This window comes from Streptomyces mangrovisoli, from assembly GCF_000974985.2.
Classification (GTDB): Bacteria; Actinomycetota; Actinomycetes; order Streptomycetales; family Streptomycetaceae; genus Streptomyces; species Streptomyces mangrovisoli.
Map to the genome: position 1 here is coordinate 113,326 of NZ_LAVA02000030.1, position 41,843 is coordinate 155,168.

The 41,843-nt window shown below is 73.1% G+C and carries 40 protein-coding genes and 1 riboswitch (1 of these 41 running past the window's edge); of the genes, 21 read left to right on the plus strand and 19 right to left on the minus strand.

Translation table 11 applies throughout. The features are described from left to right. Positions 1 to 526 carry the 3' end of a sensor histidine kinase gene (locus WN71_RS14530; protein ID WP_052742921.1) on the plus strand. 869 nt of this gene lie to the left of the window's left edge, so only the last 526 of its 1,395 coding nucleotides appear in the window; its start codon lies off the left edge, out of view; its stop codon occupies positions 524 to 526. 126 nt (positions 527 to 652) lie between these two features. Here WN71_RS14530 and WN71_RS14535 read toward each other — a convergent pair whose 3' ends face one another. Further along, entirely contained in the window at positions 653 to 2,230 is a 1,578-nt protein-coding gene (locus WN71_RS14535) for an alpha-L-arabinofuranosidase B (protein ID WP_420856500.1), read from the minus strand. A 395-nt stretch (positions 2,231 to 2,625) separates the two neighbouring features. Here WN71_RS14535 and WN71_RS14540 point away from each other — a divergent pair, with 395 nt between their 5' ends. After that, positions 2,626 to 3,258, plus strand: coding sequence for a response regulator transcription factor (locus WN71_RS14540; RefSeq protein ID WP_046583144.1), 633 nt, complete (start codon positions 2,626 to 2,628; stop codon positions 3,256 to 3,258). Between the two features lie 37 nt (positions 3,259 to 3,295). Here the strand turns inward: WN71_RS14540 and WN71_RS14545 are convergent, their stop codons facing one another. From WN71_RS14545 to WN71_RS14555, 3 genes are all read right to left on the minus strand, one after another. After that, positions 3,296 to 4,087 (minus strand): hypothetical protein, encoded by a 792-nt coding sequence (locus WN71_RS14545; protein ID WP_046583057.1) that lies wholly within the window; start codon positions 4,085 to 4,087, stop codon positions 3,296 to 3,298. Positions 4,088 to 4,116: 29 nt separating this feature from the next. Next, positions 4,117 to 4,656: a SigE family RNA polymerase sigma factor gene (locus WN71_RS14550; RefSeq protein ID WP_046583059.1), complete on the minus strand. Its 540-nt coding sequence runs from the start codon at positions 4,654 to 4,656 to the stop codon at positions 4,117 to 4,119. 189 nt (positions 4,657 to 4,845) lie between these two features. Continuing rightward, positions 4,846 to 6,282 (minus strand): MFS transporter, encoded by a 1,437-nt coding sequence (locus WN71_RS14555; protein WP_046583060.1) that lies wholly within the window; start codon positions 6,280 to 6,282, stop codon positions 4,846 to 4,848. 261 nt (positions 6,283 to 6,543) lie between these two features. On the opposite strand from WN71_RS14555, the gene WN71_RS14560 reads away from it, so the two are divergent. The 6 genes from WN71_RS14560 to WN71_RS14585 all read left to right on the plus strand — a co-directional run bounded on the left by WN71_RS14560 (position 6,544) and on the right by WN71_RS14585 (position 12,447). Further along, the gene (locus WN71_RS14560; protein ID WP_046583062.1) at positions 6,544 to 8,286 is read left to right on the plus strand and encodes an MFS transporter; all 1,743 of its coding nucleotides are present in this window, start codon (positions 6,544 to 6,546) and stop codon (positions 8,284 to 8,286) included. Positions 8,287 to 8,422: 136 nt separating this feature from the next. Next, entirely contained in the window at positions 8,423 to 9,073 is a 651-nt protein-coding gene (locus WN71_RS14565) for a class I SAM-dependent methyltransferase (RefSeq protein WP_046583064.1), read from the plus strand. 22 nt (positions 9,074 to 9,095) lie between these two features. Continuing rightward, positions 9,096 to 10,052, plus strand: coding sequence for an N-acetylmuramoyl-L-alanine amidase (locus WN71_RS14570; protein ID WP_079177860.1), 957 nt, complete (start codon positions 9,096 to 9,098; stop codon positions 10,050 to 10,052). Between the two features lie 159 nt (positions 10,053 to 10,211). Beyond that, positions 10,212 to 10,973, plus strand: coding sequence for a DUF5336 domain-containing protein (locus WN71_RS14575; protein ID WP_206300079.1), 762 nt, complete (start codon positions 10,212 to 10,214; stop codon positions 10,971 to 10,973). Between the two features lie 110 nt (positions 10,974 to 11,083). Next, entirely contained in the window at positions 11,084 to 12,097 is a 1,014-nt protein-coding gene (locus tag WN71_RS14580) for an LLM class F420-dependent oxidoreductase (protein ID WP_046583068.1), read from the plus strand. 65 nt (positions 12,098 to 12,162) lie between these two features. Then, positions 12,163 to 12,447, plus strand: a complete 285-nt coding sequence (locus WN71_RS14585; RefSeq protein ID WP_046583069.1) for a hypothetical protein — start codon at positions 12,163 to 12,165, stop codon at positions 12,445 to 12,447. Positions 12,448 to 12,556: 109 nt separating this feature from the next. Here WN71_RS14585 and WN71_RS14590 read toward each other — a convergent pair whose 3' ends face one another. From WN71_RS14590 to WN71_RS14600, 3 genes are read right to left on the minus strand one after another with little or no spacing between them, the layout of a single operon-like run. Continuing rightward, positions 12,557 to 13,624, minus strand: a complete 1,068-nt coding sequence (locus tag WN71_RS14590; RefSeq protein ID WP_046583070.1) for a prenyltransferase — start codon at positions 13,622 to 13,624, stop codon at positions 12,557 to 12,559. Further along, positions 13,621 to 14,364 (minus strand): class I SAM-dependent methyltransferase, encoded by a 744-nt coding sequence (locus tag WN71_RS14595; protein WP_046583072.1) that lies wholly within the window; start codon positions 14,362 to 14,364, stop codon positions 13,621 to 13,623. The genes WN71_RS14590 and WN71_RS14595 overlap by 4 nt, the downstream gene beginning before the upstream one ends. Further along, positions 14,358 to 15,773, minus strand: coding sequence for a glycosyltransferase family 4 protein (locus WN71_RS14600; RefSeq protein ID WP_046583074.1), 1,416 nt, complete (start codon positions 15,771 to 15,773; stop codon positions 14,358 to 14,360). Before WN71_RS14600 ends, WN71_RS14595 begins: the two co-directional genes overlap by 7 nt. A gap of 209 nt (positions 15,774 to 15,982) precedes the next feature. Here WN71_RS14600 and WN71_RS14605 point away from each other — a divergent pair, with 209 nt between their 5' ends. Beyond that, positions 15,983 to 16,624, plus strand: a complete 642-nt coding sequence (locus WN71_RS14605) for a TetR family transcriptional regulator (RefSeq protein ID WP_046583076.1) — start codon at positions 15,983 to 15,985, stop codon at positions 16,622 to 16,624. A 261-nt stretch (positions 16,625 to 16,885) separates the two neighbouring features. Here WN71_RS14605 and WN71_RS14610 read toward each other — a convergent pair whose 3' ends face one another. The 3 genes from WN71_RS14610 to WN71_RS14620 form a co-directional block, all read right to left on the minus strand. Beyond that, the gene (locus tag WN71_RS14610; protein ID WP_046583078.1) at positions 16,886 to 17,119 is read right to left on the minus strand and encodes a ferredoxin; all 234 of its coding nucleotides are present in this window, start codon (positions 17,117 to 17,119) and stop codon (positions 16,886 to 16,888) included. A 2-nt stretch (positions 17,120 to 17,121) separates the two neighbouring features. After that, positions 17,122 to 18,573, minus strand: coding sequence for an aldehyde dehydrogenase (locus WN71_RS14615; protein WP_046583081.1), 1,452 nt, complete (start codon positions 18,571 to 18,573; stop codon positions 17,122 to 17,124). A 94-nt stretch (positions 18,574 to 18,667) separates the two neighbouring features. Continuing rightward, a complete protein-coding gene (locus WN71_RS14620; RefSeq protein ID WP_046583082.1) occupies positions 18,668 to 19,291 on the minus strand; it encodes a hypothetical protein in 624 nt (207 codons plus the stop codon). Between the two features lie 148 nt (positions 19,292 to 19,439). On the opposite strand from WN71_RS14620, the gene WN71_RS14625 reads away from it, so the two are divergent. After that, complete coding sequence (locus WN71_RS14625; protein ID WP_046583085.1) at positions 19,440 to 20,468, plus strand: MBL fold metallo-hydrolase; 1,029 nt, start codon at positions 19,440 to 19,442, stop codon at positions 20,466 to 20,468. A 157-nt stretch (positions 20,469 to 20,625) separates the two neighbouring features. On the opposite strand, the gene WN71_RS14630 is transcribed toward WN71_RS14625, so the two are convergent. Further along, positions 20,626 to 21,315, minus strand: a complete 690-nt coding sequence (locus tag WN71_RS14630; RefSeq protein WP_046583088.1) for a phosphotransferase — start codon at positions 21,313 to 21,315, stop codon at positions 20,626 to 20,628. Between the two features lie 167 nt (positions 21,316 to 21,482). Then, positions 21,483 to 21,559: riboswitch (cobalamin riboswitch) on the plus strand. 110 nt (positions 21,560 to 21,669) lie between these two features. Between WN71_RS14630 and WN71_RS14635 the strand changes: the two genes are divergently transcribed. The 6 genes from WN71_RS14635 (at position 21,670) to WN71_RS14660 (ending at position 28,197) form a co-directional block, all read left to right on the plus strand. Continuing rightward, the gene (locus WN71_RS14635) at positions 21,670 to 22,896 is read left to right on the plus strand and encodes a prenyltransferase/squalene oxidase repeat-containing protein (RefSeq protein WP_046583090.1); all 1,227 of its coding nucleotides are present in this window, start codon (positions 21,670 to 21,672) and stop codon (positions 22,894 to 22,896) included. A 38-nt stretch (positions 22,897 to 22,934) separates the two neighbouring features. Continuing rightward, positions 22,935 to 23,675 carry an SCO2322 family protein gene (locus WN71_RS14640; protein WP_240529663.1) on the plus strand — a complete coding sequence of 247 codons (741 nt, stop codon included), beginning with the start codon at positions 22,935 to 22,937 and terminating at the stop codon, positions 23,673 to 23,675. After that, a complete protein-coding gene (locus WN71_RS14645; protein WP_079177862.1) occupies positions 23,668 to 24,816 on the plus strand; it encodes an energy-coupling factor transporter transmembrane component T in 1,149 nt (382 codons plus the stop codon). The genes WN71_RS14640 and WN71_RS14645 overlap by 8 nt, the downstream gene beginning before the upstream one ends. Further along, a complete protein-coding gene (locus tag WN71_RS14650) occupies positions 24,813 to 26,531 on the plus strand; it encodes an ABC transporter ATP-binding protein (protein ID WP_046583093.1) in 1,719 nt (572 codons plus the stop codon). The genes WN71_RS14645 and WN71_RS14650 overlap by 4 nt, the downstream gene beginning before the upstream one ends. Further along, positions 26,528 to 27,520, plus strand: coding sequence for an ECF transporter S component (locus WN71_RS14655; RefSeq protein ID WP_079177863.1), 993 nt, complete (start codon positions 26,528 to 26,530; stop codon positions 27,518 to 27,520). Before WN71_RS14650 ends, WN71_RS14655 begins: the two co-directional genes overlap by 4 nt. Before the next feature lie 260 nt (positions 27,521 to 27,780). Then, positions 27,781 to 28,197 carry an aggregation-promoting factor C-terminal-like domain-containing protein gene (locus WN71_RS14660; RefSeq protein ID WP_046583095.1) on the plus strand — a complete coding sequence of 139 codons (417 nt, stop codon included), beginning with the start codon at positions 27,781 to 27,783 and terminating at the stop codon, positions 28,195 to 28,197. Positions 28,198 to 28,404: 207 nt separating this feature from the next. Here WN71_RS14660 and WN71_RS14665 read toward each other — a convergent pair whose 3' ends face one another. Then, positions 28,405 to 29,640 carry a cytochrome P450 gene (locus WN71_RS14665; RefSeq protein WP_046583097.1) on the minus strand — a complete coding sequence of 412 codons (1,236 nt, stop codon included), beginning with the start codon at positions 29,638 to 29,640 and terminating at the stop codon, positions 28,405 to 28,407. 259 nt (positions 29,641 to 29,899) lie between these two features. On the opposite strand from WN71_RS14665, the gene WN71_RS14670 reads away from it, so the two are divergent. Continuing rightward, a complete protein-coding gene (locus tag WN71_RS14670; RefSeq protein ID WP_046583098.1) occupies positions 29,900 to 31,069 on the plus strand; it encodes a steroid 3-ketoacyl-CoA thiolase in 1,170 nt (389 codons plus the stop codon). Here the strand turns inward: WN71_RS14670 and WN71_RS39795 are convergent. Further along, positions 31,053 to 31,235, minus strand: coding sequence for a DUF397 domain-containing protein (locus WN71_RS39795; protein ID WP_079177864.1), 183 nt, complete (start codon positions 31,233 to 31,235; stop codon positions 31,053 to 31,055). The two genes, WN71_RS14670 and WN71_RS39795, sit on opposite strands and share 17 nt — an antisense overlap. Beyond that, on the minus strand, positions 31,216 to 32,043 hold the full coding sequence (locus WN71_RS14675; RefSeq protein ID WP_046583100.1) for a helix-turn-helix domain-containing protein: 828 nt from the start codon (positions 32,041 to 32,043) through the stop codon (positions 31,216 to 31,218). Before WN71_RS14675 ends, WN71_RS39795 begins: the two co-directional genes overlap by 20 nt. A gap of 96 nt (positions 32,044 to 32,139) precedes the next feature. Between WN71_RS14675 and WN71_RS14680 the strand changes: the two genes are divergently transcribed. Next, entirely contained in the window at positions 32,140 to 32,559 is a 420-nt protein-coding gene (locus WN71_RS14680; RefSeq protein ID WP_046583101.1) for an ATP-binding protein, read from the plus strand. Between the two features lie 21 nt (positions 32,560 to 32,580). Here the strand turns inward: WN71_RS14680 and WN71_RS14685 are convergent, their stop codons facing one another. After that, complete coding sequence (locus tag WN71_RS14685) at positions 32,581 to 34,626, minus strand: bifunctional glycosyltransferase 87/phosphatase PAP2 family protein (protein ID WP_046583103.1); 2,046 nt, start codon at positions 34,624 to 34,626, stop codon at positions 32,581 to 32,583. A 307-nt stretch (positions 34,627 to 34,933) separates the two neighbouring features. Between WN71_RS14685 and WN71_RS14690 the strand changes: the two genes are divergently transcribed. Further along, positions 34,934 to 35,605 (plus strand): O-methyltransferase, encoded by a 672-nt coding sequence (locus WN71_RS14690; protein WP_046583105.1) that lies wholly within the window; start codon positions 34,934 to 34,936, stop codon positions 35,603 to 35,605. Between the two features lie 139 nt (positions 35,606 to 35,744). On the opposite strand, the gene WN71_RS14695 is transcribed toward WN71_RS14690, so the two are convergent. Then, positions 35,745 to 36,137 carry an FHA domain-containing protein gene (locus WN71_RS14695; RefSeq protein ID WP_046583107.1) on the minus strand — a complete coding sequence of 131 codons (393 nt, stop codon included), beginning with the start codon at positions 36,135 to 36,137 and terminating at the stop codon, positions 35,745 to 35,747. 95 nt (positions 36,138 to 36,232) lie between these two features. Here WN71_RS14695 and WN71_RS14700 point away from each other — a divergent pair, with 95 nt between their 5' ends. Then, a complete protein-coding gene (locus WN71_RS14700; RefSeq protein ID WP_046583109.1) occupies positions 36,233 to 36,658 on the plus strand; it encodes a DnaJ family domain-containing protein in 426 nt (141 codons plus the stop codon). Here WN71_RS14700 and WN71_RS43230 read toward each other — a convergent pair. The 3 genes from WN71_RS43230 to WN71_RS14715 form a co-directional block, all read right to left on the minus strand. Further along, positions 36,648 to 37,292, minus strand: coding sequence for a hypothetical protein (locus tag WN71_RS43230; protein WP_046583111.1), 645 nt, complete (start codon positions 37,290 to 37,292; stop codon positions 36,648 to 36,650). The genes WN71_RS14700 and WN71_RS43230 overlap by 11 nt on opposite strands. Further along, complete coding sequence (locus tag WN71_RS14710) at positions 37,289 to 38,011, minus strand: hypothetical protein (RefSeq protein WP_240529659.1); 723 nt, start codon at positions 38,009 to 38,011, stop codon at positions 37,289 to 37,291. Before WN71_RS14710 ends, WN71_RS43230 begins: the two co-directional genes overlap by 4 nt. A gap of 484 nt (positions 38,012 to 38,495) precedes the next feature. Continuing rightward, positions 38,496 to 40,541, minus strand: coding sequence for an MDR family MFS transporter (locus tag WN71_RS14715; protein WP_046583113.1), 2,046 nt, complete (start codon positions 40,539 to 40,541; stop codon positions 38,496 to 38,498). Between the two features lie 161 nt (positions 40,542 to 40,702). On the opposite strand from WN71_RS14715, the gene WN71_RS43235 reads away from it, so the two are divergent. Further along, entirely contained in the window at positions 40,703 to 41,674 is a 972-nt protein-coding gene (locus WN71_RS43235; RefSeq protein ID WP_046583115.1) for a peptidoglycan-binding domain-containing protein, read from the plus strand. The last annotated feature ends 169 nt before the right edge of the window (positions 41,675 to 41,843 follow it).

Here is a 41,843-nt window from a genome sequence, read left to right on the forward strand (position 1 = left end):
CTCGGCCCTGGCGGCGGCGGGGATGCGGCCGGTGGTGCGGCAGTCGGGCGCCCCGCTCGATCCGCAGGCCGAGGCGCTGCTCGGCTGGGTGGTCCGCGAGGCCGTCACCAACGTGGTCCGGCACAGCCGCGCGTCGCGCTGCGAGATCACCGTCGCCAGCGCGGCGGAACGGGTACGGCTGACCGTCTCCGACGACGGTGAGGGCGGGGGCGGCGTCGGGGGCGCGGCCCCGAGCCGGAGCGAGGGCCGGGGCGAGGGCCGGGGCGAGGGCGAGGGCCGGAGCGAGGGCCAGGGCGAGGGCACGGGCGAGGGCACGGGCACGGGCACGGCTGCCGCCGGGGCCGGGGCGGGCATCGGCGGGACCGGTCTGAAGGGGCTGACCGAGCGCCTCGCGGCGGCGGGCGGCTCGCTGCGGGCCGGCCCGTCGCCGCGCGGCGGCTTCACGGTCACCGCGGAGCTCCCGACGGAGCCGACCCCGGCACGACCGGCTCCGCTGGAACCGGTCGCACGGGGGTCGGCCAGGTGACCTTCGGCCCGCGGGCCCACGGGGCACGGACTCACCGGCCCGCGGACCTACGGGGTCACCAGCCCAGGGGCTCAACAGCCCACGGGCTCACCGGCCCAGGGCTCGCGGGCTCACGGGCTCACCGGTCTACGGCGCCCAGGGTGACGTGACCGTCCAGCTCACGTCGTCGGTCCAGGACGTCGCGCTGTCCCAGGCGTTGGAGCCGCCGTCGCTCGCGATGTAGACGTTGTAGTTGTAGTGGCGGATGTATTTCGTCGGGTAGTTGTACGACGCGAACGACGTGCCCGTGCCGCTCTTGCCGGTCGTCGGGCAGAACGTGGCGTCGGCTCTGAACTGGGCGGTGCCGTCCATGGGTTGTCGGTAGAGCCGGTAGTTGTAGTGGCGCAGATAGTCGCCGGGGTAGTTGCGCGACTCGAAGGAGACGCACGAGCTGCTCGCCAGGCCCTTGCGGACGATCCAGGTCGCGTCGTTCTTGTCGAGGGACGAACTGCTCGACGTCACCGAGGAGAGGACGGCCGCGTTGGCCTGGTGCCGTATGTAGTCCGTGGTGCAGCAGGAGGTCGTCGCGGCCAGCGAGATCTCCGACCCGGCGGTCAGTGAGCCGGTGGAGCCGGTCGAGCCGCCGTAGCCGACGGAGACGATGTTCGACTGCACGGCGTCGTCGGCGGCGTCGGTGGGGATGCCGGAGGTCATGACACCCTCGAAGAAGGAGCCGATGGAGCCGTTGCTGTTGTCACCACCGGTGCCGAGGACGATCGCACCCTCCTGATGCATCGGCGAGTAACCGCCGCCGTTGACGGTGGGCTCGCCCCCGGAATACGTGGTGGTAAGTCCACCGGATTGCGCATTGCCGTATTTCAGCGCGAAATGGTCCTGGCCGTTGTTCTTCAGCAGTGCGGTCACGAACGGCAGCGCGCCGGTCCCGGTGTTCGAGGAGTTCTTGCTGTATCCGGAATCCGACTGGAACAGCCCGTTCTCCAGGTCGGCCTGGACCCAGGGGCCGGAGCCGTAGCAGGGCGAGAACCAGCACTCGGTGCCGAAGTTGATCGCGTCCATGTGCCCGTTGCCGGTGTCCTTGTTGTTCGTCTCGGCGTTGCCGTAGTCGAAGCAGCAGGAGCCGTTGACGTGGGTGCCGGAGGTCACCATGTACATCCCCTCGGCGCCGCCGTTCGTGGCCACGCCCGAGGTGGCGTTGTTGCGGTAGCCCATGCCGGCCGAGATCTCCAGGCCGTAGACCTGGTGGCCGCCCACGGTCACCGGCAGCGCGTCCGCCGGGGCGCCGACGTCCGCGGCACCGGCCCCGCCCGCGCCCTCGATCGTGAGGTCGTTGTGGCGCGCGGACTGGTCGTAGATCTTGGTGATGATGCAGGTGGTGCCGGAACAGAAGGAGTCCTGGGCCGCGGCGTTGGCATAGCCGCCGGTCGCCAGCAGTCCGATGTTCGTGGTCGCGCTGTCCGAGGCGCGCTGCACCTGGTAGAGCGAGCCGCTGTACGACGAGTACAGCGCCCTGACCAGGCTGTGCGCGGCCACGCAGGGGGTACCCGCGGAGGCGTAGACGTCACAGGGCAGCGAACTGGCGGCGGCCGCCTGCGGGGCGCCGACGCCCAGCGAGAGGCCGACGGCCAGCGCGGCGGCGGCCACAAGGGCCCAGAGCGGCCGGAGCCGTTGGAGCGGTCGGAGCAGTGGGAGCGGTCTGGAGAACACGGCGCACCTCTTCCGTTCCTGGTGGGGCAGTGCGGGTGGGGCGGTGCACCGGCACGTACGAAATACCGGACGCCGTTCGACCGAAATACCGAACCTCTCCTGTCATCCGATTCAGCCAAAATACCGAACGCGCCGAAAACGTGCCGGAATTGAATGGACCGCGGAAAACACGAACGCGATCCTCCGAATGCAGAGGCGATTGTTTTCCGCGTGGCGGAGGCCGTCAAGAGTCGCGGACGGGAATGGCGCAGAGTTTCCTTCTCCGCCGCGGCCGACGCCGCGCACAGCGACCTCGGCCCGCGCCCCGGCCCCGGCCCCTGTCCCCCGCCCGGCCGCTCGGGCCTCTGCCGGGTCTCTGCCGGGACTTCTGTGCCTACTCTTGACCCGTGAACGAGATGCCCGGCGAACACCGCTCCGCGAAGTGCGTCCGAGTTCTGCTCGCCGAGGATCAGGGCATGATGCGCGGCGCGCTCGCCCTGTTGCTCAATCTGGAGCCGGACATCGAGGTCGTCGCCCAGGTCTCCCGGGGCGACGCCATCGTGGACGCGGCCCTCCTCCAACGGCCCGACGTGGCGCTGCTGGACATCGAACTGCCGGGCATGAGCGGTCTGGACGCGGCCGCCGCGCTGCGCGAACAGGCCCCCGACTGCCGGGTGCTGATCCTCACCACGTTCGGCCGGCCCGGCTATCTGCGCCGGGCGATGGAGGCGGGCGCCGCGGGCTTCCTGGTCAAGGACGGCCCGGTGGAGGAACTGGCGGACGCCGTACGGCGCGTGCTCACCGGCGAGACGGTGATCGACCCGGCGCTGGCCGCGGCGGCGCTCAGCGCGGGGCCGAACCCGCTGACGGCCCGCGAGTGCGATGTGCTGAAGGCGTCGGTGGACGGGGCCACCGTCGCCGACATCGCGGCCGAGCTGCACCTGTCCGAGTCGACCGTGCGCAACTACCTGTCGTCGGCGATCGGCAAGACCGGTACCCGCAACCGGATGGAGGCCATGCGCGAGGCCCGGCAGCAGGGCTGGCTGTGACCGCCCCCGCCGCCGGGCGCCGCGTCGTGGCCCGCCGTCAGCCGATCACCTTCGCGCTCTTGTAGTACGTGTTCTCCGAGGCCAGGCACACGAACCACTTCGTCCGGAACCCGGTGACCGTCCGGGGCACCACCACGGTGCTGGTGCCGTCGTGCCAGGTGCACTCGACCTTCGGGGCGGTCCCGGCGACCTGACCGACCACCAGTCGCGGCAGGTCCTTCTGGCCGTCCGCGAAGGGCAGGGAGGCGACCTCCATGTCGGTGCCCGTCAGGTCTCCGGGCGAGGCGTCCGTGCCGAACATGAGCACCTTCTCGGGATGCCCCTGCCAGTCGCGGACGACGAAGTGCGAGGTCTTCCCGATCAGCTCGGAGGCGTTGCCGTAAGTCCCGACCCGGTCGGCGTCCTTGCCGTAGATCGCGGGGCGAAGGCCCAGCAGCGCCATCGCGGCCACCTGCCGGGTCGCCTCGGCCTTGGTGCGCGGCGCTCCCCACACCTCGATCGTCACCTTCCACCGTTGGCCCAGCTCGGTCCCGGCGCCGATCTGGGTCCGCAGCGGCGTGTACACGTGACGCTCGTCCGGCGTGGTCGGCGCCGACGCGGTCGACGCGGCCGCCGCGTGTCCGTTCCCGGTGGCGCCGCCCGGCAGTCCGGTCACCGCCAGCGTGCCGCCGGCCGAGACCGCGAGCACCAGGGTCGTGGCCGTCGCGACCGCCCAGCGGCGGGCCTTGCGCCGGCGTCCGCCGCGCAGCACGGACTGCACGGGGGCCGTACCGATCTCGACCTCGTCCGCGGCGTCCGCGAGGAGGAGGCTGATGTCCGTCTGCGTCATCTCGTGGTTCCTCTCCCGGTCCTCGCCCCTCACAGCCGCCTCCCGTGGGTCACCGTCTCGGCCAGGCCCGGTATGGCGCGGAGCTTCGCGATCCCCTTGGCGGCGTTGCTCTTGACGGCGCCGACCGAGCAGCCCATGGCCTCGGCCGTCTGCGTCTCGGTCAGGTCCTCCCAGTACCGCAGGACCACCGCCTCCCGCTGGCGCGGGGGCAGTTGGGCGAGCGCCGCGAGCAGGGCGCCGCGGTCGTCGGCCTGGGAGATGCGGTCGCCGGTGTCGGCGACCTCGGGCACCAGGCCCGAGTCGTCCCTCGGTGCCAGGAACTCCTTGAGCCGCCTGCGGTGCCTGCGGGCGTGTGCGTTGATCATCATCCGGCGTACGTACGCGTCCGATTCGTCCGCCGCGGCGATCTTGCGCCAGGCCACGTAGACCTGTTCGAGTGTCGACTGGACCAGGTCCTCCGCGGCGTGCTGCTCCCCCGTGAGGAGAAATGCCGTGCGCAGCAGCCGTGGCCAGCGGCCGACGACGAAGCTCTGGAACTCCATGTCCCGAGCCTTCTTCCGTTCCCCCATGGGCACCTCCTTGATGTCAAAAGGAGTCCATGAGGCCCCCGGACCGTTGCCTCGTCTCGCGCACATCTTCGAAGGACCTGCGCCACCTCCGCCAGAGCTGCGCCGCCTCCGCCAGACTCGCGCCACCTCCGGCAGACCCGCGCCACCTTCGTCCGCGCGAGACCCACGCCGCCTCCGTCCGCGCGAGACCTACGTCGCCTTCGTCCGCGCGCCCTTCCCCGGCAGCCACACCCACATCATCACCGCGCCCGCGAGCAGCACCGCCGTGCTGGTGCGGAAGGCCAGCGCGTAGCCGTCCGTCAGTCCCTGCGGGGTGTCGTGGCCCGCGGTCCGGGCCGCAGCGAGGGTCGACATGACGGCGAGCCCCAGCGAACCGCCCATCGTGCGGGAGGTGTTGACGAGTCCGGAGACCAGTCCGGCCTCCTCCGGCGCGGCGCCCGAGGTGGCCAGGGCCGCGAGCGGGGTGGCGGCGAGGCCCGCGCCCAGCATCATCAGCACGCCCGGGACCATGATCCCGGTGGCGTAGGAGCTGTCGGCGGTCATGGTGGACTGCCAGGCGAACCCGGCGGCCGCCACCAGCGTGCCCAGCACGGCCACGGTGCGCGCGCCCGCGGCCGGCATCAGGCGCGGGGCCAGCTTGGAGCCGAGGACGACCGCGAGGGAGCTCGGCACCAGCGCGAGGCCGGCGTCCAGCGGTGAGTAGCCGAGCACGTTCTGGGCGTAGAGCGTCATGAAGTACCACATGCAGAACATCGCCGAGCCCGACACCAGCATGGCCGCGTCGGCCGCCGCGACGGAGCGGACCTTCAGCAGCCGCAGCGGCATCAGCGGGACGGCCGTACGGGACTCGACGAGCACGAACAGGCCGATCAGCGTGAGCCCGGCGGCGAGCGGCAGCAGGGTGGCCGACGACGTCCAGCCCTCGGCCTCGGTCTGCGAGATGCCGTAGGCGAGCGTGGCGAGTCCGGCCGTCACCAGCAGCGCGCCCGGCAGGTCGAGGCGGCGCCGCTCCCCGGCCCGGCTCTCGGTCAGCCAGGCCGCGGAGCCGAGCAGCACCACCGCGCCGACCGGCACGTTGATGAGCAGCACCCAGCGCCAGGACAGCGAGTCGACGAGGACCCCGCCGACCAGGCCGCCCGCCGCGCCGCCGCCGGCGCCGACGGCGGTCCAGGTGGCGATGGCGCGGGCGCGGGCGGCGCCCTCCGGCACGGCCGCGGTGAGCAGGGTCAGGGTCGAGGGGGCGAGGACGGCGGCGCCGAGTCCCTGCACCGCCCGCGCGCCGAGCAGCTGCGGGCCCTCCTGGGCGAGGCCGCCGGCGACCGAGGCCAGCGTGAACAGGCCGAGGCCCACGAGGAACATCCGCTTGCGGCCGTAGAGGTCGCCGGCGCGGCCGCCGAGCAGCATGAATCCGGCGAAGGCGATGGCGTAGGCGTTGACCACCCACTGGAGCCCCGACGCGCTCAGCCCGAGGTCGGCGCGCATCGACGGCAGTGCCACGTTCACCACCGACACGTCGAGGACGACCAGGAACTGGCCGGCGCAGGCGAGCGCCACCACCAGCCAGGTCGGGGGTGCGGTGCGGCGGGAGACGGCGGCGGCGTCGTCGGTTCTCAGCATGGGCGTCATGGTCTCAACCGGGGTGCGCCCCTTGCATCGGGATTTCGTCCCGGACCGGCCCGGGACGCCCGACCTAGGTCCGGGTGGCTCCCGCCGTGGCAGACGGGGTCCGGGTCCGCGGCCGACCCCCAACAGAAGGTAAAGAAATTATCAGTACACCGAAGCAACGGAATAGTTGCTCATGCATACGTCGTTCGTCATGCATGTATCCGCGTACGTCCGCTTCGTACGCGCCTCGAACTTCCCTCACCGGCCTGGAGGCCCCACCCCATGACGCACACGTCGACCGGCCGGCCCGCGCGGGCAGCGAGCGGGGCCCTGGTCCCGGTCCTCGCGTTCGCGGGCATCGTGGTCGCGGTCATGCAGACCCTGCTCGTCCCCGTCATCAAGGACCTGCCGCAGCTGCTGGACACCGAGGCCAGCAACGCCACCTGGGTGCTGACCTCGACCCTGCTCTCCGGCGCGGTGGCCACGCCGATCATGGGCCGCCTCGGCGACCTCTACGGCAAGCGGCGCATGCTGATCGCCAGCCTCTCGGTGATGGTGGTCGGCGCGCTGCTCAGCGCCGTCACCAGCGCACTGATCCCGATGATCGTCGGCCGTTCCCTGCAGGGCTTCGCCATGGGCGCCATCCCGCTCGGCATCGGCCTGATGCGGGACATGCTGCCCCGCGAGCGGCTCGGCTCGGCGATGGCCCTGATGAGCTCCTCGATCGGCGTCGGCGGCGGTCTCGCGCTGCCGCTCGCGGCGCTGGTCGCCCAGCACGCCGACTGGCACGCCCTCTTCTACGGCGCCGCCGGCCTCGGCGTCCTCTGCATCGTGCTGACCCTGGTCGTCGTGCCGGAGACCCCGATGCGGGCCGAGGGCTCGTTCGACCTGCCAGGCGCGCTCGGGCTGTCCGCCGGCCTCGTGCTGCTCCTGCTGCCCGTCACCAAGGGCAGCGACTGGGGCTGGTCGTCCGGCACCACGCTCGGCCTGTTCGCCGCCGCCGTCGTGGTCCTGCTCGTGTGGGGCCTGTTCGAGCTGCGCGTCAAGGCGCCGCTGGTCGACCTGCGCACCACCGCCCGCCGCGAGGTGCTGCTGACCAACCTGGCCTCGATCATGGTCGGCGTCAGCTTCTACGTCGTCTCGCTGGTCCTGCCCCAGCTGCTCCAGCTGCCCACCGCCACCGGGTACGGCCTCGGCCAGTCGATGGTCTCCGCCGGCCTGCTGGTGGCCCCGCTGGGCCTGACGATGATGCTGACCGCGCCGGTCTACGCGCGGCTCTCCGCCCGCTACGGCCCCAAGGTCACCCTGCTCCTCGGCATGTTCGTCATCGCGATCGGCTACGGCGCCGGCCTCGGCCTGATGAGCGCGGCCTGGCAGAGCCTCGTGATCTCGGTCATCCTCGGCGCGGGCATCGGCCTCGCGTACTCCTCGCTGCCCGCGCTGATCGTCGGCGCGGTCCCGGCGTCGGAGACGGGCGCGGCCAACGGCCTCAACACCCTCATGCGCTCCATCGGTACGTCCGTGTCGAGCGCCGTCATCGGCATGGTGCTCGCGAACACCGCGCACACCGTGGGCGGGGTGGCCGTCCCGACCATGCACGGCTTCCGCGTCTCCTTCCTGATCGCGACGGCGGCGGTCGCCGTCGGCCTGCTCCTCGCGGTGTTCCTGCCGAAGCAGAGCCGCCCCGCCCAGCACACGCAGCTGCGCGCCAGCAGCGAGGAGGAGGCGGGCATCGCGCACGCCGAGGAGGCGCTGCGCGGCTTCAGCGGCCGGGTCCTCGACGCGGACGGCGCACCGGTCGCCCGCGCCAAGGTCACCCTGATCGACCGGCGGGGCCGCCAGGCGGGCGCCACGACCTCCGGGGAGGACGGCAGCTACGCGCTCGCCGTGCCCGAGCAGGGCGCGTACGTCGTCGCCGCGCGGGCCCTCGGGCACGGCCCGCTGGCCTCCTCCGCGACCCACTCGGGCGGCGACGAGCCGGTCCGGCTCGACCTCGCCCTGCCGGGGGACACGGTCCCGGCGTGAACGCCGCTCCCGGCCGTACGGCCCCGGGTCGCTGAGATTCTCCCCACGCGTACCCCCTGTCGCCCCGGCGGCGGGGGGTACGACAGCATGGGCGCCTGCACCGCCGTACGACCGCCCTACCCGCGAGGAGCGCTCCATGCCCGCCACGCCCAAGCCCGAGATCCTGGCCGCCTTCGAGGCGGCGAAGGGCTTCATGCCCATGGACGAGGGGCTCGCGCTGTACGCCGCCGCGGCCGAGGCGGGCCGGCTCGGCCTTCCGCTGCTGGAGGTCGGCACCTACTGCGGGCGCTCCACCGTCCTGCTCGCCGACGCCGCCCGCGAGGCGGGGGTGACCGCGCTCACCGTCGACCACCACCGCGGCAGCGAGGAGCAGCAGCCGGGCTGGGACTACCACGACCCGGAGACGGTCGACCCGGAGATCGGCCTGATGGACACGCTGCCGACGTTCCGCAGGACGCTGCACCGGGCGGGCCTGGAGGAGCACGTGGTGGCGCTGGTCGGCCGCTCGCCGCAGATCGCCGCGCTGTGGGCGCGGCCGCTCGGCCTGGTGTTCGTCGACGGCGGGCACACCGACGAGCACGCGAGCGCCGACTACGAGGGCTGGGCGCCGCATGTCGCCGAGGGCGGGCTGCTCGTCATCCACGACGTCTTCCCGGAGCCGGAGGACGAGTTCACCGGGCAGGCCCCCTACCGCGTGCACCAGCGGGCGCTGGCCTCGGGCGCGTTCACGGAGGTGTCCGCGACCGGTTCGCTGCGTGTCCTGCGGCGGCGCGGGGCCGGGATCTGAGGGCCCGGTTAGAGTCGCTGACGTGTCCTACTCAGGCCCGGAATTCGAACCGCCCCAGCCCTCCCGCCGCTCCCCGCTGCGCCGCCCCCTGACCGTCGCGCTCGCCGCCCTGGTGCCGGGCGCGCTGCTCGGCTGGATCGTCTACGCGGCGGTCGGCGGGCCCGACGGCTCCGCCACCGCCGCCGCCTCCCCGGCGGCCTCCTCCCCGTCGCCGTGGTCGGCCCCGCCGCCCTCGACGAGCGCGGGCAAGGACGGCGCGAACGGCAAGGGCACGACGCCGGCGCCCACCGGTTCCGGCACCGGCCCGCTCGCGGGCAAGGTCGTCGTCATCGACCCGGGCCACAACACGGGCAACGCCCGGCACACGGCCGAGATCAACCGCAAGGTGGACATCGGCAACAGCCGCAAGGAGTGCGACACCACCGGCACGTCCACCAACGCCGGTTACGCGGAAGCCCGGTTCACGCTGGACGTGGCGCACCGGCTGCGCACGCTCCTCGAAGCGCAGGGCGCCACCGTGAAGTTGACCCACGACGGCGACTCGCCGTCCTGGGGTCCGTGCATCGACGAGCGGGCCCACATCGGCAACACGGCGCACGCCGACGCGGCGATCTCGATCCACGCAGACGGCGCGGCGCAGGGCGACCGCGGCTTCCACGTCATCCTCCCCGGGGCCGTGCACGCCGGGGGCGCGGACACCCGGCCGATCGTGGCCGCGTCCAAGTCGCTCGGCGAACGCGTCGCGGGCAACTTCCTTCGCGCGACGGGCGAACAGCCGTCCAACTACGTCGGCGACGGTACCGGCCTCGTCACACGTGAGGACCTGGGCGGTCTCAATCTGTCAACGGTTCCGAAGGTGTTCATCGAGTGCGGCAACATGCGCGATAGCAAGGACGCGGCGCTGCTCACCAGCGGTGCCTGGCGGCAGAAGGCGGCGCAGGGGATCTCGGAGGGAATTGTGAGCTTCCTGCACGGGTAGGGATCAGCGCACCGATCCCGGCGGACAGCCTGATCGTCCGGACGATAGTGTCGTCCGTACGATGAGGGGTCACCCCCCGTGCTTCCCACCGGGCCCGCAGGGCGACTTGGTGACAGCGACGCCTCTACCGACGACGAGACGATCTACGAAGGATCTGAAGTGAATATCCGCTCCCTCACTCGGGGCGACGGCGTGGTGATCGGAGCAGCGGTGTTGCTGTTCATCGCGTCGTTCCTCAACACCTACGACGGCATCGACATGAACTCCTGGGACAACCTCGGGGACGGCCTCGGCCTGTACCTGGGCGGAGTGATCGGCGCCGGTCTCATCGTCGCCAACCGCACGCTGCCGCAGCCGCGCAAGGTCGCGGGCCTGGACCTCGGCACGGTCGGCACGGCCTTCACGGTCCTGGTCTTCTGGATCTTCTTCTGGACGCTGGTGGACGTGCCGGACTCGGTGGACGCCGCGTCGGGCCTGATCCTCGGCTTCATCGCCGCGCTCGTCCTCGCGGGCGGTGCCGTCGCCACGGAGCTGGTCCCGGCCCTGAAGGCGCCGCTGATCAGCAACGCGCCGCGGCCGGTGGGCCCGCCGCCGTTCGGCGGTCAGCCGCAGGGTGGTTACGGCTACCCGGGCGCGCCGCAGCCGGCGTTCGGCGGCGGTCAGCCGCAGCCGGGTCCGCAGCCGGGTCAGCCGTTCGCGGGCCAGCAGCAGCCCGCCGCCTCGGACTTCTCGCCGTTCTGGTTCGCGGTGCCGGTGGCCCGGCCGCTGTTCCCGGAGGACGGCTCGCCGACGCCGATCGCCGAACTGGCGCCCGGCACCTGGTACCTGGCGGTCGAGCAGCGCGGCGCCCAGCTGGTCGCGCAGACCCAGGACGGCCGGCGTGGCGTCCTCCAGGACACCTCGGGCATCCAGCGCGGCTGACGCGCGGTCTTCCCTTCGCGGCCCCTCGCCCTTCCGGGCGGGGGGCCGTTGTCGTACAGTCGCAGCTCCACGCACGCTTGCTGACGGCACGTCAGATGGGGTGAGGCGTCATGCGGTTGGGGCTCGCACTGGGCTACTGGGGGCGCGGCCCGTCCGCGGACCAGCTGAGCCTCGCGCAGGAGGCGGAGCGGCTCGGCTACGACTCGGTGTGGACGGCGGAGTCCTGGGGCTCGGACGCCTTCACGCCGCTGACCTGGATCGCCGCCCACACGACGCGGATCGGGCTCGGTACGGCCGTGGCGCAGATGGCGGCGCGCTCGCCGGCCACCACCGCGATGCACGCGCTGACCCTGGACCATCTCAGCGGCGGGCGGATGCTGCTGGGCCTCGGCCTGTCGGGTCCGCAGGTCGTCGAGGGCTGGTACGGGCGGCCGTTCCCGTCCTCGCCGCTGACCGCGACCCGGGAGTACGTCGACGTCGTACGGCAGGTGCTGCGGCGCGAGGCGCCGGTCGAGCTGGACGGACGGTTCCATCCGCTGCCGTACCGGGGATCCGACGCGACCGGACTCGGCAAGCCGCTGAAGCCGATCACGCACCCGCTCCGCGCCGATCTGCCGGTGCTGCTGGGTGCGGAGGGGCCGAAGAACGTCGCCCAGACCGTGCGGATCGCCGACGGCTGGCTGCCGTTGTACTGGTCGCCGGAGCGGCCCGTGGAGGTGTACGGCTCCGCCCTCGAGAAGCTGCCCGCGGGGTTCCGGGTGGCCCCGATGGCCCAGGTACGGGTCTGCGACGACATCGCGGAGGGCCTGCTGCCGGTGAAGGCGATGCTCGGCTTCTACATCGGCGGGATGGGCCACGCGGCCCGCAACTTCCACGCCGACCTGATGGCGCGCATGGGGTACGGGCAAGAGGCCCGGCGCATCCAGGAGTTGTTCCTCGCCGGGCGGCGCGAGGAGGCCGTGCTCGCCGTCCCGGACGCGTTCGCCGACGAGATCTCCCTGGTCGGCCCGCGCGAGCGGATCGCGGAGCGGCTGGAACGGTGGCGCAAGGGCCCGGTGACGGATCTGCTGGCGCTCTCCCCCGACCTGGCGACGCTGCGGGTGCTCGCGGAGCTCAACTCCTGAGCCGCGCGCGGAAAGAGCGGAAACCGGCCGGGTTTCAGGTGCGTTCCAGCGGCAATCCGGGTCTCATGTCTAGATATCGCGGCAACGAGGCCGGGACGGTCATCGCGATCGTCGCCGACATCATGGCCCTCATCCTGGGCCTGTGGATTCTCATGTACCTGCTGGACGCGAACCGCGCGAACGACTTCGTGCAGTTCATCCACAGCGCGGCGCGCTGGCTGGCGGGCTGGTCCTACGACCTGTTCACGTTCGACGCGGCGTGGGCGCGGGTAGTGGCGGGCTACGGCCTCGCCGCGGTCGTCTACCTGTTCATCGGCCACGCGATTGCCCGGCGGGCGGCTCGGCATTGAGCTCCGCTCGCGTTGGGCGAGGGGTTCGCGGGGTGCGTCGCCCGCGGGCCCCTCGTGGCCGGGCGCGCAGTTCCCCGCGCCCCTTTTGGGCGCGGGGAGCTGACGGCGTTCAGCAGCAGTCGGGGGACAGGCCCGTGGGGAGGTTGTCTCCTCCGAAGACCGTGCAGGTCGCCTCGTGGCCGCCCAGTGCGGCCACGGCCAGGAGGAGGGAACCGGCCGTCCACGTGGTCAGCTCGCGCGGCCAGATCGCGTCGTCCTCGAAGACGTAACCCGTCCAGTACAGACCGGACTCCGCGTCCCGCAGGTGCTGGATCGACTGGAGGATCTCCAGCGCGCGGTCCGACTCCCCCATCGCCCAGAGCGCGAGGGCGAGTTCGGCGGACTCGCCGCCGGTCACCCACGGGTTCGGCACCACGCAGCGCACGCCGAGGCCGGGCACGACGAACCGCTCCCAGGACTCCTCGATCCGGGACTTGGCCTCCGCGCCGGTGAGCGCGCCGCCGAGGACCGGGTAGTACCAGTCCATCGAGTAGCGGTCCTTGTCGAGGAACCGCTCGGGGTGGCTGCGGATCGCGTGCCGCAGCGCGCCCAGCGCCAACTCCCAGTCCGGCTGCGGCTCCTCGCGCTGCTCGGCGATGGCCAGCGCGCAGCGCAGGGCGTGGTGGATCGACGAACTCCCGGTCAGCAGCGCGTCCGTGGTGCGCCGGCCGTCGTCCTCCTGCTTCCAGCCGATCTGCCCGCCGCTCTGCTGGAGCGCGAGGACGAACTCGACCGCCGCGTACACCGTGGGCCACATGCGGTCCAGGAAGGTGTCGTCGCCGGTGGACAGGTAGTGGTGCCACACGCCGACCGCCACGTAGGCGACGAAGTTGGTCTCGCGGCCGCGGTCGGTGACGTCGTGGGCGTCGCCGTCGGCGTACGCCGCGAACCAGGAGCCGTCCTCCCGCTGGTGGCGGGCGAGCCAGTCGTAGGCGCGCTCGGCGGCCTCGTGCTCGCCGGCCGCGTCGAGCGCCATGGCGGCCTCGGTGTGGTCCCACGGGTCGAGGTGGTGCCCGCGGAACCAGGGGATCGCGCCGTCCTCGCGCTGCACGCCGAGGATGCCGCGGACGGTCGCGGCCGCCTGCTCGGCGGTGAGCACCCCCTCCAGGACGAGGTGCTCCGTCCGGGGAGTGGTCACCTGGCGTCCGTCCCGGCGAGCTTGGGCAGGTGGGGCTTGGTCGCGTAGGCCACGAAGCTCTTGCCGATCAGCGGGTTCAGCGCCTGCTCGGCGACCCGGGTGGCCAGCGGCTTCTTCATGATGTCCCAGACCAGCATCTTGTGGTACGCCCGCACCGGCAGCGCCTTGTCGTTGTCGACGCCGAAGGCGCACTTGAGCCACCAGTACGGCGAGTGCAGGGCGTGCGCGTGGTGGCTGCCGTAGGGCCTCAGGCCCGCCTCGCGCATCTTGCGCAGGAGTTCGTCGGCCTTGTAGATGCGGATGTGGCCGCCCTCGACCTCGTGGTAGGCGTCCGAGAGGGCCCAGCAGACCTTCTCGGGGCCGTAGCGCGGGACGGTGACGGCGATGCGGCCGCCGGGCCTCAGGACCCGGACCATCTCGGCGAGGACGCCCTTGTCGTCGGGGATGTGCTCCATCACCTCGGAGATGATGACGACGTCGAAGGACTCGTCGGGGAAGGGCAGGGCCAGCGCGTCGCCCTCCATGGCGGTGGCGGTCGCGCCCTCGGGGGCCTCGCCGGCCTCCTTCATCGCGGCGAACCACTTGGCGACCTCGCGGATCTCCTCGCCGTTCTGGTCGAGCGCCACGACCTGGGCGCCGCGCCGGTAGCACTCGAACGCGTGCCGGCCGGCACCGCAGCCGAGGTCCAGGACGCGGTCGCCCGGGGCGAGCGGGAACCGGGAGAAGTCGACGGTCAGCACGTGGCCCTGCTTTCGGGATAGACGCCTGTGTCAGCGGTGGGGACGAGGTCGGCGGGGGCGGCCGCCGTGCGGGCCGGCGCCGTGACCGGACCCGGGCGGGCGGCGCGCGCGATGGCCTCGCGGTAGCGGGCCACCGTGCCCTCGGCCGCCCTGGCCCAGGTGAAGCGGGCGAGGACGCGTTCGCGGCCCGCCTGCCCGAGGCGGGCGCGCAGGGCGGGGTCGCCGAGCAGCCGGCCGAGACCGGCGGCCAGGGCGCCCGCGTCGCCCGGCGGGACCGCGAGGCAGGTCTCGCCGTCGGGGCCGGCGACCTCCGGGATGGCGCCGCCGGTCGTGGCGAGCAGCGGGGTGCCGGTGGCCATGGCCTCGGCGGCGGGCAGCGAGAAGCCCTCGTACAGGGACGGCACGCAGGCGACCTCGGCGGAGCGGACCAGGTCGACGAGTTCGGCGTCGGAGATGCCCTTCACGAACTCGATCGCGCCCTCCAGGCCGTAGCGCTCGATGGCCTGCGCGACCGGGCCGTCCTCGGCGCGCTTGCCGACGACGACGAGGTGCGCGGCGGGGTGCTCGGTGCGGACCTTCGCGAGCGCCTCGACGAGGTAGATCAGGCCCTTCAGCGGCACGTCGGCGCTGGAGGTGGTGACGATGCGGCCCGGGACCACCGGCACGGAGGGGTCGGGCGAGAACAGGTCGGTGTCGGCGCCGATGTGCACGACGTGGATGCGGTCGTCGCGCACGCCGAGGTGGTCGACGATCTCCTGGCGGGAGGTGCCGGAGACGGTCAGCACCGACGGCAGGCGGCGGGCGACGCGCTTCTGCATCCGGGTGAAGGCGTACCAGCGGCGGACGGAGTAGCGGCGCATCCGGCCCTCGGCGGCGTCCAGCTCCAACTGCCGGTCCACGGTGATGGGGTGGTGGATGGTGGTGACCAGCGGCGCGCCGACGTCGCCCAGGAGGCCGTAGCCGAGCGTCTGGTTGTCGTGGACGACGTCGAACTCGCCGCGGCGGGCGCGCAGATGGCGGCGGGCGCGCAGCGAGAAGGTGAGCGGCTCGGGGAAGCCGCCGGTCCACATGGTCGCCACTTCGAGGGCGTCGACCCAGTCGCGGTACTCGTCGCGGGCGGGGGTGCGGAAGGGGTCCGGCTGGCGGTAGAGGTCCAGGCTCGGCAGCTCGGTGAGGGAGACCCTGGACGCGCCGTCGTAGCCGTCGTCGAGGACGGGGTACGGCTGCGAGCCGATGACCTCGACGCGGTGGCCGAGGCGGGACAGCTCGCGGGAGAGGTGGCGGACGTAGACGCCCTGGCCGCCGCAGAACGGGTTTCCCTTGTAGGTGAGGAGCGCGATGTCGAGCGGTCGCTCGCCGTCCGCGGCGAGGTCTCCGTGAGACCCCGTCGAACTGGCCTCAGCGGTCACTCCGGGCCCCCTTCTGCCTGCACTGTCCCGCGAGACTACGACGGGACGCTAATCTAGAACAAGTTTCAGACTTGATCGTTCGGGAGGCTCTGAATCTACCGGCAGGTAGGGGCACTGGGAGAAGTGGATCAGGTGATTCACGCCACGGATCGGGGCCCTGGCATGCTGTGCGATCACTCGCCCTCACCGACTGTCACGGAACGGGACCCATGCCTGCGCAACACAAGGTGGAAGCCAGTACCGCGCGATCGGCCGCACCGTCCGGCACGGCGCCGCTGACCGAGCGGCAGGAGGCCCGGCGGCGGCGGATCCTGCACGCGAGCGCGCAGCTCGCGAGCCGGGGCGGGTTCGACGCGGTGCAGATGCGCGAGGTCGCCGAGTCGTCCCAAGTCGCGCTCGGCACGCTGTACCGCTACTTCCCCTCCAAGGTGCATCTGCTGGTCGCGACCATGCAGGACCAGCTGGAGCACATGCACGGCACGCTGCGCAAGAAGCCGCCGTCCGGCGACACGGCGGCGCAGCGCGTCGCGGAGACCCTGATGCGGGCCTTCCGCGCGCTCCAGCGCGAGCCGCACCTGGCCGACGCGATGGTCCGCGCGCTGACCTTCGCGGACCGCAGCGTCTCGCCGGAGGTCGACCAGGTCTCCCGCCAGACGACGGCGATCATCCTGGACGCGATGGGTCTCGCGGACCCGACCCCCGAACAGCTCTCCGCGGTCCGCGTCATCGAACACACCTGGCACTCGGCCCTGATCACCTGGCTCTCGGGCCGCGCGTCGATCGCCCAGGTGAAGATCGACATCGAAACGGTCTGCCGCCTGATCGACCTGACGGAGCCCTCCGGGGGTTGAGCGGTCCTTTCCCCGCGGGCCGGTGAGGGCTGGTCGCGCAGTTCCCCGCGCCCCTGGCGCCCGAAGGGGCGCGGGGAACTGCGCGGGCAACCACGACGAACCCGCGGGCGGGGCACGAGGCCGAGTGTCGACCGCGGGCCGGTGGGGGCCGAGCGCGCAGTTCCCCGCGCCCCTTTCAGGGGCTCCGGCGGGCCGTGCCCCAAAGGGGCGCGGGGAACTGCGCGACCAGCCCCCACGCGCCCGCACCCGGGGCACCGGCGCTCACTCCTCCGGTGGGAACACCGGCTCGCCCGTGTCCAGGAGGGTGATCAGGATCGCCTCCACCGGGCAGGTCTCCGCGGCTTCCAGGATCTGTTCGTTCGCGTCCGTGGACGGAGTCAGGGGGTGGGACTGGCGGGCGGGGTCGAGGTGGAAGGCGGTGGGCGCGTGGTGGACGCACTGGGCGGAGCCGATGCACAGGGAGCGGTCCACCTCGACGTGCCAGCGGTCGCCCATCCCTACGCCCCCGCCGGGAGATGGATCATCTTGTGCTCCAGGTACTCGCCGTACCCCTCGGGGCCGAACTCCCGCCCGAGACCGGAGTTCTTGTAGCCGCCGAACGGGCCCAGCATGTCGAGGCTGAAGGTGTTGACCGAGTAGGTGCCGGTGCGCACCCGGCGGGCGATGTCGATGCCGTGCTCGGTGTCGGCGGTCCACACGCTGCCGGACAGTCCGTACTCGGAGTCGTTGGCGATCTTCACGGCCTCGGCCTCGTCGCCGTACGGCAGCAGGCAGATGACCGGGCCGAAGATCTCCTCGCGGGCGATCCGCATGGAGTTGTCGACGTCGCCGAAGAGGGTCGGCTCGACGTACCAGCCCCGGTCCAGGCCGGGCGGCCGGCCGCCGCCGGTGAGGACCTTCGCGCCCTCCTCCTGGCCGATGCGGATGTAGTCCAGGTTGCGCTGCTGCTGGCGGCGCGCGACCAGCGGCCCGACCTGGGTGGCCGGGTCCAGCGGGTCGCCGACGGTGAGCGCGCTCGCCGCGGTGGCGAAGGCGTCGGCGAACTCGTCGTAGCGGGCGCGCGGGACGAGGATGCGGGTCTGGGCCACGCACGCCTGGCCGTTGTTCATCCAGGCCGCCGGGACGATGCCCGCGACGGCCGTCGCGGTGTCCGCGTCCGGCAGCACCACGGCCGCCGACTTGCCGCCCAACTCCAGTGTCACGCGGGTCAGATGGCGGGCGGCCACCTCCATCACGCGCCGGCCCGCCGCGACCGACCCGGTGAAGGACACCTTGTCGACGCCCGGGTGCCCGACCAGGTACTCGCTGACCTCGCGGTCGGCGGGCAGGATCGACAGCACGCCCTCCGGCAGCCCGGCGTCCCGCGCGATCTCGCCGAGTACGTACGCGTCGAGCGGCGACTCCGGGGACGGCTTGAGGACGACCGTGCAGCCGGTGAGCAGCGCGGGCGCGAGCTTGGCGGCGGCGACGAACTGCGGGACGTTCCACGGGACCACGGCCGCGACCACGCCGACCGGTTCGCGTCGCACGAGGATCGGGCCGAGCACCCCGGCCCGCCGCTCCTCGTACGTGAAGTCCCGGGCGACGGTGATCGCCGAGTCCCACACCATCATCGCGCCGAGCGCCTGCGCGAGGACGCTCCACGAGTACGGCGAGCCGTTCTCGGAGGAGATCACGCGGGCGATCTCCTCGTGCCGCGCGGCGATCCCGTCCTTGATCCGCGTGACCACCTCGATCCGTTCGTCGCGCGTCATGCGCGGCCACGGCCCCTCGTCGAAGGCGCGGCGCGCGACGGCGACCGCCCGGTCGACGTCGGCGCGGGAGGCGTGCGGCACGCGCCCGATGACCTCCTCGGTGTGCGGCGAGACCACCTCGATGACGTCCTCGCCGAGAGGGTCGGCCAGTTCCCCACCGATGAACAGCTGTCCGTGCTCCACGAGTTCGGTCATCACACGACTGCCTTCGTCTCCGGCGATGCATCTGACGGTGTATCAGGAACTGATAGCAGGTCCGGCCGAACTAGGCCATAGAAGGGCCCCGCGTCTAGCGGTCGTCGCGGGCGAAGGGCGCGTCGATGTCCGGGATCCAGAAGCAGATCTCCAGGGTCTTCAGCCACGGGTAGTACCTCGTCGCCCGCTCCCGCCACGCGGTGCCGACCGCGGCCGCCGACAGGAGGACCGCGGCGCAGGCGGCCACCGGCCGGCCGGGTCCCGCGGCGCACTGGACCGCCGCGACGACCGAGGCCAGGGCCAGCGAGAACGCGAGGCTGCGCTGCATCATCCCGACCGCCTCCATGCGGGTCACCTCCGCGGCGACCGGCTTGTCGTGCAGTTCGGCGGCGGCCAGCAGGACGGTGGGCTCCACGGCCACGTAGGGCCGGTCCCGGGCCTCGGGGACGCAGGCCAGGAAGACGCGGCGGGCGTCCTCGGGGGCCGGCAGCCGCCGGGGCAGGATCTTGTCCACGGCGGCGCTCAGCGGGGTGGTCACGCTGCCCAGCACATAGCTGCCGACGACGGCGCCGATCACCGGCAGCGCCGACGGCTCCGCGGCCAGGGCGCCGACGTCCACCAGGTGCAGCCGGTCCAGGACGTAGAGGAGGACCGCGAGTTGCACGCCTCCCGGTATCGCGACGCCGAACAGCTCGAAGAGACCGACGGCAAAGGTCACGGACTTCCTCCTGGGATCACTGGGGGTCACCTCCGGGCCGTCGGGCACGCCCGCCGTGGGCGCTCCGCCCCCGTCCGGCTTCGGCAGGTCCGGCCAATCTGTAACCAGTTCTAGTTATAGTGGCCAACGGCCGTGGAGCGGAGGGCAGATGGCGCAGACGTTCGATCATGGCGGGGGAATCCGGTCGGTCCGGGTGCCCATCCCCGACAACCCGCTCGGGCACACGCTGGTGTACGTCGTCGACACCGACCGGGGCCCGGTGCTCGTGGACACCGGGTGGGACGACCCGGGTTCGTGGTCCACGCTCACCGAGGGGCTGGCCGCCTGCGGGACCGGCGTCGGCGAGGTGCACGGCGTGGTGATCACCCACCACCATCCCGACCACCACGGGCTGTCGGGGAAGGTGCGCGAGGCCTCCGGGGCCTGGGTCTCCATGCACGCCGCGGACATCGCGATCGTGCGGCGGACCCGGGAGACCCGCCCCGGCCGCTGGTTCACCTACATGGCGGCCAAGTTGACCGCGGCGGGAGCGCCCGAGGAGCACGTGTCCCCGCTGCGCTCGCCCGGCCCCCGGGCCGGGCTGCCGGGCCTGTCCCCCGCGATGCCCGACCGCGAGATCGTCCCCGGCGAGCTGCTCGACCTGCCGGGCCGCCGACTGCGCGCGATCTGGACACCGGGGCACACCCCCGGCCATGTCTGCCTGCACCTGGAGGAGGCCCATCCCGCGGGGCTGCCCGGCCACGGCCGGCTCTTCTCCGGGGACCATCTGCTGCCCGAGATCACCCCGCACATCGGCCTGTACGAGGACCCCGACGACGCCACCGTCACCGACCCCCTCGGCGACTACCTCGACTCCCTGGAGCGCGTCGGCCGCCTCGGCCCCGCCGAGGTGCTCCCCGCCCACCAGCACGCCTTCACCGACGCGCCGGGCCGGGTAAGGGAGTTGCTCGACCACCACCAGGAGCGGCTGGCCGGGCTGCGCGACCTCCTGAGCGAACCGCTCACCGCCTGGCAGCTCGCCGAGCGCATGGAGTGGAACCGCCCCTGGGAGCAGATCCCCTACGGCTCCCGCACCATCGCCGTCTCGGAGGCGGAGGCCCATCTGCGCAGGCTCGTGAAGCAGGGTCACGCGGAGGCGGTCACGGGCAGCGACCCGGTGACGTACGTGGCGGTGTGATCCCGTCACGCACCCGCCCGGTCGCACCGCAGGAAGCCCCGCATCAGGAACTCGGCCGGCCCCACCGCAGGAAGCCCCGCATCAGGAACTCAGCCGATCCCACCGCAGCAAGCCTCGCATCAGGAACTCGCCCGGTCCCACCCCAGGAGGCCCCGCATCAGGAACTCGCCCGGTCCCACCCCAGGAGGCCTCGGACCCGGGTCTCGGCCGTCCCCAGCGCCGCCACCTCCCCCGCGCTCATCGTCGGGTTGGCCGCGCGGCGGCGCAGCGCCTCGGCCAGGTCCGGGGCGGTGAGGGGGGAGGGGCCGGCGAGCAGGCCCGTCAGCATCTCGTGGGCCGGGGCGGCCAGTCGGTCGTCGCCGGACGCGACCTGGGCGAGGATCACCGCGGACATCGCCCAGTCCAGCCCCGGCCCGCCCTCCTCGGTGTTGGACCAGTCGATCACCCGGGGACCGCCGGGCGTCAGGATCACGTTGTCCGGGTGCAGGTCGAGGTGGAGTACGCGGTCCGCGGGGTCCGCGGAGCGGCGGGCGGGCACCTCGTGCAGGGCGCGCAGCAGTCCCGCGACCATCGATCCGGCCTCGGCGGGGCCGAGTTCGCCGGTCAGGCAGGCCTGGAGCATGGTCGGCCCGGTCAGCCGCTCCAGCACGAGATCGGTGCGCGAGCCGGCGGGCCGGACGGCGGGAACCGGGTAGCCATGGGCGCGCACGTGCTCCATGACCTCGCCCTCGGCGGCCGCGTCGCCCCATCCCTCGCGGTCCCGGCGCAGCACCCACGCCTCGTCGATCTCGTACACGTCGGCCGAACGCCCCGAGCCGAGCAGCCGCCCCAGGACCGGACTCCCCACGGCCGGACTCCCCGCCCCCGAACTCCCCGCCCACGGGCCCTCCCCGGCAGAACTCCCCGTGATCGTCATGACCGCAACCTACCCCCGCCCGCGCGTCGGCACAGGGGCCCCACAGTGCGGGAGATACGGGCCGGTAGAGTGGCGCCGTCGTCATCACACCCGTACGGGGGGAAGCCGGTGCAAATCCGGCGCTGACCCGCAACCGTGAGCGGTCCCGCGCAGGGTTCCGTGAGCCGGACTGCCCCGTACGGTCCGTGAAACGGCTCGTCCGTCGAGGTCTACGGAGTCGAGCCGCCGCCCGGGGCCGTCCCGGTGCTGCCGCCCGGCTCCCCCCAGGGGAAGGCACCACCGCCCATGAACGTCCGCCGCAGCGCCGCGGTCTTCGCCGCCGCAGCCGTGATCGCAGCCGGGGCGGCGCCGTCCGCGACCGCCGCCACCGCCTCCCCCTCGCCGTCCGCCGCGCTCCCCTCCGGCCTGTTCGGCACCGCCGACCCGACCTACGACGGCGTCTGGCGCCAGTCCCTCGCGCTGCTCGCGCAGCACACGGTGGGCCAGCACCCCGCGGCGAAGGCGGTGGACTGGCTGACCGGACAGCAGTGCGCGAACGGCGCGTTCGCCGCGTACCGGGCCACCCCGACGGCCGCCTGCGACGCCAAGGTGATGGTCGACACCAACAGCACGGCCGCCGCCGTCCAGGCGCTGGCCGCGCTCGGCGGGCACGGCGGCGCGACCGCGAAGGCGGTCGGCTGGCTCAAGTCCGTGCAGAACAAGGACGGCGGCTGGGGCTACACGCCCGGCGGCGCCAGCGACACCAACTCCACCTCCGTGGTGATCGGCGCGCTGAAGGCCGCGGGCGAGGACCCGGCCTCGGTGGTCAAGGGCACCGCGACGCCGTACGACGCGCTGGCCGGCTGGTCGCTGCCCTGCGACGCGAAGGACGGCGCGGGGGCGCTCGCCTACCAGCCGGACAAGAAGGGCGCGCTCGCGGCCAACGCGGACGCCACCGCGGCCGGTGTGCTCGGCGCGCTCGGCAAGGGCTTCGTGACGAGCGCGGGCAAGGAGACCGGCAACGGCGGCTGCGCGAGCGCGAAGCAGCCCACCGCCGCGCAGGTCGCCCAGAACGGCGCCGCGTACCTGGCCGGCGCCACCACCGCGACCGGGCACCTGACGTCCGCGCTGCCGGGCGCCAAGAACCAGCCGGACTACGGCAACACCGCCGACGCGGTCGTCGCGCTCGCCGCGCAGGGCGACACGGACGCCGCGAAGCGGCCGTACACCTGGCTGGAGGGCCACGCGGCGGCCTGGGCGAAGCAGAGCGGCCCGGCCGCGTACGCGCAGCTGATCCTCGCCGCGCACGCGATGGGCGCCGACCCGCGCGACTTCGGCGGCGCGGACCTCGTCGACGAGCTCGCCGCGACGGGTCCGGCGCCGGTCGCCGCGCCCAAGGAGGCCTCGGCGACGGACGTGGCGAAGGACAACTCCTCCGGTGCGGCGGTGTACTGGATCGTCGGCGTCGGCCTGGTGGCGGGCATCGGCGTCGGATTCCTGCTGAGCGGCCGCGGCGGGAAGCGCAAGAAGTGAGCCCGCGCCGCACGTCCGTGCCGCCCGGCCGCGCCGCGATACCGCCGTGCCGCGCGGCCCTGCCGTTGCGGCGCTCCGCCGCCGTCCTGCTCTCCGCGCTGCTGCTCCTGTGCGGCGCGGGGCAGGCGCGGGCCACCGGGTACCGCTACTGGTCCTTCTGGGAGCGCGACGGCGGCCACTGGGTGTACGCGACCGTCGGCCCGTCGACCGCGCGGCCCTCCGACGGCGATGTCGAGGGCTTCCGCTTCGCGGTGAGCGTGGACTCGAACGACGCGACGCGGCCGCGGGGTCATGCGGACTTCGCGGCGATCTGCGCCGGGACGCCCGCGAAGGCGGGCAGCAAGCGGGTGGGCCTGGTCCTCGACTTCGGTACGCCCGCCGACGCGCCCTCCGGCGAGACGCCGCCCGCGCGGCGCACCGCGTGCGCGCGGGTGCCGTCCGGGGCGACGGCGGCCGAGGCGCTCGCCTCGGTGGCGAAGCCGCTGCGCTACGACACGAACGCGTTGCTCTGCGCCATCGCGGGATATCCGGCGCGGGGGTGCGGGGAGCAGGTGTCGGGGGTCTCGAAGGGGGCGACCGCCTCGGCACCGGCCACGAACGGATCCAGCGGATCCAGCGGATCCGGTGGATCCGGTGGATCCGGTGGATCCGGTGGATCCGGTGGATCCGGTGGATCCGGTGGATCGGGGCCGTCGGTGGGCCTGGTGGCCGGGGCCGCGGGAGTGGCCGTGCTGGCCGCGGCGGCGGTGTGGCAGGGCCGGCGACGGCGTCATGGCTGAGCGGGCCGCCGGGCGGGGTGCCGAAGGACATCGATCGGCCTCGGCGCCGTCCGGGCCGGTCGCGCGGTTCCCCGCGCCCCTTCAGGGCGCCGTGCATCCCGGGGCCTGGTGGGCCTGGGCGCTCGGGATGGGGACGGCCGCCACCCGGACGACGAATCCGTTGCTGCTGGGGCTGCTGCTCGCGGTGTCGGCGTATGTCGTCGCCACCTGCCGTACGGTCGCGGGCTCGGCGTATCCGGCGTTCGTGCGGCTGGGGCTCACGGTGCTGCTGATCCGGCTGGTGTTCGCCACGCTGCTCGGCTCCGCGATCCCGGGCACCCATGTGCTGCTCACGCTGCCCGAGGTGCCGTTGCCGCACTGGGCGCAGGGCATCCGGATCGGCGGCGAAGTGACCGCGGAGGGGCTGCTGTTCGCGTTCTACGACGGCCTCAGGCTCGCCGCGCTGCTCGTCTGCGTCGGCGCGGCGAACTCGCTCGCCGCGCCCTCGCGGCTGCTCAAGTCCCTTCCGGGCGCGCTGTACGAGGCCGGCGTGGCCGTCGTCGTCGCGCTCACCTTCGCGCCGCATCTGATCGCCGACGTGCGGCGGGTGCGGGCGGCGCGGCGGCTGCGCGGGCGTCCCGACCGGGGCCTGCGCGGACTCGCCCAGGTCGGACTGCCGGTCCTGGAGGGCGCGTTGGAACGCTCGGTCGCCCTCGCCGCGGCGATGGACGCGCGCGGGTACGGCCGCACCGCCGACGTGCCCGCGCCGGTGCGCCGTACGACCGCCGCGCTCACCCTCGGCGGGCTGCTCGGCGTGTGCGCGGGGACGTACGGGCTGCTCACGGCGGCGGGCGGGACCTACGGTCTGCCGCTGCTGCTCGCCGGGGTCGCCGCCGCGCTCGCGGGGCTGCGGCTGGGCGGCCGCCGCTCGCCGCGCACCCGGTACCGCCCCGACCGCTTCGGGGTCCGGGCCTGGCTGGTGACCGGGTCCGGTGTCGCCGTGGCCGCGCTGGTCAGCTGGGCCGCCGCGAGCGACCCGTCGGCCCTCTCCCCCGGTGTCGTACCGCTCGTCGCCCCGGCCCTGCCGCTGTGGCCGGCCGCCGCCGTGCTGCTCGGCCTGATCCCCGCGTTCGTCGCCCCCGCCCCGAAGGAGCCGTCGTGATCCGTTTCGAGGACGTCTCCGTCACGTACGACGGTGTGGCCGAACCGGCCGTGCGGCACGTCGACTTCGAGGTGCCGGAGGGTGAACTCGCGCTGCTGGTCGGCCCGTCCGGGGTGGGGAAGTCGACCGTGCTGGGCGCGGTGAGCGGGCTCGTGCCGCACTTCACCGGCGGCACCCTGCGCGGCCGGGTCACCGTCGCCGGGCGGGACACCCGCACCCACCGCCCGCGCGAACTCGCCGACGTGGTCGGCACGGTGGGCCAGGACCCGCTCGCCCACTTCGTGACGGACACGGTCGAGGACGAACTCGCCTACGGCATGGAGTCGCTGGGGCTCGCGCCCGCCGTGATGCGGCGCCGGGTCGAGGAGACGCTCGACCTGCTGGGCCTCGCCGACCTGCGCGGGAGGCAGATCGGCACGCTGTCGGGCGGGCAGCGGCAGCGGGTCGCGATCGGCTCGGTCCTCACCCCGCATCCGCGGGTCCTGGTCCTCGACGAGCCGACGTCGGCGCTCGACCCGGCCGCGGCGGAGGAGGTTCTGGCGGTCCTCCAGCGTCTGGTGCACGACCTCGGCACGACGGTGCTGATGGCGGAGCACCGTCTGGAGCGGGTGATCCAGTACGCCGACCGCGTCGTCCTGCTCCCGGAGCCGGGCGCCGCCCCGGTGGTGGGCGCCCCGGCCGAGGTGATGGCGGTGTCCCCCGTGTACCCGCCCGTGGTGGCCCTCGGCCGCCTGGCCGCCTGGACCCCTCTCCCCCTGACCGTCCGCGACGCCCGCCGCCGCGCGGCACCGCTCCGCGACCGCCTGCCCACCGAAGGGGCGCGGGGAACCGCGCGACCGGCCACGACGCACCCGCCGGAGACCACGGCCGCGAGTCCCCGCCCGCGGTCCGGCCGGACGTTCTGGTCGCGCGTTTCCCGGCGGGCCGACGGGGGCCGGTCGCACGGTTCCCCGCGCCCCTTCGGCGCGCTCGCCGACGCCCGCGACCTGCAGGTCCGCCGCGGACGCGTCACCGCGCTGCGCGGGGCCGGGCTCGACGTGTCGCCCGGGGAGATCGTCGCGCTCATGGGGCGCAACGGGGCCGGCAAGTCCACACTGCTCGGCGCGCTCACCGGGCTGGTGCGGCCGCAGGCCGGGAGCGTGACCGTCGGCCCGGTGGTGCCCGCCGCGACGCCGCCGCGCGAGCTCGTGCGGCACGTCGGCCTGGTGCCGCAGGAGCCGCGCGATCTGCTGTACGCCGACACCGTGGCCGCCGAGTGCGCCGCCGCCGATCACGACGCCGGGGCGGCACCGGGCACGTGCCGGGCGCTGGTGGCCGGGCTGCTGCCGGGGGTGAGCGACGACACCCACCCCCGGGACCTGTCCGAGGGGCAGCGGCTGGTGCTCGCGCTCGCCGTGGTGCTGACCGCGCGCCCGCCGCTGCTGCTGCTCGACGAGCCGACCCGCGGACTGGACTACGCGGCCAAGGCGCGCCTGGTCGACATCCTGCGCGCCCTCGCCGCCGACGGGCACGGGATCGTGCTGGCGACGCACGACGTGGAGCTCGCGGCCGAGCTGGCGCGCCGGGTCGTGCTGCTCGCGGACGGCGAGGTGATCGCCGACGGCCCGACCGCCGAGGTGGTCGTCTCGTCGCCCTCCTTCGCACCGCAGGTGGCGAAGATCCTCGCGCCGGGCCAGTGGCTCACGGTCGCCCAGGTCCGCGAGGCCCTCCGATGACCCGCCCCACACCGAGCCCCACACCGAAGCTCACGCCGAACCCCACCCCGAGCCGCCCGCGGGGCAGCACGCGGGGCAGCGCGCGGGGCGTCCGCGCCCGGGTCGTCCGGCTCGGGCCGCGGTCGCTGGCCTCCCTCGCGCTCGTCAGCGCCGTCGGCGTCGTCGCCTTCGGGTGGCCCTTCCTCGCGCCGCCCGACTCCGCGATCAACGCGCACTCCCAGGACGCGCCCTGGCTCTTCGCGGGGCTGCTCGTGCTGCTCGTCGCCGTCGTCGCGGCGACGATCTCCGAGTCGGGGCTCGGACCGAAGGCCGTCGCCATGCTCGGCGTGCTCGCCGCGACCGGCGCCGCGCTGCGCCCGATCGGCGCCGGCACCGCCGGCATCGAGCCGATGTTCTTCCTCATGGTGCTCAGCGGCCGGGTCCTCGGGCCGGGCTTCGGCTTCGTCCTCGGCTCGGTGACGATGTTCGCGTCCGCGCTGCTCACCGGCGGGGTCGGCCCCTGGCTGCCGTTCCAGATGCTCGCGATGGGCTGGTTCACCGCGGGCGCCGGGGTGCTGCCGGGCCCCGACCGGCTGCGCGGCCGCGCCGAGTACGCGCTGCTCGCCTGTTACGGCTTCCTCGCGGCGTTCGCCTACGGCACCGTCATGAACCTCGCCGGGTGGCCCTTCATGGGCACCCTCGCCTCCGGCATCTCCTTCGACCCGCACGCCGCCGTCCCCGCCAACCTGGCCCGCTTCGTCGCCTACTGCGCGGCCACCTCCCTCGGCTGGGACCTGGGCCGGGCCCTGGTCACGGTCGCGCTGACCCTGAGCCTCGGCCCGGCGGTGCTGCGGGCGCTGCGCCGGGCCACCCGGCGGGCCGCCTTCGAGACCGCGGTCACGTTCGAGGTGCCCGGCCCGTCACCGACCGCCGAGCACCCCGCCACGCAGGGTCGCGCGACCGGTGAAGAGGCCCACATGAGCCAGGTCACCTACGATCCGGGATCGTAGAGCAATTTGTCCGATATGTCCGGGGCGACACCCCCGCTGACCTGGGGGTTGAGAGCCACGCCACAGAGCGGACGATTCCCCCGGATCCGGCCACAACTAGTAAAGGGGGTCATTGCGGACAGGTTTCGAGCCTGGTTCTCTGGATGACGTCGCCGGGTGCCGACGAGCCCACCAGGGCCGCGGCACCGACGTATGCCAGGGCCGCTCAGCGTGTGCTCACGGCACACAGCGACTCCCTGTCCCCGAAGAAAAGGTTTCCCGTGCTCATCTCCCGCATCCGCCGCATCGCGTCCCCGAAGAAGGCCCTCGCCACCACCGCCGTGGCTGCTGCCGCCGCCGGTCTGGCGCTGACCGCGGCCCCCGCCCAGGCCGCCTCGGCCGACTCGGCGTCGCAGGCTCAGGCGATCGCGCACCAGATGATCCCGGACGCCGCTCAGTACAACGCCTTCAGCAACATCGTCTCGCACGAGAGCGGCTGGAACGTGACCGCGACCAACTCCTCCTCCGGTGCGTACGGTCTCGTCCAGGCCCTCCCGGGCTCGAAGATGGCCAGCGCCGGCGGCAACTGGCAGACCAGCGCCAAGACCCAGATCAAGTGGGGTCTGGACTACATGAACTCGCGCTACGGCAGCCCCGCGGCCGCCTGGTCCTTCTGGCAGACCCACCACTGGTACTGAGCCGACCCCGGCATCACGCGGCCTTGAGGCGGCGGTTCCCCCCGAGGGAACCGCCGCCTTCGGCGTTCCCGCGGACGGCCGCGGACGGCTCCGCGCGGCCGCGTCCCGGGGGGAGGCAGGGGCGGGGGCGGGGGATGTGATCGCACCTGCCTCCCTCGGGGACGGGCCGACGGCGCCGGGATGCCGTCGGCCCGGGTGCGCGCCGGGTCAGCCCACGCTGACCCGGAGTTCCTTGACGCCGTTGATCCACGCGGACCTGAGCCGCCGCGGATCGCCGGCCGCCTTCAGGCCGGGCATGGCGTCGGCGATCGCGTGGAAGATCAGGTCGATCTCCAGCACCGCCAGGGACTTGCCCAGGCAGTAGTGCGGACCTCCCCCGCCGAAGCCGAGGTGGGGGTTCGGATCGCGGGTGACGTCGAACTCGTCCGGCCGCTCGAAGACCTCGGGATCGTGGTTGGCGGAGGCGTAGAACAGGCCGACCCGGTCCCCCTTCCTGATCCGCGCCCCGCCGAGTTCGGTGTCCTGGGTGGCGGTGCGCTGGAAGGAGTTCACCGGGGTCGCCCACCGGACGATCTCCTCGGCCGCGGTCGACGGCCGCTCCCTGACGTACAGCTCCCACTGGTCGGGGTGGGTCAGGAAGGCGTGCATCCCGTGCGTGATCGCGTTGCGGGTGGTCTCGTTGCCCGCGACCGCGAGCATCAGCACGAAGAACCCGAACTCGTCGTAGCTGAGGTTGCCCTCGCCCTCGGCGGCCACCAGCGTGGAGACGATGTCGTGGGCCGGGCACCGTTTGCGCTCGGCGGCCATGTTCATGGCGTAGGCGATGATCTCGGTGGCCGACTCCGCGCCGACCTCCTCCGTGATGGCGTACTCCGGGTCGTCGTACGCGATCATCCTGTTGGACCACTCGAAGATCTTCGCCCGGTCCTCCTGGGGTACGCCGATGAGTTCGGCGATGGCCTGCAGGGGCAGTTCGCAGGCGACCTCGGTCACGAAGTCGAAGGGGTCCGAGCGGTGCCGTACGGCCTCGACGATGGCGCCCGCCCGGTTGCGCAGCCGCTCCTCCAGGGCGCGGATCGCCCGCGGGGTGAAGCCGCGTTGCAGGATCTGCCGGACCCGGGTGTGCTCCGGCGGGTCCATGTTGAGCAGGATCAGCCGCTGGGCGTCGATCGCGTCGCGCTCGATGTGCGCGCCGAACCGGATGATCGCGGTGTTGAGCCAGGAGGAGAAGATCTCCGGGTGGGTGGAGACGTACCGGACGTCCGCGTGCCGGGTGACGGCCCAGTAGCCGTCGTCGTCGAATCCGGCCAACCCGTGCGGCTGTGGGATCCAGCGGACCGGCTCGGACTGACGCAGCTGGGCGAACTCGGGCAGCGGGACACGGTGGTGCAGCAGGTCGGGGTCGGTGAGGTCGAACCCCTCGGGCAGCGCTGGGCAGTGCATCGGCGACTCCCACCGTTCTGACGCTCCATCAGATAGTGCGGTGAAGGTAGTAACGGGTTCTACAAGTGGCAAGACATGCAACACGCCGATTTCGGTGCGGAGTTCGTGCAGATCACCACTTCGGCGGCTGCACGACCCTTGCGGCCGTCTCACCCAGTGAGCAGACTGCACACAGAACTAGAACGCGTACTAGTTCTGCGTGGCGGGTGGCCGGGACGCCCGCGCCGCGCGGGTCGACCGAGGAGAGGACGCACCCCCCATGGCCGCGGAGCCCGTGATCGTCGAAGCCGTACGCACCCCCATAGGCAAGCGCGGCGGCGCGCTCGCCAATCTGCATCCCGCCTATCTCCTGGGCGAGACCTACCGCGAGATCCTGGGCCGCACCGGGATACCCGCCGACTGCGTCGAGCAGATCGTCGGCGGTACGGTGACGCACGCCGGCGAGCAGTCCATGAACCCCGCGCGGATCGCATGGCTCACGATGGGGCTGCCGTACGAGACGGCGGCGACGACCGTCGACTGCCAGTGCGGCTCCTCACAGCAGGCCTCCCACATGGTGGCCAACATGGTCGCGGCCGGCGTCATCGACGTCGGGCTGTCCTGCGGGGTCGAGGCGATGTCGCGAGTGCCGCTGGGCTCCGGCTCCAAGCACGGTCCGGGCAAGCCGTTCCCCGACGAGTGGAACGTGGACCTGCCCAACCAGTTCGAGGCCGCCGAGCGGATCGCCCGGCACCGGGGCCTGACCCGCGAGCACGTCGACGCGCTCGGCCTGCTCTCCCAGGAGCGCGCCGCCATCGCCTGGTCCGAGGAGCGCTTCAAGCGCGAGACCTTCGCCGTCCAGGTCCCCACCACCGAGGACGAGCAGCGCGCCGGGCAGGGCATGTGGCGGCTGGTCGACAAGGACGAGGGGCTGCGCGACACGTCCATGGAGGCGCTGGCGAAGCTGAAGCCGGTGATGCCGACGGCCGTGCACACCGCGGGCAACTCCTCGCAGATCTCCGACGGCGCGGCCTGCGTGATGTGGGCGTCGAAGCGGATGGCACGGGCGCTCAAGCTGCGGCCCCGGGCCCGGATCGTGGCGCAGGCGCTGGTCGGCGCCGACCCCCACTTCCACCTCGACGGCCCCATCGACGCGACCAACGCGGTCCTCGGCAAGGCGGGCATGACCCTCAAGGACATCGACCTCGTCGAGATCAACGAGGCCTTCGCGTCGGTCGTGCTCAGCTGGGCGCAGGTCTTCGAGCAGGACCTGCACAAGGTCAACGTCAACGGCGGCGCGATCGCCCTCGGCCACCCCGTCGGCGCGACGGGCGCCCGCCTCATCACCACGGCGCTCCACGAACTGGAGCGCGCGGACAAGGAGTTCGCCCTGATCACGATGTGCGCCGGCGGCGGGCTGGCGACCGGGACGATCATTCAGCGGCTGTAGCCCACTCCAGGAACCGGGAGAAGGAGGGGGACTTCAGGGACAGCCGCGGTCCGGTGGGGTTCTTGGAGTCGCGTACGGCTACGGTGGCGCCCGGGAGTTCGGCGATCTCTACGCAATCGCCGCCCTGGTCGCCGCTGTAGCTCGACTTACGCCAGCCGTTCTCCATAGCGATCCTCCATCAGGCGCCGGATCAACTCCGCGGAGTCCCTGAGCGACAGCGCGGAGGCTTGAAGGTGATCGTAACGGAGCGAGCAGTCCTGGACGGTGTTCGGATTCGCGGTGGGGTGCCCGATGCCGTAGCCCTCCGTGTAGACGATGGCCGGGTCGCCGGTGAAGCGGTAGATGTTGAACGAGCCTTGAAATCCCGCGTGCGCACCGGCCGAGAACGGCAGAATCTGCACGTTGACGCTGCGGCTGTGCTCGAAGGACAACAGGTGCGCCAGTTGTTCGCGCATCACCTCGGAGCCACCGACTTCCTGATAAAGGGCGGCCTCGCTGAGGATGGCCCACAGGACGGGCGGTTCGTCCTTCTCCAGGATGCGCTGGCGCGCCAGCCGCACCGCCGTGCGGTCGTCCAACTCGGTCTGGTCCAGGGCGCCGAGGACCGTCCCGGCGTACGCCCTGGTCTGCAGCAGGCCGTGAATCGCGAACGTCTGGAACGTGCAGATCTCGGTGGCCCTGGCCTCCAGCGCGGCCACTTGCTGGAACCACGCCGGAAGTTGGCTGCGCAGCACCAGCTCCACCAGCCGGGACAGCAGTCCGTCCGTGCCCAGCGCCGCGTCCACCCGTTCGCTGAACTCCGGCGTCGGCACCCGCCGTGCCGTCTCGATCTGGCCCACGAGTGACCCCGTGTAGTTGACGATCTCGCCGAGTTGCTTCTGCGTCAGCCCCGCCGCCTCGCGGTGCCGGCGCAGTTCGAAGCCGTAGTAGTCCAGCGGCGAGGCGCCGGGGTCGAGGACGTTGATGTGGGTCACGTGCGGCCCTCCGGGTACGACTCGACTCCGCTCACAGGCGGAGATGTTGTATCCGATCGGTAGCCCAGAGTAGTCACCCGCCGACAACCTCGTACCGTGAACGATTACTTTCCCCCCACCCTGCTGGGCCCCGCTCCGGCTCAGTACGGTATGCGGCTGGTCGTCGGCGACCACTCGGCGCGGCACATCCGCCGGATCGTCCGATCGCTGCTGCGTGAATGGGAGTTGAGCCCGCTCACGGACGCCGTGGAGCTGGCGATGACCGAGCTGGTCGCCAACGTCGTACGGCATGTGCCGGACCGCAGATGCGCGCTGGTGCTGTCCCGGCTGGCGGGCGGGGTGCGGGGCGAGGTGTCCGACACGAGCCCCCGGCTGCCCGCCGTGCCCGGCGCGCCGGACGACGACGCCGAGTGCGGCCGCGGGCTCCTGCTGCTGGACGCGGTGGTCGACAAGTGGGGCGTGGTGCGCGGGCCCGGCGCCGGGAAGACGGTGTGGTTCGAGTGCGCCCCGCGGTAGGGGGCGCACTCGGAACGCCGGTCAGCTCCCGGCCGTCGCCGGTTCCAGTGCCTCGCTCGCGCGCGGCTCCGGGGTGAGCGAGCGGGCCCGCGGGCCCTGGAGCAGGTAGCTCAGCCCGAAGCCCGCGCCGACGACGGCCGCGCCGCCCACCGCGTCCAGCACCCAGTGGTTGCCGGTGGCGACGATCGCCGAGACCGTGAACAGCGGGTGCAGCAGGCCGAGCGCCTTCATCCACCACTTGGGCGCGAGGATCGCGATGACCAGGCCGCACCACAGCGCCCAGCCGAAGTGCAGGGAGGGCATCGCGGCGTACTGGTTGGTGAGGGCGGTCAGCGTGCCGTAGTCGGGCTTGGAGAAGTCCTGCACGCCGTGCACGGTGTCGATCATGCCGAGGTTCGGCATCAGGCGGGGCGGGGCGAGCGGGTAGAGCCAGAAGCCGACCAGGGCGAACAGGGTGGCGAAGCCGAGCGAGGAGCGGGCCCAGCGGTAGTCGACCGGGCGGCGCCAGTACAGGACGGCGAGCACGGTCAGCGGCACGACGAAGTGGAAGGACTCGTAATAGAAGTCGAAGAAGTCGCGCAGCCAGCCGACCTTGACGACCGCGTGGTTGGCCCAGTGCTCGATGTCGATGTGCAGGAACCGCTCGGCGGACAGCACCTGGTGGCCGTGGTACTCGGCGGTGTGGCGGCCGGCGGAGTTGCTGCCGCCGGTCGCCGCGAGCCGGACCCGCGCGTAGGCGGCGTACGTGACCCTTATCAGCAGCAGTTCGAGGATCAGGTTGGGGCGGCTGAGCACCCGGCGCAGGAACGGCACCAGCGGCACGTGCCGGAAGCGGGCCGGGACGGGGGCGGCGTAGCGCGTGGGGACCGGGTTCAGGTAGTACGGCGAGGCGCGCGTCAGGAAGGGGACGGCGGTCGCGGCGGCGAGCGCGGCCAGCAGGACCACATTGTCGCGTACCGAGTACAGGGACGACATGTTCGGCAGCAGCATTTTGGCCGGAAGTGTCACCACGAGGATCACCGCGACGGGCCACAGGAACCGGTCCGAGGCCCGCTTGCCGACCCGGCCGACCACCGCGAGCAGCACCCACAGCAGCTGGTACTGCCAGGTGGTGGGCGAGACGGCGATGGCGGCGCAGCCGGTGACCGCGACCGCGAGCAGCAGCTGGCCGTCGCGGGCGTAGCCCACGGCGCGGCGCACGCCGAGGACGGCGACGGCGGCGCCGAGCGCGAGGAAGAGGGCGATCTCCAGCGGGCCCGACAGGCCGAGGCGCAGCAGCGCGCCGTGCAGGGACTGGTTGCCGAGCGCGTCGGCCCGGCCGCCGAGCCCGGCGCCCGCCATGTGGTGCACCCAGTAGGTGTACGAGTCGTGCGGCAGCGCGGCCCAGGCGAGCGCGGTGCCGGCGGCGAAGGTCGCGCCGGTGGCGAGCGCGGCCCGGCGTCTGCCGGTGAACCAGAGCAGCGGGGCGAACAGCAGCAGGGTCGGCTGGAGGGCGGCGGCGAGGCCGATGAACGCGCCGCCGGCGCGTTCGCCGCGCACGGTGAAGCAGCCGAGCAGGACCAGCAGCACCGGGATGACGCTGGTCTGGCCGAGCCATATCGTGTTGCGCACGGGCAGCGACAGCATCAGCAGGCTGATCGCGACCGGCGCGGCGAACTGGACCGTGCGGCGGCCGACCGGCTGCGGCAGGGCGCGGGCGGCGACCAGGCCGACGCCGACGACGAGCAGCAGCGTGCCGAAGGTCCAGCCCCAGCCGAGGGCCTGTTCGGCCGCCCGGGTGAGCGGTTTGAGGACGAGGCCGGCGAACGGGGTGCCGTTGAACCGGGTCGAGTCGTACAGCGAGCCCTTCACGTGCAGGACGCCCTGGGGGCCGACCCAGGTCTCCAGGTCCGTCAGGCGATCGCCCCGGGGGCTGCCCAGGACCACCGCCAGCTGCCGTACGGCGAGCATTCCGGCCAGCAGCCACAGGCCCAGGCGGGCGGCGCGCAGCCGTGGCCCGGCCGCCCCGCCCACGGCTGTCGCTCCGAAGGCTTTCGCCGGTCGCCCACTGTGCTCAACGTTCGCCACGCCTCGTCGGCCTCCCGCCCCGTCGGTCATGTGGTCACGCTGTGGGTGGTCTGAGCAGGCCCTGTGCGGTCCGCACCACCCTCTGGAGAGGGACGCAGGCTACCCCCGCTTCACCTGACGTCCGCTCCTCTTTTGTCCGGATGACGATAGTCCGCCGCCGGTTCCGGCGCCTCCGCGACCGGGGCATGAATCACACTGAACCTGTGCATCGTCCGCATCACGGGACACGCCTACCCGGAACGCGGACAGTCAGCAGTTCGTTAGGCTAACTAGCCAGCATCGACCTACGCAGGAAGGCAGTGGCCCGATGAGCGAGTCGCAGCTCTGGGACGACGTCGACGACTACTTCACCACCCACCTCGCGCCCGAGGACGAGGCCCTGACCGCCGCGGTGCGCGAGAGCGAGGCCGCGGGCCTGCCCGCCATCCAGGTCACGCCCGCCCAGGGCAAGCTGCTGCACCTGCTCGCGCAGCTGCAGAACGCGCGCACCATCCTGGAGATCGGCACCCTCGGCGGCTACAGCACCATCTGGCTGGCCCGCGCGCTGCCCGCCGACGGCCGGCTGATCTCGCTGGAGTACAGCGCCCGGCACGCGGAGGTCGCGGTGCGCAACATCGCGCGGGCGGGGCTCCAGCGGATCGTGGAGGTGCGGGTGGGCCCGGCGCTGGAGTCGCTGCCCAAGCTGGCCGACGAGAACCCCGCCCCCTTCGACCTGGTCTTCATCGACGCCGACAAGGCCAACAACCCGCAGTACGTGGAGTGGGCGCTCGGGCTCACCCGCGCGGGCAGCCTGATCGTCGTCGACAACGTGGTGCGCGAGGGGCGGGTGACCGACGCGGACAGCACGGCGCCGGACGTCGTCGGCACCCGGGCCGCGATCGAGCTGATCGGCTCGCACCCCCGGCTGGACGGCACGGCGATCCAGACGGTCGGGGCGAAGGGGTACGACGGCCTGGCGCTGGCCCGCGTACTGGCCTGAGCGGCCGGGCGCCGTCGGCCCGAGCGGTCGGGCGCCGGAGTCGGGCGCCGAGGGTCGGGCGCCGAGCGGTCGGGCCCGACTGGTCCACGGGGTCGGACCCGACTGGTCCACGGGGTCGGACCCGGCGCCCGGGCCGCGCTCAGACCTCGTGGTAGAAGCCGACGTTGATGCTGTGCGGCCCGGTGCGGTCCTGGACGACGACCTCGCCGGAGCCGCCCGGGGGCAGCGGCGCGGTCCCGCCGTAGGGCACCGGCCGGGGGTAGTCGCCGACGACGAGGCGCACCTCGGAGGAGGGCTCGGCCTGCGATCCGCGCAGCCATGTCACCGACCAGGTGCCGTCGTCCCCGCACCGGAACTCCAGATGCACGCGGGAGACGAACAGCCAGTCCTCCGGTGTCACCAGACGGCACACGGCCCCGTCCCTGCCCACCCGCAGCACGGCACCGGGTTGGCTGGGCGCGTCGGCCAGTGTCATGCCGGCCGTGGCACCCGAGTCCGCCGCGGAGACGGAGGCCATGGTGAGTTCGAGCACGTGCGTTCCCCCTGAACGTCCGGGTAGGGCGGCCGGGTTGCGCCGCCGCCGCATGATAAAACGCCCGGTGCCATCACGTCCGGCACAATGGGTTCATGACCGAGCGAAAGCCACCCGGGGTGCCGTTCGAGTCCTGGGTCGACAAGCAGATCCGTGACGCGAGCCGGCGCGGGGAGTTCGATCACCTGGCCGGAGCGGGCGAGCCGCTGCCCCGCGAGATCGAGACGCCGTACGACGAACTGTGGTGGATCAGACGGAAGATGGCCCGTGAGGGGCTCTCCGTGCTGCCGCCCGCGCTGGCCCTGCGCAAAGAGGCGGAGGACGCGCTCGAAGCGGCGCTGAGCGCCCCGTCCGAGTACCGCGCGCGGCAGATCGTCGAGGCGGTCAACGTCAAGATCCGCGAGATGATGTTCAAGCCGCCGCCCGGCCCCCCGCTGGGCAAGAAGCCGTACGACGTCGAAGAGGTCGTAGGCCGGTGGCGGGAGCGCCGGGCGTCGGAGGGCGGGGCGACTAGCGGCTGAGCAGGTGGTCGGCCAGCTCGCGGTAGTCCCGCAGGGCGAGCCGGAGTTGCTCGGTGTCGCCGGCCGTCGGCTCCTCGCCGTCGCGGCCGTCGCCGTTGGTGGACGTGGACGTGGACGTGGACTGCCAGGAGTTGCGCAGCGTGCTGCGGCGCCGGGTCACGGCCTCGGTGAAGCGGGCGACCGCGTCCTCCAGCACCCGGTCGGCCTCCTCGACGGCGCCGCGGGGCGCGTCCACGAAACCGGCCACGGCGTGCCGCATCCGGTCGTTGAGCTCGTCGGACTCCGCTCGGGCCACGAGGGGGGCGGCGGCGTCGCCGGCGGTTTCGTCGGCGTCGTCGGCGGTTGCCGGGGCGGGGGTGTACGGGGCCGTGCCCTCGCCGGTGCTCCCGTAGGCGCTCGGCGACTCGGACCCGTCCGTCGTGGTGTCGTAACCGAGTCCGCTCTCGTGCCCGAGCGTGGTGTCACGGCCGGTGTCGGTTTCGGTGTAGGTGTCGGTTTCGGCGTCGGTATAGGTGTCGGTGCCGGTGTCGGTGCCGGTCTCGCCCATGGTCTCCGCGTCGCGGCCGGTCCTCGTCTCGTCGGCGGTCTGCTCGACGGGCAGGCCGTCCGTCTTCTTGCGGGTCACGTCGGTCATGTCGTACGCCCCTCCTTGTGCCGGTGTCCGCCGATGATCCAGCCGTGGTCCGACGTGGATCCGGCCTTCGTGTCGGCCGTGGTGTCGGCCTGGGTGTCGGCCTTGGTGTCACCCGTCGTATCGGCCCTCGTGTCGGCCTTCGCGTCGGCCCTCTCGGCGGCCTTCGTGTCCGCCGGTGTCCGGCCGTCGCCGATCAGGTCCTCGAAGAGCCCGCGGGCCTCGACCATGGACGTGCGCAGTTCCTCCGTGCCGCCCTCGCCCGTGCGGGCGACGCCGTGCACCTGGCGGTAGCCCTGCACGTGGTGGGCGTGGTGCACGGACAGCGCCGCGAGCTGCTCCTCGTACTGCCCGCCGTCGGGGAAGCCCCGGTCCCGGGCCAGTTCGGACAGGAGCCGGTCCGCCTCGGTCACCGCGTCGCGCGGGGAGTCGACGAACGTCTCCTGGGCGGCGGCCCAGCGGGCCTCGTAGCCCTCCCGACGCTCGGGGTCGAGGGGGCGGCTGCGCAGGTCGCCATGGCGCTCGACCCGCGCGGCGAGCTCGCGCTCGGCGGCCGCGGTGTCGCCGTCGTGCTGCGCGACGGTCCGGTCGTACTCCGGCCCGAAGCGCCGCTTGAGGCTGGGCCCGCCGGGGTGCCTGCGGGCCCGCAGGGTCAGGGCGGCCGCTACTGCGAGCACGGCCACCACGCACACGATCACAACAACGATCACGCCTGTGGACATGGATGCCTTCCGGTGTCTCGGCCCGGTGGGCCGCTTGACACCCGGGTTGCCCGCGGCGCCGCCCGTAAACGACGAGCACCCCCCGACACCCGCCCCACGCAGTTCCCCGCGCCCCTTTGAGGGGGCTGGGCTCGGGATGCCGTCCGCGGCTCGGTCGTGGCCGCTCGCGCAGTTCCCCGCGCCCCTATCGGGCGCCGTCGGGGTCGGTGTGTCGGGCATGCGCGGCGCCGTCGTGGCTGGTCGCGCAGTTCCCCGCGCCCCTATCGGGGCACCCCGATAGGGGCGCGGGGAACTGCGCGACCAAGCCCCACCGCCCCGCAGGAACACCACGACCCCAGCCCCCCAAGGGGCGCGGGGAACTGCGCGAACGGCCACGACCGAGCTGCGGATGAAACCCGACCCCAGCCCCCGAGGGGCGCGGGGAACTGCGCGGGCGGCCACGACGGAGCCGCGGACGACCGACGACCGACCGACGGCCAGGAGTTCAGCGGCTGCGGGCCGCCGGCGGACGCGGCCGTTCCCCGTCGCAGCCGTTCATCTCGTCCGTCAGCTCCTTCACCAGCAGCGTCAGATCGGTGGGCCGATCCGCACTCCACCAGTCCCCCAGCAACGCCGCGAGCGCCTCCTCCCGAGCCCGCGCCAGCCGCCCCGCAAGCTCACGCCCCTCGTCGGTCAGGACGAGATCGACGCCCTCCCGCACGACCAGCCGCCGGGTCTCGATCTCCTGCTCCGCCTCCAGGACCACGGACAACGGCACGGTGCTGTTGTCGGCGAGCACCCCCGGCTCGACCCGCCCGTGCCGCTTGATCCGCAGCAGCAGCCAGGCCGACGCGGGCAGCAGATCGCAGTCCGCCCGCCGCAGGATGTCCACGTACGCCTCACGGCGCCCCTCCCGCGTACCGAGCAGGGACAGCGCGCGGCAGACCTCGTCGTAGGAGGACCGTTCGACCGGATTGCTGGCGAGCGTCTCCGTGCCGTCGGGCGCGGTGACCGAGCCGCGCAGCTTGTCCTCCTTCAGGAACCACGCCAGGACGAAGCCGAGCAGCGCGACGGGGGCGGCGTACAGGAAGACGTCGGTGATCGCGGAGGAGAAGGCCGCGAGGGCCGCCGGCCGGACGGCGTTCGGCAGCGCGGCGAGGCCGCGCGGGTCGGCCTCCAGGCCGTTCACGCTGAGCCCGCCGGGCAGGGCGACCCCGCGCAGCGCGTCGGTCAGCTTGTCCCCGAGGCGGTTGGCGAAGACCGTGCCGAAGATGGCCACGCCGAAGGACGCCCCGATGGAGCGGAAGAACGTCGCGCCGGAGGTGGCGACGCCCAGGTCCTCGTACGAGACCGCGTTCTGCACGATGAGCACCAGCACCTGCATGACGAGACCGAGGCCCAGGCCGAAGACGAAGAAGTACACGCTCATCACGGCGGTGGAACTGTTCTCGTCGAGCTGGTGCAGCAGGAGCAGGCCGAGGGTGGTGACGCCGGTGCCGGCGATCGGGAAGACCTTCCAGCGGCCGGTGCGGCTGACGATCTGCCCGGACGTCGTGGACGACAGCAGCAGCCCGACCACCATCGGCAGCATGTGCACGCCGGACATGGTCGGCGAGACGCCGTGGACGACCTGGAGGAACGTCGGCAGGTACGTCATCGCGCCGAACATCGCGAAGCCGATGATGAAGCTGATGACGGCGGCCAGCGTGAACGTGCGGATGCGGAACAGCTTCAGCGGCAGCACCGGTTCCGCGGCCCGCCGCTCGACGGCCACGAAGGCGACGGCCAGCACGACGCCGAGCACCGCGAGCCCGATGATCTGCGCGGAGCCCCAGCCCCAGGTGGTGCCGCCGAGGGACGCCACCAGCACCAGGCAGGTGGCGACCGCCGCGATGAGGAACGTGCCCAGGTAGTCGATGACATGGGGGGCCCGGCGGCGCGGGATGTGCAGCGAGGTGGCGATGACGGCGAGCGCGACGACGCCGACGGGGAGGTTGATGTAGAACACCCAGCGCCAACTCAGATGCTCGGTGAACAGGCCGCCGAGCAGCGGTCCGAGCACGCTGGTGGTGCCGAACACGGCGCCGAACAGGCCCTGGTAGCGGCCGCGTTCCCGGGGCGGCACGATGTCGCCGACGATCGCCATGGACAGCACGATCAGGCCGCCGCCGCCGAGGCCCTGGAGCGCCCGGAAGCCGATCAGCTGGGCCATGCTCTGGGCCGCGCCGCACAGCGCCGAGCCGATCAGGAAGATGACGATGGCCGTCTGGAACAGCCGCTTGCGGCCGTACTGGTCGCCGAGTTTGCCCCACAGCGGGGTCGCCGCGGTCGACGCCAGCAGATAGGCGGTGACCACCCACGACAGGTGTTCCAGGCCGCCCAGGTCGCTGACGATGGTGGGCAGCGCGGTGGACACGATCGTCTGGTCCAGCGCGGCGAGCAGCAGACCGAGCAGCAGGGCACCGATCGAGACGAGGATGTTGCCGGAGACGTGGTCCGCGGCGGGAGCGCCGGGCGCACTCCCCGTCCTGACGGGCGCTTCGTCGGCCATGAGGACCTCCTCGGGTCTCGTGACACCTCCCATCGTGATCGGTGTGACCGGTTATGGCCTGTTGAGTCCGGTCGGTGGCCGTTCTTCGCAGGGGGCTTGGGCCGGGGCGTGTGAAGGCGATCTGCATAATCTGTGGAGCTCACGAGGGGAGGGATGATCGCGTGACAGAGCAGAGTGGGGGGCTCGGACACCACCCGTGTCCGGAGTGCGGGGCGCCCAGGGGGGCCGGGAACGCGCCGGTGTGCTCCTGCGGGCAGCAGGTCTCGGACGCCCTGCGCGACGCGCGTACGGCGGAGGCGGCGGAGGCGGAGGACTTCGGCCCGCTGCGGATCCGGCCGTACGTCGAACTCGGCGACGTGCAGGAGTCCGAGTGGGCCACCATGCAGCTGCGCACCGTGCCGGCGGCGTCGGCCGCGGCGGGGCCGGGCGGGGGCGAGAGTCCCGCGGGCGGCCGGGCGGCGGCGCGGAGCGCGAACCGTGCGCGGCGTGGACGCCGGGTCGCGCTGCCGGTGACGGCGGTGGCGGTGGTCGCGGCGCTGGCGGGGGCCGGCTGGTCGCAGGGCATGTTCAGCTACCACACGCCGACCCGGGAGTCGGCGGCCTCGGACGACATCCGGGCGAGCGTGCCGGCCGGTTCCGCGGCGCCCTCGTCGTCGTCCTCGGCGCGGCCGTCGGCGGACGCGTCGGTGTCGGGCGAACCGGAGGCGACGGACGGCGCGTCGGCCTCGGCTTCGGCGTCCGTGTCGGCGTCCGTCTCGGCGTCGACACTGTCGGACGGCGCGTCGCCGGATCCGTCCGGTACGGCCACGGAGGCCGCGGGCGGCGGATCGGCCACGGCCGACGCGACGCGGACGCCGGCGACGGTGGCCGGGGGCGGTGGGGGTGACGGCGGGGGCGGCGGATCGGCCGCGGGGCCGGTGCTGCGGCTGGGCTCCTCGGGCGCGGAGGTCACCGAGCTCCAGCTCCGCCTGAATCAGCTGTACCTCTACTTCGGCCACGCCGACGGCGTCTTCGACCAGGGCGTGGAGAACTCGCTGCGGGTGTATCAGTGGGCGCGGGGGTTGCGGGACGACTTGGGGGTGTACGACGCGGCTACGCGCCGGATGCTCGAGTCGGAGACGCACGAGCCGTAACGCTGCCGCGCCACTCGCCGTGGGGGGGGCGGTTCACCGGTCGTCCGCGGCTCGGTCGCGGCCACCCGCGCAGTTCCCCGCGCCCCTGACAAGCGCCGTCGGGGTGGGCGCGTGGGGTGTGCGCGGCTCCGTCGTGGCTGGTCGCGCAGTTCCCCGCGCCCCTATCGGG

What these genes read in the sequence shown, in the direction of transcription:
- WN71_RS14540 (WP_046583144.1), top strand. Translation starts at nt 2,626, where the DNA reads ATGCCCGGCGAACACCGCTCCGCGAAGTGCGTCCGAGTTCTGCTCGCC.
- WN71_RS14545 (WP_046583057.1), bottom strand. Translation starts at nt 4,087, where the DNA reads ATGACGCAGACGGACATCAGCCTCCTCCTCGCGGACGCCGCGGACGAG.
- WN71_RS14550 (WP_046583059.1), bottom strand. Translation starts at nt 4,656, where the DNA reads ATGGGGGAACGGAAGAAGGCTCGGGACATGGAGTTCCAGAGCTTCGTC.
- WN71_RS14555 (WP_046583060.1), bottom strand. Translation starts at nt 6,282, where the DNA reads ATGACGCCCATGCTGAGAACCGACGACGCCGCCGCCGTCTCCCGCCGC.
- WN71_RS14560 (WP_046583062.1), top strand. Translation starts at nt 6,544, where the DNA reads ATGACGCACACGTCGACCGGCCGGCCCGCGCGGGCAGCGAGCGGGGCC.
- WN71_RS14565 (WP_046583064.1), top strand. Translation starts at nt 8,423, where the DNA reads ATGCCCGCCACGCCCAAGCCCGAGATCCTGGCCGCCTTCGAGGCGGCG.
- WN71_RS14580 (WP_046583068.1), top strand. Translation starts at nt 11,084, where the DNA reads ATGCGGTTGGGGCTCGCACTGGGCTACTGGGGGCGCGGCCCGTCCGCG.
- WN71_RS14585 (WP_046583069.1), top strand. Translation starts at nt 12,163, where the DNA reads ATGTCTAGATATCGCGGCAACGAGGCCGGGACGGTCATCGCGATCGTC.
- WN71_RS14605 (WP_046583076.1), top strand. Translation starts at nt 15,983, where the DNA reads ATGCCTGCGCAACACAAGGTGGAAGCCAGTACCGCGCGATCGGCCGCA.
- WN71_RS14610 (WP_046583078.1), bottom strand. Translation starts at nt 17,119, where the DNA reads ATGGGCGACCGCTGGCACGTCGAGGTGGACCGCTCCCTGTGCATCGGC.
- WN71_RS14615 (WP_046583081.1), bottom strand. Translation starts at nt 18,573, where the DNA reads ATGACCGAACTCGTGGAGCACGGACAGCTGTTCATCGGTGGGGAACTG.
- WN71_RS14625 (WP_046583085.1), top strand. Translation starts at nt 19,440, where the DNA reads ATGGCGCAGACGTTCGATCATGGCGGGGGAATCCGGTCGGTCCGGGTG.
- WN71_RS14635 (WP_046583090.1), top strand. Translation starts at nt 21,670, where the DNA reads ATGAACGTCCGCCGCAGCGCCGCGGTCTTCGCCGCCGCAGCCGTGATC.
- WN71_RS14645 (WP_079177862.1), top strand. Translation starts at nt 23,668, where the DNA reads ATGGCTGAGCGGGCCGCCGGGCGGGGTGCCGAAGGACATCGATCGGCC.
- WN71_RS14655 (WP_079177863.1), top strand. Translation starts at nt 26,528, where the DNA reads ATGACCCGCCCCACACCGAGCCCCACACCGAAGCTCACGCCGAACCCC.
- WN71_RS14665 (WP_046583097.1), bottom strand. Translation starts at nt 29,640, where the DNA reads ATGCACTGCCCAGCGCTGCCCGAGGGGTTCGACCTCACCGACCCCGAC.
- WN71_RS14670 (WP_046583098.1), top strand. Translation starts at nt 29,900, where the DNA reads ATGGCCGCGGAGCCCGTGATCGTCGAAGCCGTACGCACCCCCATAGGC.
- WN71_RS39795 (WP_079177864.1), bottom strand. Translation starts at nt 31,235, where the DNA reads ATGGAGAACGGCTGGCGTAAGTCGAGCTACAGCGGCGACCAGGGCGGC.
- WN71_RS14690 (WP_046583105.1), top strand. Translation starts at nt 34,934, where the DNA reads ATGAGCGAGTCGCAGCTCTGGGACGACGTCGACGACTACTTCACCACC.
- WN71_RS14700 (WP_046583109.1), top strand. Translation starts at nt 36,233, where the DNA reads ATGACCGAGCGAAAGCCACCCGGGGTGCCGTTCGAGTCCTGGGTCGAC.
- WN71_RS43230 (WP_046583111.1), bottom strand. Translation starts at nt 37,292, where the DNA reads ATGACCGACGTGACCCGCAAGAAGACGGACGGCCTGCCCGTCGAGCAG.
- WN71_RS14710 (WP_240529659.1), bottom strand. Translation starts at nt 38,011, where the DNA reads ATGTCCACAGGCGTGATCGTTGTTGTGATCGTGTGCGTGGTGGCCGTG.
- WN71_RS14715 (WP_046583113.1), bottom strand. Translation starts at nt 40,541, where the DNA reads ATGGCCGACGAAGCGCCCGTCAGGACGGGGAGTGCGCCCGGCGCTCCC.